Raw genomic sequence first — 57,671 nt, forward strand, 5'->3', positions numbered from 1 at the left:
CACACAGAAAGGCGAACAGCTTCGTGCCCATCTCAATTTTCGCCAGCGAAACCATGCGTTTGGTTTTGATATAGTGCGCCTGATACTGAGACAGATGACCGAGCACCAGGAAGTTGAGACTGGTCAGCATAATCAGTCCGGTTAACGCCGGAAGGTGATAGAACCAGGCAACCGGGAAAGCAATGCCCAGCATAACCAGGCCGGTACAGAAACTAATGCCGACGTTAACCCAATAGATCGTGCTCTGCTCACGGCGCGTGATGTCCTGGCGGTGAACCAGATAGCTGCTCATTCCCATGTCCTGCAGGACGCCCGCCACCGCCAGAATGGCGTTGATAATGGCCAGCAGCCCCAGTTCATGGGTTTCGAGTTTACGGGCGAGAAAACTCAGTTGCGCGACCTGCAGTACGGCTGAAAAACAGGTGCTGCCAAACAACCAAATCGCCTGTGACTTTATTCCACTCAAACCATTCGCTCCAGAATCTGTGCCAGCTCGCGGTAGGCGATATGCTGATTAAACTCGGTTTCCACTTTCTGTCTGGCGGCCGCAACAACGGGGGCAACGTCTACCTCGCCCTGGGACAGTTTCAGTAAGGTGTCGGCCAGCGCGTCAGCGTCATCTTCTTTGACCAGCCAGCCGGAAACGTTGTTTTCGATAAGTTCAGGAATACCGCTGTGGAAGGTGGAGACCACCGGCAGCCCGACCGCCATCGCCTCCATCAGCGCGACAGGAATACCTTCCATGTCGCCATCGGCGGCGGTTTTCGACGGCAGCAGGAAGATATCGGCATCGCTCAGCGCCTTACGAATCTCCTCCTGCGGTTTAAAACCTGGCATGGTGACGCAATCCTGCATCGCTTCGTTCGCAATGAAGTCACGCATCATCTTGTCCTGATCGCCGTTACCAATAATCGTGTACTGGAACTGACCGCCGCGCTGCTTAAGCATGGCGCTGGCTTTGACCGCGACATCCAGGCCTTTCTTCTCTGTCAGGCGGGCGACGGACACGATACGCAGCGGCGTGTGAAAACCGTCGCGCGGCTGGAAGTTGAATTTCTCTGGCTCGATGCCCATACGGGTCACGTGAATCTTTTCGGGCGGGCAGCCCATTTCGATCAACTTGTTTTGCCACAGATGGCTGATCGGTAGCATCAGCTCGCTCTGCTGAAACAGGTTGCGGTAATCCTGCTTGTGCTCGTCAAGAATGTGACGACGCGAAATATCCGCGCCGTGGAAAACGGTGGCCTGTTTGCCCTTCAGAATACCCAGTTCGCGGAGTTTATTTGCCAGCGCACCGGCATAGCCGAAGTGCACCAGGAACACATCCGCTTCATAGGTCTGACGCGCATTGGCGACAATGGCGGGAAGCAGCAGTTTGCTTGACTGTGCGCCATAGCGGCGCACGTTAAGCGAACGTAATAAGGATGCCCGGGTGATTTTAGGCAAAACCAGTTTCAGGCGTTGTCCCAGCTTGTCCGTCAGCGACACTTTTTCTTCTGGCAGCAGGTAGTGCGTTTTTGCTGCCAGGCCGTACTCATCAAACGCGCCATGCCGGTTGACCAGATCACCTGGAAATACCGAGATAATCTCAACGTCATAGCCCGCATCAATAAAATGAGTGACCTGGTTCAGAACAAATGTTTCAGAGGCAACCGGGAAACGCATCGTGAAAAAAGTCAGTTTCATCACATCATCCTATTACGTTTAGAATCTCTTCAGTGATTCGGTTACCCACTTCCCTTTCGTGCGCCACGGCAGCAGCAACGTTTTGCTTGATCGCGTCGTAGTCGGCCAGGACGCTCTGCACCTTATCGATCAGGGAACCGTCCATCAGGCTCTGCACATCGGTCGCCATCTGCGGCAGGCCTAACTGATTCATGACGCCCATGGATTTGTGCTCATAGTTAATCGCTACGGCAGGCGTGCCGAAGTTCATCGAGATAATGGCAGAGTGCAGACGGGTACCAATGGTGAGATGACACTCGCTGAGCAGCACACCCAGTTCCAGGTCATTAAACTCGTCCATCACGACGTGATAATGCTCAGACTGTTGCACGTGGTCACGCAGGGTCAGCGCGACCATGCGGTCATCTTTGGCGTAGCTGTCGATACCGGTGCAGGTAGACAGGGCGACGACCTGATAACCGCTCGCGATCATCGCGTTAATCACCCGGCCAAATGCGGCTTCATAGTCTTGCTGCGTGACGCCCAAACGCTTATCAAAGGGGGCCAGTTCGCGTACCGTGATGGCAATGGTTTTACGCGCGCGGATCACGCTCTGCCAGTGTTGCAGGCTATGGCTGGGGTTTTCCACTTCACGGGCACGAACCAGAAACGCGGTATCCACACCGGCCACCACTTTCGAGCTGGTAACGCCATCCCGCTTCATCAGATCCAGACTGACCGATTCACGCAGAATAAGCTTGTCCACCCGATCAAACACAAAATTTGCCAGTTGGTTGGTGCGCGCATTCTGGAACGGACCGACCGAGTGACCAATCAGGTAAATAGGTTTTTTAGCTAACAGAGCACAAAGCGCATGGTCAAACTGCGTTACGCCATAGAGGTCGACAAAGAATGAGCCACCTACCTGAATGATGGCATCATAATCCTTCAGGCTTTCCGTAAAGGCTTTAAGGTGCGGCGGCACGGAAAATGACTTGTAAGGACCGCCCTTACCCAGGTGTGCCATCATGATGTTGGGCATCAGGCGGTTCGCTACCTTACGTTTGACCGAGCCAATCAGGCCCTTCCCCGAGGAGTTGTTATGCAGGAACAGCTTGTCCTGCTGAATATGTTGCTGAAGCAGATAACCGGAGCTGGTTGGATAACGGCTAATCACATCAATATCGACATCGTTGCGCGCGGCCTGAATTGAATCAATCAGTCCACGCAGAATCGCGCCATCCCCACGATTCCCACAGGTATGGTTACCCACCAATAAAATTTTCATAAAAACTCCGAATTAAATTTTTTCTAATTCTGACAACCGCCCAGTTCCGAAACGGGCAAAATGAACACTGATAAAAAACAGCAATAACGTGCACGCCAACAGCCCAGATCCTGTTGGCCCTGGCTGCCGCTAAGGGCAGCCCTCTCTCAATTACGCTTTAATGGCAAAATAGGGCAAGGCAACGGTTTTACCGTTAATGACCACCGACACGAAACCTTCTGGTTTACGGGTATCCACGTTGTCAGCCGACAGCGCGCGGGAAGCCAGCAGGAGATCGCCTTGCTCATTTGCGCCGACGCCCGCTTTGCCGTTGTGCAGACTAAAGCGCTGCGGTGCAGCATGGCTGCCACTGTCGGGCGTGGCTTTAGCCATTTTGGCATCGACCCGCGCGCAGCGGCCGGTCACAAAACGGTCCTTCGCGGTGCTTTTAATCATGATGGCAGCAGAAGGCGTCCAGCCTGCCAGCCTGATAAAGACCTGTGTATCGGTGTCGGTTTTCGCCACGTAACGCACGTCCAGCACCGGGCTGCTGCCTTCCGCTGACCAGCTGGCTTCAGCATGATCTTTCTTACGCTGTACATGAATCACCGCGCGACCACCGGTGTTTCTGCCGTCGATCAGATTCATCAGCGGTTCGCTGTCCGTGCCGTTGTTAAACTGCGACTGGCCGAAGACCTCGATTTCCCACGAGTCACCGACAGTAGGAGAATAAAGGTTAGCCAGTTCGTACCACACGGGCTGACTGGTGTTGTTTTCCAGCAACCAGCGCGAAGTGAGATAGTTGTATTTCAGGCTGCCATCAATCGCGACGCCGTAGGATTCAACGCGGGTCGATCCCATCTCCCAGGCGCTTAACCAGCGATCGCCCTGCTCTGAGTTATCAATCCAGCTCCCCGACTGCAGGTTGGTCTGGCGCGTATTCAGGCGCGAGTGCCAGGCGATAAGCGGGTTTTTGCAATCTTCCAGACTGAGCGCATCAATAATCCACTGACCATTGGAGATATCGCCGGGATTGTCGCAGTGTTCAATCCAGCCGTTATGAATCAGCGACTGACTGCAGCGCGGCAGATTCAGGACCTTGCCACCTTTACAGTGCTGCGCATTGAAGTTGGAAAGCTCAATCGCCGTGCTGTGATCCCAGTTGCCCTTCTTCTGTCCTGACCAGCCGGCCTGAATGACATCACCAGTACAGGCCGAGGCGTACCACTGGTCAATTTTACAGTCCAGCGTATCCAGCAGGCTCAGCGCGGTGCCACCAACGTTGTTGAAACGCAGACAGGCCCCCCGGAAGAATTGCCCTCCCGGACAGGTATTGCGGAACAGGCCCTGCCTGTTCGGCTTCGTATCGGTATTGCCATTGAAAATCAGGTTGGAGATTTCCACCCAGCGGGCGCTGACCTCAAACACAAACGGGGATTGACCATCAGAAACGATGGTGGTCGCCGGGAAGTAGCCGAAGTTAACCATGGCCCCGGAGATACGGAAAAAGCGACGCTGTTCTTCGCCAAAGTCACAGCCTGTCACGAAGAAGGTGCCTGCCGGGAACTGGACACAGATAGGCTGATCGCTCTGTTGCGACCACTGATACATGGCTTTAATGGCGGGCGCGCTGTCGGTTTTGCCGTCGGCGATCGCGCCGAAGTCAAACAGCGACAGCCGGTTATAGTCATCCACCACGCGGCGCCAGTGAAAGCCGTCGCCGCTGAAAATCACGCCCTGATCGTCCTGAGCGGGTTGAAAACTGCCAACAAACTCGCCCCCGCCTACTTCCAGGCCGGGATGCCAGCTCTTCAGCTTAATCTTTGCCCCTTCAAACAGCGGCCGCGTTTTACGCAGATCATCGACAGAAGGAATTTCCCCGATGAGCTGATAACCGGCAGGCTGCGCCAGACGCTGACTAAAAGCGGCCTGACCCGGCTGACTGACATCCGGAATGTTGAATACGGTCTGTCCGTTGCTGTCCTCCAGCGCCATGGCGTGCGACGGATTAGCGATAAGCGCCGCATTGTCTTTGACGAACTGATCAAAATTGCCTTTGTTCAGCGTAATCGGCTGGGTGATTTGCGCCAGATTGCCGTTGGCATCGCGCAAAAAGACCGGAATCTGGTTACCGGGCTGGCGGGCATCGCTGCCTGCTTTGCCAATCCACAGCTTCCCCTGAAAATTTTGCCAAAACTGCGGTGGCATGGCGTACACATTTTCAGGGGTAAGAATGGGAACATCCCCTTTCGGGATCGCCGTTGCATCAACCGATTTCAGCGCCAGACCCGTATTTTTGGCGGCGTAGCTGGAAAACGTGCTCACGGAAAGCGCACCGACAAGGGCGGAGGCTGCGGTTTGCAAGACTTCTCTTCTTTTCATGCAGTAAATCCCGTCGTCATGAAGGCTGTAAACTCAGCCATAAAAGGTGTCCCATGAGGCACAGCAAAAATGAGCATCTCCAGCCCGTTTACACCAGCGCCAGCCAGCTTTGTTTAATCTGTTTGCCGTCAAATTTCAGCGCAGTGTGTTGGGTTTTTTCGCTCATGGCGTAGAACAAAGCATCATCGCTCGCCAGTTGCTCCATCCGCGCCAGAAATTCGCTTTTCTTGTTCATTGGCACCAGGAAGCCGTCTTCACCGTGATTGATGATCTCCTGAGGACCCGTCGGGCAGTCATACGCCACCACCGGCAACGACCACGATTTGGCTTCCAGCAAAACCAGCGGTAAACCTTCATAACGCGAGGTCATCAGCGCCATATCGCTGTCGCGATAGTAGTCGTTGATGTTGCTGACTTTGCCGACGAACTTCACGCTGGAGGTGATGCCCAGCACGGCAGCCTGATCGTGCAGTTGCTGGCGCAGCTCGCCGTCACCGGCAATGACCAGGGTCCAGTCTGGATGGGCTTTGGCAAAGTCGCGCCAGATATCCAGTAGCAGGTCAAAACCCTTTTGATTGTCCAGACGGCCGACTGCCAGCGCCTGGCGATGACGCAAGGTGCGTTGCCAGGCTTTGTATACGACCGGGTTGGGGATGGTCTGGCTGGGAATGTGCCAGCGCTGAAAGACCTGATGATCTTTATCCGTCAACACAATCACGCGGTCGTAGTAGCGCAGAAGCAGGAATTTGAGGAATTTAATGGGCTTGCTAAAGGAGTTGATGGCCACGTGCTCACAGGCATAGGCTTTGAAACGTTTCTTTTTAAACGTCATCAGATTCCAGAACGCAAACATCACGCTCAGGCGGCCCATGCTGATCAAAAACACGGTATCAAAGCCTTCCTGCTGGATACGTGCCACCGCACTTTTAATCGGGTTACTTTCCCCTTCAAAGCTGACGATGCGCTTAACCTTTTCAAACGGGTAAAACGGCTGACCGTGCCCTTCCAGCGAGTAAATGGTGACGTCGTGCTCATCACCGAGGCATTCCGACATAAAGTTACAGATATTCTCGGTGCCGGCATACGAGTAAGCGTCTTTGATCACCAGGACGATTTTTTTCATGAAACGTTATCCACCTCAAAGTTTACAGACAATCCTGCCGATCGGCTTAACGGTGTTTCAGGCTAAAAAGCACACCGTTCACCATATACCAGGCGTAATAGTAATAGATTTTTAACGGATTGTTTTTATAGATAATTCTTAATAGTTCGAGGTGCCATTTCGCGGCTTTATTTTTATTACGCGACAGAGAATCGCCTAGCTCATAATAATTCACCAGAATTGTCTGAATTATCCTGGCCTGTTTATAACGGCTAAACAGTTCGTAGAGGAAAAGGAAGTCTTCATGACCTTTGCGCTGGAAAAAAATACCGCCTGGTGGACGGCGAAAGCACACGGAAGAGAAGCAGACACGGTACTGTTTTTTTACGAAGTTGTCCTGCTGTAAATACGGCTTCGAGTAGCGGATATCGTGGTCAGCTTTGCGGGTTTTATAATGATATTCGGTAATAACCAGATTATCCCCATCGGCTATCGCCTGCATCTGCTGACGCAGTTTATCACTGTGCCATTCATCATCGCTGTCCAGAAAAGCAATGATCTCTTCTTTGGCCGCGCGCAAGCCGACATTGCGGGTTTCGGCTGCGCCCATGTTCACGGCATTGTCCAGAATCGTAATACGCGGATCCTGGCACTGTTCTGTTACCCAGGCGAGGGAGTCATCGGTGGATTTATCGTTGATCAGATAGAGGTGCCAGTCCTGATAGGTTTGATTTAACACGGACTGCACGGCGCGTAATACCGTCTGGCGGGCATTATACATAGGCATCACGATGCCAACGGTACCAGAGTGATTAGTCATTTTCATACCTGAATAAATAAAAAGACGGAGCGACCGGGAGAGGCTTCCGGCAGCACAGAAACGTCACAACATTTAAGAGAATCAGGAAAGTGCCTTTTCACCGCCAAAACGCGCTTTCAGCTTGTCTTTCAGGCGGTTGAGGAAGTAGGTGCGATTGTCTTTATTAGTGAGCAAGAAATAGCGGGCAAAACTCACGCTCGCCATCAGGGCGTTGCCGTCCATTTTGTAGCGCAGCGGCAGCTTAAAGGCTTTATAGGTGTGAATATCACGCGCGGTAAGGTGCGGCTTCATGGTATCCAGCCAGAACAGGGAGTATTTGACCGATTCCCCTTTGTGCTTTGAACCGAACGAGGTCACCAGATGATAATTAGCCAGCGGCGCGTCAATCATCTCGAACCGGTAACCCATCCGATCGGCACGGATACAGAAGTCATAATCCTGATGGCGAATAAAGCGCGCATCGAACTGAATTTTGGCGGCATCTTCACGCTTCAGCACAATTGTGCTGGTTTGAATGAAGCCATAACAACCGAACAGATATTCCGCCACCGTTTCATTTTCAGCAGGCGGCTGCATTGGCATGACTTTCAGGAACGCGCCGTCCTGATAGATATTCACCTGACTGAAGATAATGGTCTTGTCTTTGCCCTGCGCCTCAAGTTCGGCAATTTTTTTTGTGACCTGCAGCAGCTTATCGGCGTGCCATTCATCGTCGGCATCCAGGAAGCTGACATAGTCGCCCGTGGCCAGTTCAATGCCTTTGTTACGCGCACCTGCGCCATTCAGCTTGACCTCTGACAACACCAGGTTGATGTCCAGGTCCTGGTAACGCTCGCTGCGAACCACCTCGGCGAGCGCGGCGGCATCCGCCGATTTGTCATCAACGATGATGACCTCGAAATGACGATACGTCTGTGCTTTAACGCAATCCAGCGTCGTGACAATCGATTCTGACGCGTTATAAGCCGGAATTACGATGGAGAAACGAATGTCCTTCATTGCCAGCACCTCATTAAAATAGTTCAAAAATAAACAATTCAATCGACAAAGGTCGAAGAAAAACCTGTGTTCTGACTGGCAACCGCCCCTGCGTGACGCCTTTCACGGGAGGACGATCGCCGGGTTGATTAGCGAGTCAACCAAAACTCCTGCGCCACTTCGTAGCCGACAACCGCCTGTTTGGTGGAAATGGTGTTGTAGTAGAGGTAATAGAGCAGGAAGAAAACCAGCATGCCAAACAGTGCGGGCTTCCAGACGCGCCTGGCCTGAAAGATGAGCGAGGTCAGGATAATCGGCTCGACCTGTTGCAAATAGTTGGACAGACGTGAACCCGACGGGAAGTTGTACAGGAAGATCCTGATCGCCCCGCCGATAGCAAAACTTAAAATCAGCAGATAGTTAAGACGGTACTGGGCGTAATTTTCGCGCTTCAGCTCTTCCGTCAGCATGAAATAGAAGAAGATAAACACCAGCATGATGTTTTTCAGGTTCGAGACTGACAGGATACTGCCATCCATTGCGTAGGACGGGTCATTGTTATAGCCCGATGCCCTTTCACCCAGTGACCCCAAATGACCGGCAATCAGCGCGATAAAGCTGGAACCGCCGACAACGGAGAGCGGCAGACTGAAGAGAATGATAACCACCGGCCACCAGCGCCAGTCACGAATAAACAGGAACGGCACCAGCGTCACCACCATAACGGCGGTGTTGTGGCTCATAAAGGACAGAATAAAAAAGGTAAATGCCCACCAGTAACGCCTGAGGTAAATGGACCACAGCACACCCAGGAACAGCGCGGAGCTCAGGCCAAAGCGAATCTGGTTTATGTCTTTGTTAATAAAGATGTGCGCGGAATATAGCGCCAGCGCCAGCACCGGATAGGGTGACATCTTCTTAAAGAAGTAGGTATTTATGGAAACTGCAATGGCACAAAACACAAACAGAAAGACGCTGGCATTGTGCGAAAACAGGCTGGTCAGCCAGGCCATGGCGAAAATCAGCGGTTCGTAACGGAAAAAAGCCACGGTATTAAAAAAGCCGTTAATCTGGATGCGTCGTACGAAGTCCTCGAAGAAACTCCGGTACTGAAAGTCATCCATGCCGGTGCCCAGACCGCGAATACCGCCGAAAACAATCAAAATCATGGCAGCAATACAGAGCAGCCAGGTTAAAGCATAATTTGTGCGTTCGTCTTTTTTAACCAGGATTTCGAACAGCGAAAGCAGCAGCAAAAACCCTGATATTGACCAATATGGAGCCATGGTGTGATTCCTTAAATCCACAAGTTCACATGCCAACAGTGGCCAGCGCTGATGCCCTTCCAGGGGGCTGTCTCAGCGGGTCTGCGTGAAAGACCAGGGCATGTTGATGATGAATTCTGATGATTGACGTGAGATCGTCGCTTATTGTGCGTTCTATCCAGAATCATCTGTGCAAATCGTTGCGTGTCGTCATCGCAAGCCAGCGATCGAAAGGGGCGGTGAAACCCGCCCCTTCTCACTTAGCGCTTAGCTTTTCGTGGGTTTACCGTATTCGTAGTCGTAGTAGTCGTAGCCGTAACCATAAGAGTTAGCGGCTTTGCGTACCACGGCGTTCAGAATCACCCCTTTAATTTCGATACCGTTCTGGGCAAAGCGTTTGAAGCTGACATCCACTTCTTTCGTGGTGTTAGTTTCGAAACGCGCCACCATCAGCGACGTACCGGCCAGTTTGCCGATAATGGAGGCGTCGGTAACGGCCAGAATCGGCGGTGTATCAATCAGGACCAGATCGTAGTTTTTGCTTGCCCAGTCCAGCAGTTCACTCATACGGCGATGCATTAACAGCTCCGACGGGTTCGGCGGCACCTGACCACGTGGCAGGAAATCAAATCCGTACGCGCCCTGCTGAATCATGGCCGGGCTAAACTCCGTTTTGCCGGAGAGGACGTTTGACAGCCCGGATTTGTTATCGGCACCCAGCAGTTCGTGGGTATAACCCCGGCGCATATCACCGTCGATAAACAGCACTTTCTGACCGGCTTTAGCCACCAGCGTCGCCAGGTTGACACAGATAAAGGTTTTACCAATGCCCGGGCTGGCCCCGGTGATCATCAGGATGTTGTTTTTCGCCTCCATCATGGCGAAGTGCAGGCTGGTACGCAGGCTACGAATCGCTTCAATGGACAGATCGGTCGGGTTACCCAGCGCCAGCAGCGTGTCATGCGGATCGGTTTTCACCTTGTGGCCACGACGTGCCAGCGCTTCGGTGTCTTTCTTACGCTGCCAGTCGGAGAGCGGTACGCTGGCATAGACGTTCATGCCCAGCTCTTCCAGCTGTTCTGGATTTTCGATGCCGTGATGCAACAGGGCTTTAAGCAGAACCACGCCCACGGAAACCATCAGGCCCAGGATAAAGCTGGCGGCGATAATCAACAGCTTCTTCGGTGCTACCGGTGCGTTAGCGGTGGCCGCCTGGTCGATGATGCGAACATCACCCACGGTACTGGCCTTGCTGATGCTCAGCTCTTGCTGACGGTTAAGCAGCTGCATGTAGATTTCCTGGCCTGACTGCACATCGCGGGTCAGACGCAGAATCTCTTGCTGGGTTTTCGGCATCTGCGCAATTTTCTTGTTTAACTCAGCCTGCTCATCTTCCAGCGTTTTACGCTTCTCAAGCAGCGCACGATAGGTCGGGTGATCTTTGGTAAACAGCTGCGACACTTCGGCTTCACGGAAGGTCAGCTCGTTAAGCTGGCTCTGTACGCTGACGGAAGAATCCAGTGCCGATTTCGCTTCCAGTGAGAGGTCAACGGATTCATTCGCGCGGCGGAAGGCGTTCAGCTTATCTTCAGCCTGATCCAGTTTGGCACGGACTTCAGGCAGTTGCGTTTTCAGGAACTCCAGGCTTTTCTCCGCCTGCTCAGATTTACGCTGAACGTTCTGCAACAGGTAGTTGTTGACGATCTGGTTCAGCACCTTACTGATCTGATCCGGGTCTTCACCCACATACTGCAGGCCCAGCACGCCAGTATCTTTTCCTTTATCCGCGACGGTCAGGTTAGACAGGATGCTGTTAATCGCCTGCAACTCGTTCAGTTTGGTGACGGTAAATGTGGTGCCGGGTTCAGCATTGATATCGCTGACCAGCATGCTGACATCACCGTGTTTTTCAAACTGCCCGACTTTTCCTTTAAACAGCTCATCCCCGTCAGCCGAAACGGTGTAGCTGTCTTTTCCGGTCACTTCCAGCTTAACGCTGCGTTTGTCGATAGTGCGTGGGATCTCCAGACGGGAAACCGCGACCTCGCCCGGTTTATTGCCCATCAGGCGCGACAGACCTTTACCGATAACCGGGAAATAGTTCTGTGAGACCACAGCGTCCAGACCGAGGTCCTGAACGGTTTTGCCCAGCACCATGCGTGATTCCAGAATCTGAATCTCAGTGTCAGAAGCAGGCGTGGTCGGCATCAGCGTTTGCAGTTCATTCAGAACGGTGCTGGTGTTCTTTTGCTCGACCTGAACCATCGCATCGGCGCTGTAAATGGGTGTTGCAAACAAGGTGTAAAGGGTTGCCACCAGCATGAAAAAAGCGGTCACAGCGACGATCACCCACCGGTGATCAATCAGCTGTCCCACAAGGTGTGCCAGATCCCATCCATTCGATTCCTCGCGTGGCGCGGTCATGACTTTATTTTTACTATTCATGGATAATCCCAACTATCGGCTTAAAACGCTGACCCATTTCTGAGTGGCGTGTTCCAGTAACCCGTAAACCTCTTCAAAGGCCTCACGGCTTTTTCTGTACGGATCCGCAATTTCCTTCTGATCGAGCCAGTGCCCAAGCAGCATCGTTTTGCCACGCGCTGCCGGGTCAATGCGGTTAACCTGTTCAATGTGGCGCTTTTCCATCACCAGAATCAGGTCATATTCCCGACACAGGTTGGCCGTTAACTGTTGGGCCTCGTGCCCTTCCAGTGACAACCCGTTATCGGCCGCGACGTCAGAGGCGGTTTTATCCGCCGCGTGCCCGACGAGGGCACCCAGACCGGCTGAGGCGACAGAGAGTTGCGGCAGCGCACGTTTGAACAGGCGCTCTCCGGTAGGAGAGCGGCAGATGTTGCCTACGCAGACGACTAACACAGACTTAATCATGGCGAAACCTTAGTTCGACCAGTTGCGGATGCGTTGTGCGGCCTGCGTCGCATCGTTAACACCGGCTATGGTTGGTATCAACTGCGATATCACGCGGTTCCAACGCGTCAGCGGCGTCGAGGTCACGTAGACGATATCGTAAGGTTCGAGTTGGAATTCGGTACCCATCACCATTGATGCAGCATCTTTGGTGTTCAACTGGTAAATATTGGCGATCTTGTTGCGGTCTGTGCCGCGTGTCGGACGGATAACAAAGACACCGGTCGCATCCGACGTGGTCTGATCCATGCCCGCCGCATTGCCCAGCGCTTCCGCCAGCGTCATGCCACTGCGATCCATCTTCAGGGTGGCCTGCTGTTTCACTTCACCCATAACGAAGACTTTCAGATCGTCGTTGCGCGGCACATACAGAATGTCACCCGGATAAAGCAGATGGTTTTGGCTCAGATCGCCATTCTGCATCAACGCCTGCAATGACACGCGCTGTTCACGGCCATTATGCGTCAGAACCACGTTGCGCCAGTCGGCGTCCGCAGCCAGTCCGCCCGCGGCGTTAATTGCGTCCAGGATAGTAAGCGGAACGTTGGTAATAGGCTGTTGACCTGAGGTGGTCACCGCACCGGTTACGTAAGTTTTCTGTGACTTAAAGGAAGCAATGCTGACGTCAACCTGAGGACTTTCGATGTACTGTGCCAGGCGACGCGCGATCTCATTACGCACTTCCCCTACGGTCCGGCCTGCGACACGGACCCGACCAATATAAGGGTAGAAAATGGTGCCATCTGAATGGACCCAGTTACCGGTGTCGCTTGCACTGCGGTACTGACCAGCGGGCGTGGTGAGTTCAGGGTGATCCCATACGGTCACGGTGAGCACATCACCAATGCCGATACGGTATTCATAGTTCTGAATCTCATTTTGCAGTGACGGGTTGGCTTGTGCTACCAGTGGCTTAGGACGCATTCTTTCCACCAGGCTCGGCGTTAACGGATACACGTTAACGTACTTGTCGATGTCAAAGTTGTTGTCCTGCTGCTCAATGACATCTTTTCCCGAAGTGGATAAATTTTGCCCCGGCACGACGGTACAGCCGGCCATAAACGTGGCAGATACCAAAACAGGTATCATCTTCATTTTCATTGTAATCATTTAGATCTTCGCTATCAGTTAATGTTTGATAGAGGCAAGTACGCCGCTGTGTAAGCGCTCAAAAAAAGTAAACTATCCTGACTCAGGCACTGAACATGTCGTTCATTATTCTTAGCTCCTGTCTTTTACCGATCACGCGCTTTACCCAGAAAGAAATAAAGCAAAGCAGAACATGGCTGTTTATCAATGCCGTACCGCTTTTTTTTAGAAAAATGTACCAACCCGCTCCCCTGTCGTGTGCTGTCAGAGAGAGGCTGGCACCTTTTTCCTGCGGTTAATAAGCACCATCACGCTTAAGCACGACACCGACGGTTTTGAACAAAATGGCGATATCGTTCCACAACGACCAGTTTTTCACGTACCAGGAATCGAAATAGACGCGCGTTTCATAATCTACGTCGTTACGACCACTGACCTGCCACAGTCCGGTCATGCCGGGTTTGGCCATCAGGTAGTAATCCACGTCACCGGCGTAGCGTGCCAGCTCGTCTTCGATGACAGGACGCGGTCCTACCAGACTCATATCACCCCGAACGACGTTCCACAGTTGCGGCAGCTCATCCAGGCTGGTTTTACGAATGAAGTGGCCGACTTTGGTAATGCGTGGATCGTTTTTAAGTTTGAAATCTTTATCCCACTCAGCACGGGCGACCGGATCGGTACGCAGCACTTCCTCAAGCACTTCTTTGGAGTTGATCACCATCGAACGGAATTTCAGGCATTTGAATTTACGGCCATTCATGCCCACGCGCTCATGACCATAAATCGGTGGACCGCCATCCCGGCCGACCAGAAAACCCAGCACCAGCAGCGCGGGGAGCAGCATGACGATGATAGATAGTGCGCCAACAATATCGAATACGCGCTTCAGGAAGCGTGACGTACGCTTAGCCAGGTTATTCTGCACGCGCAGGATCATGACTTCATGGCTGAAGATGTAGGCCATATCGGTACCGTACAGCGGTACGCCGCGCAGCGTCGGAATGACAGAAACGGAGCGACAGTTGTGCATAGCCAGTGATTTCAGCCACATATCACGGTACTGGCTTTGCTCGAACTCCACCGCCACGATGAACTGGGTGTCCGCATTGGTCAGCTTCCATACGTCCTGTTCGTCGCGCAGAACAGGAACGCCCGACATGACGTCCTTAGGGCAGGTCCCGTCAACGTCGTAGAAGGCAATGACATCGAATCCCATGACTTCTTCACTTTGCAGCGCTTCCCACGCTTCCTGGGCATTTTTACTGCTGCCGATAATGATGGTCTGTTTTTTCCACAGGCCATAATTATTTAAGACGCGTTTAAAAACGGAGCGACAGACAGGAATAATCACCAGCGTGATAAGCCAGGTCAGCAGCCAGACAAAACGGGACATCTGCCACTGAGACAGTGCCGTGATTGACAGTTCAATAACGGAAAAAATAAGAATGGTACGAAAAATTTCTTTTAATTCGAACCAGAAAGGTTTGCGATAGGTGTAATGACGCAGCCTGACCCAGAACCAGCCCACGCAAATTACTGACAGGCAAATGTGGGTAGCAATTTTTAAATTTAATTCCCGGTCAGACATATCCGATAAAAGAGACGGAGATGTCAAATTAATTAGCATCATCGCGATAAATAATGCCGCGTTGAAACATATTAAATCAGAACAAGCCAATAATAATTTGGTGATAAGACTTTTAAACGTAAAATGGTTATCGCGCATATTTAACTCTTTATTTTATTTCCTTAACCCACCACGACCAGACCCTGAAGTGAACAGTACTGATGTTGAGCCTGAAGCGTTTCTGAGGGGAGCTCCTGCGGCATTTACGCCATTGTCATTGACTATGAAAACAATAATCCCGTACTCAATACCAACAGATTACTCTGACTTTACCCACACAGGACTGATTAAATATCAAACCACAGCGGCAAGTCAGGCACGCTACCGCCCTTGGCTGTCGGTGCCAATACCGCCTTGATAGCCTCGGGTTCTCCCTGCGCCACAAATGAAGGCGCACAACGCATCCCTTGCCGAATGCGTTTACATTCCGCTGCTTACCCTGACGGATGATTGCGCAAATTACAGGTTCAGACGCAGGCGTTAACTAACTCGTTGCTATACTAGTTATTACTGGCCTGTTTACAAGTGGACCCCGCCATCACCGGACTATTTTAGGAAAAAGACTACCAGTAATAAGTATTGAAGCCGCTCATTTTGGGTGCCAGGGAAGAAAAAAATCAGATTTATTCCATGTTGGCACCAGGATTAATCGCATAAGAAATTCCTCTGAATGGCGAGTGTAGTGACATTAATCTGCAACCTTTATCCCTTACAGTCCTTCCCGCATTAATCATTTCGTCCATTAATTCGCCTGTAATTAAAGTGGTCTGTGTCTAAATAAAGCGTAAAGCGCCTGTCATTCCGCTATTTGTCCCGACGCCGTCTGTCCACTATCATCAGACAAAGCTTATTTTTAGACATTCAGGTGAATAACGCATGCTGGAGGTAATGACCGATCCCTCATTATGGGCAGGTTTAGTAACGCTAATCGTTCTGGAGCTGGTGCTGGGTATTGATAACCTTGTGTTTATCGCTATCCTGGTGGAGAAACTGCCTGCGGCGTTGCGCGACCGCGCGCGCATTATTGGTCTGCTCATGGCACTGGTTTGTCGCCTGCTGCTGTTAGCCTCGCTTTCCTGGCTGGTAACGCTGACTCAACCTTTATTCACCTTCGCGCATCATGCCTTTAGTGCGCGTGATCTGTTGCTGTTGTGCGGGGGGCTGTTTTTGCTGTTCAAAGCGACCACCGAACTTAACACACGACTTGAAGGCAGCGATGCGGAGGACACTCAACAAAAGGGCGGCGCTAAATTCTGGCCCGTCGTGGCACAAATTGTCGTGCTGGATGCCATTTTTTCTCTGGATGCGGTGATTACCGCCGTCGGGATGGTCAACGATCTGCCGATCATGATGGCGGCGGTCACTATCGCCATTTTACTGATGTTGTTAGCCAGTAAACCGCTGACGCGCTTTGTTAACAACCATCCGACCATCGTAATTCTGTGTCTGAGCTTTTTGCTGATGATTGGTTTCAGTCTGGTGGCGGAAGGGTTTGGTTTTGCGATTCCAAAGGGCTATCTGTATGCCGCGATCGGTTTCTCCGTCGTCATTGAAGCCCTGAATCAGCTGGCACAGTTTAACCGCCGTAAAGTGTTGTCAGCCGGACGGCCCCTTCGCCAGCGCACAGCTGAAGCCGTGCTGCGGCTGCTACGTGGTGAAGCGGAACAGGCCGAGCTGGATACGCAAACCGCTTCTATGCTGGCTGACGGTGAGTCTGTTGCCCTGTTTAACCGGCAGGAACGTGTGATGATTGCCAGCGTGATGGGACTGGGGCAACGTCGTATCGACACAATTATGACCACGCGCCATGATGTTCAGCACATTGATTTAAGCGACGACCCCGACGTCATTATGGCCGATCTTGACCGCAATCAGCATACGCGCATCGTTATCACCGAAAACGGTAACGAACCGCTTGGTGTTGTCCATGTTAACGATCTGCTGCATCAGTCGCTACATCGGCATGCCCTGGATCTGCGTAGCCTGATCCGTCAGCCGCTGGTCTTCCATGAGCGCATAACGGTGTTACAGGCGCTGGAGCAGTTCCGCCAGGCACAGACGCATTTTGCGTTTGTGGTCGATGAGTTCGGGTCGGTAGAAGGCGTGGTGACGCTGAGCGATTTAATGGAGGCGATTGCGGGCAATCTGCCGAACGAAGCCGATTCAGAGGCGCGCCACGACATTCAGCCTGACGGCGCAGGCGGCTGGATTGCCAATGGCCATATGCCACTGGACGATTTGGCCCTTTACGTCACGCTGCCGCGAGAAAACACACAGCATTACCACACGATCGCAGGTTTAATGATGGATCGCCTGCAACATGTGCCGCAGGAAGGCGAAGAGATTCAGCTTGGCGAATACCGGCTACGGACTTTACAGGTCGACCAGCATCGGATTCAGAAGGTAGGGATTGTACCTCACGTCGACGGTGCGGCGCTGAAAGCGTAATTCAGCGCCGGCTGCCGACGGTGATTACGGGTGCGTACTGTTCTTGTCTTTTGCCTGTTGACGATCGAGCCACTGATTGAGGCGGGATTTTGCCTCATTCTGTAGCCTGTCACGCATGACATCATCTACCGGCAGCGTATATTGCGGATTAGCCCAACTGCCATAAATACGGAACGGAATCACCTGGTCGGACAGCGCGGCCACCAGGTTTTCGTCGCCGCGCCAGTCGCTCAGTGTCAGGCCCAGCGTCACATCCAGCTGTTGCTGCACCAGATTGATACGCCCCTCGCCGCGCAGCGTCAGCGCCTTCCCTCCACCGTCGAGATGACTTAACGTCAGCAGCCCATTTTTCATGGCCAGTTGTCCGCTCACCTGCTCAATGCCCTGTCCGGACGCCTGAGAATCACTGCTGACACGGTCGCTGACACGTGCCACGGCACTGCGCACCATTTGCTGTAAGTCGAGCTGGGCCAGTTTCAGATCATGCGCCTGGATATCGGCCTTGCCCTGCCAGCTGCGTTTTGCATCCGCAAGCGTCAGATTTTCACCCGACAATTCACCTTTAAGGCTCAGGGTTCCCTGCAGCGACGGCGGCAAGGCCAGCGCTTTTAATAAAGGCTGGATAGCTATCTGGTTCAGCACCGGCGTAAAAGCGACCTGCGTAACAGGCTGACGAATGTCGATACTGCCCGGTACAGAGAAGCTCCCCTGCCCCACATTGCCTGATAATGTACTGAAGGTTACCAGCCCCTGTTGATTAACCGCTTTGAGGGAGAGTTTGGTCAGGTTCAGGCCACGCCAGACCGCGCTATCGGCCTGCAGCGACAAATCAAGATCAATGTCGTTAAGCGGGGAGTCTGCATTGGTCGGTTCAGGCTGGTCCGCGATGACCGGTGCCGGGGCAATCTGACTGTTTTGTCCACTCATCTGCTGGGTCAGGGTCGAGATAAACAACAGATTGTCCATATTGAGTGCGCTGGCATGAAGATCCAGCGCCAGCTTTTGCGGCGGCGTAAGTTCGCCTTCAGCGCGCCCGCTGAGCACGCTGTCGTTAGCGGTCAGCTTAAGATTGCTCACGTCAAAACGATTTTTATCCAGGTCCCAGTTGCCCTGAAAGCTCAGCGTGCCTTTAATGCCCTCTGGCGGCAGGCTCGCTCCGGTCAGGTTATAGTCGACCTGCGCCACCTGGCCGCTCAACTGATGCGGATAGCGTGATTTGTCCAGTTGCCCTTTCAGCGTCAGGACAGCGGTGCGTTGGTTACGGGTCAGACTGGTCGTCAGGCCGATCGTGGCGATTCTGGACTGATCCTGCTCCATATCCAGATTAAGATTACGGAAGGTAAAGGCGTCCCCGCCCGGCTGCTGCCAGATAAGCAGGCTGTCGGACAGTTGCAGATTGTCGATGTCAAACGACCAGCCGGCAGACGAGGTGGGTTCGCTGTTGTGGGGCGCGCGCGGCGCGTTCTCAGGTGCCCGCGCGGCGCTGTCTGGCGTGACCCGCACGATGGCATTTTTTAACATCACCTGGCTTACGCTGAGCTGATGGGAAAGTAACGGCAGAAGATTAACATCCAGACGCATGTTATCGGCAGAAACAACCGGTTGCGCCGCTCCGGGTGCCGTCAGGCTCATCCGTCCGGCGAGAATGCTGAGTTTCGGCCACACATGCCAGCGCAGGTCGCCATCGATAGTGAGTTGATAACCGCTACGCTGTTCGACCTCTTGAACCATGTAACTACGGAAGTCGTTAGGGTTCACCAGCATGATCAACGCCGTTAATCCCGCTACGACCACCACCAGTAGAATGGCCAGCGTGGTTATCACTCTTCTCATCACATCCTCATGAATTAATCTTTGTCGATACGACTGGCATCAGCACCCTGCTGGCCACGATATTTTGCATTCTCACGGCGATTATAGGGACGCGCTGCCGGACCGGAAAGCGGTTCAAAGCTTAGCGCACCAATCAACATGCCAGGGCGCAACGCCAGAGGCAGTTTGCCTGAATTATAAAACTCCAGCACGATACGGCCCTGCCAGCCCGGATCGATACGGTGCGCAGTGACGTGAACCATTAGCCCGAGGCGGGCAAGTGAAGAACGCCCGTCGAGCCAGCCCACCAGATCGTCGGGAATCGTGACAGATTCCAGCGTTACCGCCAGCGCCAGTTCGCCCGGATGCAGAAAGAACGCCTCACCTTCCGGCAACACGATCTCATCGCTCATGACGCGATCCAGCGCAGCACTGACCTCGTGCTTCGGGCCGCTTAAATCAATAAACGGCGCGGTATGTCCGCTGAACGTCCGGAACTGATTGCCCAAACGCACGTCCACCGTTGCACCATTGATATGTTCCACGGTTGGCCGTGGGGTAATCGCCAGTTTTCCGGTGTCGAGCCAGGCTTCAATATCGCGGTCGCATAATCTCATTACGGTAACTCCATGAAGTAAGTGTAGCGAACAGGGCGCATCTGTGCTTTTAACCTGTTCGCGTCACGCCTTTTGAGACGTAAACTACTCGAAAAATTGATTAATCTTGGCCTTCAGAATATCAATCGCGATGCGGTTTTTACCACCGCGCGGCACGATGATATCCGCGTACTGTTTTGACGGTTCAATGAACTGCAGAAACATCGGGCGTACCGTTTTCTGATACTGACTCATGACGGAATCCATTGAGCGACCGCGTTCATTGACGTCGCGCTTCATTCGGCGCATCAGGCAAATATCCAGCGGCGTATCGACGAAAATGGAAAAATTCAGTTCCTGGCGTAACCGCGCATCCGTTAACAACAGAATGCCTTCAAGAATAATGACTTTTTTGGGCTTGAGATGCAGCGTCTCTTGCGTGCGGGTGTGCTCAACATAGCTGTAAACCGGCAGTTCAATGTCCTGTCCTGCTTTGACAGCGCGCAGGTGCTGTAACAGCAAATCATGATCCATCGCGCTGGGATGGTCATAATTGGTCTTAACCCTCTCTTCCATGGTGAGGTGACTTTGATCTTTGTAATAGGCATCTTCGGGAATAACACCGATGTGTTCATCACCCACCTGATCGCGAATTTCACGATACAGGGTACTGGCGATTAAACTTTTACCGGATGCGGATGCACCTGCAATGCCAACGATCACGCACTGATGGGACTTGTCAGTCATACTTTTAAAAACCTGATACTGGAGCCAGAAACTGTACGCAAACTGCGCACCCAGTTAATGGGGCTGAACGGAGAGGGTGATTTGGCGCTAAGTATAGGGATTTCGGTCTTTTGATGCCAGAGAAATGGCATGGCCGGTTTTCAGACTTTCCCCTTTTAACTCGAATGATTTCATCGATAAACTAGCCCTCTCAGACAGCATGACGATGCACAGCACGTATCAGGTCTTACAAACCTGAACAAAAAGGGCCTGGGGCCCGAAAAAAATAAAGGAAAACTATGCTCTGGAAGACCCTCACCTATTTTGGTGACAGTATGTTGTTAATTCCCACGGCGGTGATTATTGCACTGATTTTGCCGTGGAAAAGTGATAACCGGCGCACCGTATGGTACTGGCTTTTTGCCTTTGGCCTAGCGGGGCTGGTCGTCAGCCTGTCAAAAATTCTCTTTCTGGGCTTTGGCATTGGCAGTGCCCGTTTTAACTTCACCGGATTTAGCGGCCACAGCGCCATGTCTGCCACCCTGTGGCCCGTGATGCTCTGGCTGATATCCGGACGCTGGCCGAGCCTGTGGCGCGGTTTCGCCATTGGCGTGGGCTATATGATCCCCTTAATGGTGGGGTTTTCCCGCCTCGTCATCCATGCTCATTCCCTCAGCGAAGTCCTGACCGGACTGCTGTTAGGCTTTACACTGAGCACAGCTTTTTTGCTTTCACAACGCGAAACCGCATTAAAAGGGTTTAGCTGGCCGCAGATTGCCGCCGCGTTGCTGGTGCCGGTGCTGCTGCTGGGACATGGACGCATCGCCACCACGCAGCAGTTTCTTGAGCACTTTTCAGCCCGCCTCGCGGGCCTGGAAAAACCCTATACCCGTGCCGACCTTTTTCGTTGAATAAGGCGAGACGGGCTCGCCTCACAGACGAGCCCGTCAATCGGTCAAATAACGCAATTTAATGATTTCCCCCCTTTTTTCTCCAACAAATGTGCTAGCATTCTTCAATCAGGATGGCTATCTCGTCACCTGCCATGTCAATACCTTGTACCCTGCTGGATCGATAAATGATCGTTGATGCGCTGGCTTCGTCAGATAAATCACCTAATTCGTGGCTTCATGCCTGCGGGCTTGGCCTGGTTTCGTTCGTCCTGACCTTGTTCTGCCTTGAACTGATCGTAGTGAGCGGCAAGATTTCGCCTTTATGGTTTTCCACCGCCTTAATGACCGTGGTGGTGTTTCGCTGCACATCACGTCAGTTGCCGTTGTTCCTTGCGGCCTGCCTGATTGGCACCGCCGCAGCCAATGCGTTTGTCATCGGTCCTGCGCTTTCAAATTTAAAATTTGCCCTGTTGAACCTTTTGCAGGCGGGCATCGGTGGCATGCTGCTGCGCGCGTTGCTTAACCGCGAGGCACCGCTGGTGTCGCTGCGCGACTGGCTGCGCTTTGTTTTTGCCACCGGCGTGATTTCGCCACTGATTGGTGGCGTACTGGCGCTGTGGGTTTTACAGGTTGGACAACAGGCCTCTTTCGCCTTCTTTTATACATGGGTGATTTCGGAAATCATCGGCATGCTCGCGCTTGGGCCGGTTCTGCTGCTGCTCTCCTGGCCCTTGCCTAAAGGTTACCTCAAGCGCGCCTCGCTGTTTGAAACACTTTTCAGCCTCGTTCTGACGCTGATTGCCAGCTATTTGTCGCTGCGTTTTTTGCCCTGGCCGTTTACCTTCATTTTGGTCGTGCTGTTCTGGTGCGCTGTTCGACTGCCCAAGGTGGAGGCGTTTGTCCTGTTCTTTCTCAACGCCAGCTTTATGGCGCTGCTGCTTTCTTTAGACTGGATAATCGTCACGCCTACGACGACGAATTACGCCATGATTGTCAGTTGGCTGCCGTTTCTGATGGTCTTAATCCCCTGCCATATTATGTCGCTGGTCATGGATGCGTTCCGCCATGAAACGCGCCATATCAGTGAAAGCGAAACGCGTTTTCGTAACGCCATGGAGTATTCCGCTATTGGCATGGCGCTGGTTTCACCCGAAGGCCGCTGGCTTCAGGTGAATAAATCATTATGCGACACGCTGGGTTATCCCGAGTACGAATTAAAGAACCTGACTTTCCAGCAGATTACGCATCCTGACGACCTCGGTATTGACGATGGCAAAATGGATAAGCTGCTGGCTGGCGAGATTTTGTCGTTCACGCTGGAGAAGCGTTACTTCCGTAAGGACCATGAAATCGTCTGGGTGCGGCTGACGGTTTCGCTGGTACGGGACAGCGAACAACAACCGCTCTATTTTATTGCGCAGATTGTGAATATTTCTGAATTAAAACAGAGCGAGTTGGTCAACCAGCGATTAATGGAACGTATCACGCTGGCCAACGAAGCGGGCGGCATTGGCGTGTGGGAATGGAACATGAACAGTGGAGAAATGCTGTGGGATAAACGCATGTACACATTGTTCGGTTTGCAGTCGGATGAAGTGCCCAGCTTCGACTTGTGGATCAAACTGGTGCATCCCGACGATCGCGCATTTTGTGTGCAGACCATACAGCAGGCCATTGAAGAAAGCAGCGCGTTTCAAATGGAGTATCGCGTGATGCGCGAAGAAGGACATTACTGGATACGTTCTCAGGCGAATCGTTTACTCAGTCAGGAAGGCCGGATCGAGCGCATACTGGGCGTTGCACAGGACATTACGCCGCTGCGTAACCTGAACGAAGCCCTGTTTCAGGAAAAAGAGCGCATGATGATTACGCTCGATTCCATCGGCGAGGCCGTCATCAGTACGGATCAGGCCATGCGCGTTACCTTCATGAATCCGGTGGCTGAAAAAATGACTGGCTGGTCACAGGAAGCCGCGGTCGGCAGACCGGTAAGTGAACTGCTTCACATCACCCATGGCCGTCACGGCGCGCCCGTGGAAAATCTGATGATCAACCCCACGCATTCTGAAAAGACTGCGCCCTATTTGTCGGAAGAGTGGGTGCTTCACACCCTGAATGGTGAGCATATTGATATCCATTACACGATAACACCGCTGAAATCGGAATCGGGAACCGAACGCGGCGCGGTGATGGTCATTCAGGATGTGAGTGAATCACGTAAAGTCATGAAACGATTGAGCTACAGCGCGCTGCACGATACGTTAACCCGCCTGCCCAATCGCGCCAGTTTTGAGTTTCAACTGAAGCGACTGCTGTCCGATGCCGCTGAACATCAACATCAGCATGTACTGGTGTTTATTGACCTGGATAAATTCAAAGCGGTTAACGACAGCGCCGGGCACGCCGCCGGGGATGCACTGCTGAGCGAACTTTCCGATTTAATGCGTCACCACCTGCGCAGCACCGACTTTCTCGCCCGTCTTGGCGGGGATGAATTTGCCGTGCTCATGCCTGAATGTCTGGTGGACCAGGCCCGTGATGTGGTGCAGCGTATCGTGCGTGCAGTCAACGACTACTGTTTTGAATGGCTGGGCCGGGCATATCAGGTTGGGGCCAGCGCAGGCATGACACAAATTTCACCAAATAATTGTCAAAGCAGTGATGTGTTGTCCCAGGCCGATATTGCCTGTTACAACGCTAAACGCAGCGGCCGCGGGCGCTACATGGTGTACGAACAGCATCCGCTGGCCCTGACCGGCAGCCACCATTCGCTGGATCAGGCAACCCTGGATGCCTTGCAGGTGGAACTCCAGGTCTGGGCTGTCGCACCGCCAGGTAAGCCGCACTCTGCCAGCGTCTGGTTGATTGAAGTGCAGTTGTTTACCCGGGAAGGACTGCTGGTGGATGAACATCTGCTGCGTAACAACCTGACTGACGCGGCGCTGAAACAGCGGCTGGAAGACAATATCGTTGAGGCTTTTTTCCGTCATCGCATTGCGGCTATGAGCCAAAAAGGCATTGCCTTAATTTTGCCCGTGGATGTTAACGCGCTTTATAATCCGGTTTTCGTTGAGAAACTTTGTGTCCGTTTTGCAGAATCCGGTCTGGCGAACAGTAACAGCGGTATCGCGCTGCATGCCGCCAGCGTGTTATCGGGCGGCGAGCAGCTTTTGGGTACACTGATGAAGCTGCGCCAGGCAGGCTGTCGCATCGTGCTGCAACAGTTTGGCCGTAACCTGGATGCGTTTAATCAGTTAACCGGTAAAGTGGTGGACTGCCTGATTCTGGCACCCGAGTTGGTGGCGAACCTGCATAACAATCTGATGGATGAAATGCTGATTTCCATTATTCAAAGCCAGACCAATGAACGTAATATTATATTGCTTGCGGGCCCAGTCTCCGTGCCGGCCGTTCTGACCACGCTTACCAGCCTGGATGTTGACGGAGTCTGGGGCAGTGCGGTTGCCGAGCGCCAGCCGCTCAGCAAACTGAGTGAAGATCACCTTTTTGCGATTCGCTAATTCTGCCGCTCGCCGCTTGCCTCACCTTTACAGCTGCGCTAAAGTCGCCCCCTTTTTCCTGCCTGGGGGCGAAAAATGTTCATTGGATTCGATTACGGTACGGCTAACTGCTCGATTGCGGTCAGCGAAAAAGGCACACCACGACTGTTAACGCTGGAGAACGGTCAACGCCTGCTGCCATCGATGATCTGCTCCCCGACACGTGAAGCCGTTACGGAATGGCTTTATCGCCATCATCAGGTTGCCACGCCGGACCAGGAAAGCACGGCGCTGTTGCAACGGGCGCTGCGCTATAACCGTGAAGAAGATATCGATGTTCTCTCCGATAGCGTGCAGTTCGGTCTGACCGCGCTTCAGCACTATATGGTCGATCCGGAAGATGTCTGGTTCGTGAAGTCGCCGAAGTCCTTCCTGGGCGCGAGTGGGTTAAAACCCCAGCAGATCGCCTTCTTTGAAGATTTAGTGTGCGCCATGATGCTGCATATTCGTCAGCAGGGCGAAGCACAGCTTGACCAGTCAATTGAACAGGCGGTAATTGGCCGCCCGGTGAACTTTCAGGGACTGGGCAGCGAAGAGGCCAACGCGCAGGCCCAGGGCATCTTATTGCGTGCCGCTAAACGCGCGGGCTTTCGGGAGGTGGAGTTTCAGTTTGAGCCGGTCGCGGCGGGGCTGGACTTTGAAGCCACACTCGAAAAAGAAACCCGCGTGCTGGTCGTGGACATCGGTGGGGGAACCACCGACTGTTCGATGCTGTTGATGGGGCCGCAGTGGCGTCATCTGTCAGACCGGCGGGAAAGCCTGCTGGGCCATAGTGGCTGCCGCGTGGGCGGTAATGACCTGGATATTATGCTGGCGTTTAAAGCGTTGATGCCGTTGCTGGGCGCGGGCGGGAAGACACAAAAAGGCACGGCCTTACCTGCCCTGCCCTGGTGGAATGCCGTCGCCATCAACGATGTGCCTGCACAAAGCGATTTTTACAGTACCGCCTGCGGCAAACTGTTGCGCGATCTGGTACGGGATGCCGAAAATCCTGCCGCCGTGGCACACCTGTTAAAAGTCTGGCAACAAAAGCTGAGCTATCGTCTGGTGCGTACTGCGGAAGAGAGCAAAATCGCCCTCTCCGACCGCCCTGACTTCGCCGCTGCACTGGATTTTATCAGCGCGGATTTACAGGCCGATATCAGCGTGGCAACCCTGCAGGACGCGATCAGCCAGCCGCTGGAGAAGATCCTGGAACAGGTACATCTGGCGCTGGCGACCAGTCATATTAAGCCGGAAGTGATCTATCTGACGGGCGGTAGTGCACGTTCGCCTCTGCTGCGCGCTGCGCTGCAGCAGGCCCTGCCGGGTACACCGATTGCTGGCGGAGATGACTTTGCCTCAGTGACCGCTGGTCTGGCGCGCTGGGCTGAGGTGATGTTTGCCTGACAGCGGGGGGAGTCGAATAAAGTGCACCACATCTCGGCGGGTAAAATCGCCTGAAGGGGCATTTTGGCTTCGGCTCCCTTTCCTTCGTTTCCCTTTACCGCAAAGACGTCAGCCTGAGCTGTTTTGGGATGCTAACCCATTGTTGTGATGTCGGCGGGTGAGATCGCCAGAAGAGGCACTTTGGCTTCGGCGGTCCTCGCGCCGCTCATGCGGTGCCTTCAGGTCGCTCAGCGCTGCGTAATGCCTCGCGGAAAATGCCCCTTCTGGCTTTGTCAGTTTGCGCGCGGGTAAAGCGACACAGTATGTGAGCCCGTGCTTTCTTTTGCGTTGAAGGCAAAACGAGTGCAGTGCCTGTCCTCAGAAAAAAGCCCTTCTGCCCTTTAATCTTGAGCAGGATTAAAGCGTCACCATGCGTCAGCCGGTTCTGCCGCGTTAAGGATAGCGCCCGGTCCGGCAATGCACATTACTGACGGACCCGGCGGTATCGGGGATGATGTTTATTCCTCTTTGCACCGCGCCCCCTTGCTCAGCGCTCAATGTCTCAGCAGGCATAACGTAAGGTTAAACGCTGACCTTCTTCATGCTGCGCACGGCTGCGTAAAGCGCTGGGTGATGAATGTGTCATCTTCCTGAAGGATAGGTTGTTTTTAATCCTGTATTTCCTGGTCAGGCAGGATATGATCCGGCGCGCTGTGGTCAGCGTAGTCTGCCTTGTTTCACATCAAATCTGACTCTTTGCCAACGCCGTTTTTTCAAAAAACCGACATACTTACGGTGCGCTGACAGATATCCTTAATTCCTTCAAATTTTTACCCGCAGGGACGACTACAATTCGTGGTTTGCAGGCTAACGTTTATGCCCGCGTCCTGGAACGATATCGCTGGAGAGCAACAATAACAATGAACAACCGACATCCTGGAATGAAAAAAGGCCTGATTTTAGCGGTGGTTATTGCCGCTGCTGCAGGCGGTTACTACTGGTGGAAGCATCCAGCCCAACCCGCAGGCAACGAAACATCCAGCCAGTCAGAACACGGCAAAAGAGGCAACGGTGGACATAAACCGCTTGCGCCCGTGCAGGCTGCCAGCGCTGTAACAGAAAGTGTGCCGCAATACCTTAGCGGTTTGGGTACGGTGACCGCAGCCAATACCGTAACGGTACGCAGCCGGGTAGATGGTAACCTGATGGCCATCCATTTCACGGAAGGCCAGCAGGTCAAAGCCGGCGATCTGCTGGCAGAGATCGATCCGCGTCCCTATCAGGTCGCCCTGATGCAGGCTCAAGGCCAGCTGGCGCGCGATCAGGCTACGCTTGCGAACGCCCGCCGTGATTTAGCCCGTTACCAGAAGCTGGCGAAAACCTCGCTGGTATCCCAGCAGGATCTGGATACGCAAAACGCGCTGGTCAGTGAAACCCTGGGCACGATTAAGGCCGACGAAGGCAGCGTTGCCAGCGCACAGCTGAACCTGACTTACAGCCGAATTACGTCCCCGATTGCGGGTCGCGTCGGCCTGAAGCAGGTTGATATTGGCAACTACATCACCAGCGGTGATACCAATGGTCTGGTGGTGATCACTCAGACGCATCCGGTGGATGTCGTCTTTAGCGTCGCCGAAAACAATATCAGCCAGATCATGCAGGCGCAGAAAAGTGGCGAACCGTTGCTGGTGGAAGCCTGGGACCGCAGCAATCAGCACCTGATTGCGCGCGGAAAACTGCTCAGCCTGGATAACCAGATCGACGTCACGACAGGCACCATAAAAATCAAAGCGCGTTTTGATAATCAGGATGATCTGCTTTTCCCTAATCAGTTCGTCAATGCCCGGCTGAAGGTGAATACGTTGCAGGATGCCGTCGTGATTCCGGTAGCCGCGTTACAGATGGGCAACGAAGGCCACTTTGTCTGGGTGATTAACAGCGAAGATAAGGTGAGTAAGAAAACCGTGACCGCCGGTTTCCAGGACAGTCAGAAAGTGGTCATCAATGCCGGACTGAGCGCGGGCGACCGCGTGGTAACGGATGGCCTTGACCGCCTGACAGAGGGGGCAAAAGTGGAAGTGGTTGCAGCACAGAGCAGTGCAACTAAACAGAGCCGCGCCAGCTTGCCATCCAAAGGAGAGTCAGAGTAATGCAGGTTATGCCTCCTGACCGCAGCGGAGGACCGTCACGCCAGTTTATTCTGCGCCCGGTCGCGACGACGTTACTGATGATTGCTATTCTGCTGGCGGGGATTCTGGGTTACCGCTTTTTGCCGGTGTCAGCGTTACCCGAAGTGGACTATCCGACCATTCAGGTTGTTACCCTGTATCCCGGTGCCAGTCCGGATGTGGTGACGTCGTCGATTACAGCGCCTCTTGAACGTCAGTTCGGTCAGATGTCCGGTCTTAAGCAGATGGCCTCGCAAAGTTCTGGCGGCGCCTCGGTGGTGACGCTGCAGTTCCAGCTCTCGCTGCCGCTCGATGTCGCAGAACAGGAAGTGCAGGCGGCGATTAACTCTGCCTCTAACCTGCTGCCCAGCGATTTGCCGAATCCGCCGGTTTACAGCAAAGTTAACCCGGCGGATCCGCCCATCATGACGCTCGCCGTCACCACCACCAGCATGCCTTTAACCCAGGTACAGGACATGGTGGAAACACGCGTCGCGCAGAAAATTTCCCAGGTGACCGGCGTCGGCCTGGTCACGTTGACCGGCGGCCAGCGTCCCGCTGTGCGCGTTAAGATGAACACCCAGGCATTAGCCTCTATGGGCCTGACCAGCGAAATGGTGCGTACGGCGATCACCAACGCCAACGTAAATTCCGCGAAAGGCAGTCTTGATGGTCCGACCCGCTCGGTTACGCTGTCAGCCAACGATCAGATGAAATCGGTCGAGGATTACCGCCAGCTGATCGTCAGTTATAAAAATGGCGCGCCAGTGCGGCTGGCCGATGTGGCTACGATTGAACAGGGTGCCGAAAACAGCTGGCTGGGTGCCTGGTCTAACCGTGAACCCGCCATCGTACTGAATGTGCAGCGCCAGCCGGGTGCCAATATTATTGCAACCGCCGACAATATTCGCGCCATGCTGCCCGGGCTGATTGCCAGCCTGCCCAAATCCGTCGATGTCAAACTGGTCACCGATCGCACCACCAATATCCGCGCGTCCGTCACCGATACGCAGCATGAGCTGATGCTGGCAATGGCGCTCGTGGTGATGATCATCTACCTGTTCTTGCGTAATGTGCCCGCGACCATCATTCCGGCAGTGGCTGTTCCGCTGTCGCTTATTGGCACCTTTGCGGCAATGTATTTCCTGGGCTTTTCCATCAATAATCTGACACTGATGGCGCTGACCATCGCCACAGGCTTTGTGGTGGACGATGCCATCGTGGTGATTGAGAATATCTCGCGCTATATCGAAAAAGGGGAAAAGCCGATGACAGCGGCCCTGAAAGGGGCAGGCGAAATTGGCTTTACCATTATTTCGTTAACGTTTTCACTGATTGCGGTATTGATTCCGCTGCTGTTCATGGGCGACGTGATTGGTCGCCTGTTTCGCGAATTTGCGGTGACGCTGGCGGTGGCAATTCTGATCTCAGCGGTGGTCTCGCTCACCCTGACGCCGATGATGTGTGCCCGCATGCTGAGCGCCGAGTCACTGCGTAAGCAGAACCGCTTTTCCCGTGCCAGCGAAGCGATGTTCGATCGCATCATTGCCGTTTATGGTCGTGGGCTGCGCCGGGTGCTGAATCACCCCTGGCTGACGCTGTCCTTGGCGCTCGGCACGTTGCTGCTGACGGTTTTGCTGTGGATGGCCATTCCTAAAGGTTTCTTTCCGCAGCAGGACAACGGCATTATCCAGGGAACGCTGGAGGCACCGCAGTCGGTATCCTACGCCAGTATGGCGGAGCGGACACGCGATGTTGCCTCTGTGATTATGAAAGATCCGGCTGTACAGAGTCTGACCTCGTTCGTGGGCGTGGATGGCACCAATCCGTCACTTAACAGCGCCCGGTTGCAGATTAACCTCAAACCGCTGGATATGCGCAGCGAGCGTATTCCGGAGATTCAGCAGCGGCTGCAAGCGCAGATCAGCAAAATTCCTGGCGTCACCTTGTGGTTGCAGGCGGTGCAGGACCTGACAATTGACACCCAGGCCAGCCGTACGCCGTATCAGTTTACTCTGCAGTCCGGTTCGCTGGATTCGCTCAGCACCTGGGTCCCTGCCCTGCTTAACGCCCTGCAGAAACACCCTGCGCTACGTGACGTCAGCAGTGACTGGCAGGACCAGGGACTGGAAGCCTATATCAAAGTGGACCGCGACAGTGCCAGCCGGCTGGGCATCAGCATGGCGGACGTAGATAACGCGCTGTATGACGCCTTTGGTCAGCGGCTGATCTCCACGATTTATACCCAGGCGAATCAGTACCGCGTGGTGCTGGAACAGGACAACAGCACCATGCCGGGCCTGCAAAGCCTGGACGGTATTCGTCTGAACAGCACTGATGGTGGCAGCGTGCCGTTGAGCGCGATCGCCAGCATTGCCCAGCGCCATGCGCCTTTAACGATTAACCACCTGAGTCAGTTCCCCTCCGCCACCTTCTCTTTCAATGTGGCGAAGGGCTATTCGCTGGAAGATGCGACCAAAGCGATCAACCAGGCAGAGACGGAACTGGGGATGCCGTCAGAGGTGATGACGCAGTTCCAGGGCAGCACGCTGGCTTTCGAGGCTGCCCTGACCAGTACCGTCTGGCTGATTGTGGCGGCAGTCGTAGCGATGTATATCGTGCTCGGCGTGCTGTATGAGAGCTTTATCCATCCCATCACCATCCTCTCCACGTTGCCCACGGCGGGCGTCGGTGCGCTGCTGGCGCTGATGATAAGTGGGAATGAGCTGGATATTGTTGCCATCATCGGCATCATTCTGCTCATTGGTATTGTGAAAAAGAACGCCATTATGATGATCGACTTCGCGTTAGCGGCGGAACGTGAACAGGGCATGAAGCCCTATGATGCGATTTATCAGGCCTGCCTGCTGCGTTTCCGACCGATTCTGATGACGACGCTGGCTGCCCTGCTGGGTGCATTACCGCTGATGCTCAGCACTGGCGTGGGTGCAGAGCTGAGGCAGCCGCTGGGGATCGCCATGGTCGGCGGCCTGATTCTGAGCCAGATTCTGACGCTGTTTACCACGCCGGTAATCTACCTGCTGTTTGACCGCCTGGCGCATAACCTGCGTCGTCGCCTGGGTCAGACGGAGGCGCAGCCGTGAAGTTTTTTGCTTTGTTTATTCATCGTCCGGTCGCCACAACGCTTCTGACGCTGGCCATTGCGCTGGCGGGCATTCTGGGCTTCCGCCTGCTGCCGGTGGCGCCGCTGCCGCAGGTGGATTTTCCGGTCATTATGGTGTCAGCGTCCCTGCCAGGAGCCTCGCCCGAAACGATGGCGTCTTCGGTCGCCACGCCGCTGGAGCGCTCGCTGGGCCGAATTGCAGGCGTCAGTGAAATGACCTCGACCAGTTCGCTGGGATCGACCCGCATTATTATGGTGTTCGATTTTAATCGTGATATTAACGGCGCGGCACGTGATGTACAGGCGGCCATTAACGCGGCGCAGAGCCTGCTCCCTACCGGCATGCCGTCGCGTCCGACCTACCGCAAAGCCAACCCGTCTGACGCGCCGATCATGATTATGACGCTGACGTCAGATCTGTACACGCCAGCCCAGCTTTATGATTATGCGTCGACACAGCTGGCACAGAAGCTGTCGCAGATTAATGGCGTGGGCGATGTCACCGTGGGCGGCAGCTCGCTGCCCGCAGTGCGCGTGGCGCTCAATCCGCAGGCGTTATTTAATCAGGGCGTGTCGCTGGATGCGGTGCGTCAGACCATCGCTAACGCTAACCAGCGCCGTCCGCAGGGCGCGCTGGAAGACGGGCAACAGCGCTGGCAGTTACGGACCAACGATGCATTACAAACTGCCCGGGAATACCAGCCGCTGATCGTGCAATACAACAACGGCGCGGCAGTACGGTTGTCCGATGTCGCCACCGTTGAGGACTCCGTGCAGGATGTGCGCAACGCCGGTATGTCGCGGGGCAAACCGGCCGTTTTGCTGGTGATTCGCAAAACGGCGGATGCGAACGTGATTGAGACGGTTGATCGTATTCGCGCTGAACTGCCCGAACTGCACGAAATCATCCCGACGGCGATCGATCTGCAGATTGCCCAGGATCGCTCACCCACCATCCGCGCGTCGCTCGAAGAAGTGGAGCAGTCGCTTATTATCGCCGTTGGCCTGGTCATTCTGGTGGTGTTTGTTTTCCTGCGCTCAGGTCGCGCCACGCTGATTCCGGCGGCGGCCGTGCCGGTCTCGCTGATTGGCACCTTTGCCGCCATGTATTTGTGCGGCTTTAGCCTGAACAATCTGTCGTTGATGGCGCTGACCATCGCCACCGGCTTTGTCGTGGACGATGCCATTGTGGTGCTGGAAAACATTGCCCGTCATGTTGAATCGGGCATGAAACCGCTGGCCGCCGCGCTCAAAGGCGTGCGTGAAGTGGGCTTTACGGTGCTGTCGATGAGCCTGTCGCTGATCGCGGTCTTCCTGCCGCTGTTGATGACAGGCGGATTGATTGGCCGCTTCTTCGCGGAGTTTTCCATCACCCTGTCGGTTGCTATTCTGATCTCGCTGTTTGTGTCCATCACGCTGACGCCTATGATGTGTGCTTACCTGCTGAAACCCCATGCGCCGCGCAGTCAGCCGCGGCGACGGGGCATTGGCCGCCTGCTGCTGGCGGTACAACAGGGTTATGCGCGCTCTCTGAACGTCGTGCTGAACCATGCGCGCTGGGTCATCCTGTTGCTCGTGGGCACTGTCGCCCTGACGGTGTGGCTGTTCATCAGTATCCCTAAAACCTTTTTGCCCGAGCAGGATACCGGTCGCCTGTCCGGCTTTATTTCTGCCGACCAAAGCATTTCGTTTCAGGCGATGCGCGGTAAGTTGCAGGACTTCATGAAAATCGTGGGGGCCGATCCGGATGTCTCAAGCGTGGTGGGCTTTACCGGCGGCATGCGCACCAATATGGGCCTGATGTTTATCTCCCTGAAACCCTTGTCCGAACGCAAAGATAATGCACAGGCAGTGATTGCCCGCCTGCGTACCAAGCTGGCAAAGGAGCCCGGTGCCAACCTGTATCTTAATGCGGTGCAGGATATCCGGGTGGGCGGTCGCGAAGCCAACGCCAGCTATCAGTATTCTCTGTTAACAGACGATCTGGCTGCGCTGCGCACCTGGGAACCGAAAATTCGTCAGGCCTTTACCGCCCTGCCGGAACTGGCCGACGTTAACTCCGATCAGCAGGATCAGGGCAGCGAAATGGCCCTGACGTATGACCGGGCCAGCATGGCGCGGCTGGGCATTAATGTTTCCGAAGCGAATGCGTTGCTCAACGATGCGTTTGGTCAGCGTCAGATTTCCACCATCTATCAGCCGCTGAACCAGTACAAGGTCGTCATGGAAGTGGATCCGCGCTATACCCAGGACATCAGTTCACTGGATCAGATGTTTGTGATTAACAGCGACGGCAAACCCATCCCGCTCTCCTGGTTCGCCAAATGGCAACCGGCCAACGCGCCGCTGTCGGTTAATCATCAGGGCTTGTCTGCCGCGTCAACCCTCTCCTTTAATCTGCCAGAAGGTGTGTCGCTGTCCCAGGCATCCGAGGCGATCGATCGCACTATGACGGCGCTTGGCGTACCGTCCAGCGTGCGCGGCAGCTTTGCCGGCACCGCACAGGCGTTCCAGCAATCGCAAAGCAGTCAACTCTGGTTGATGCTGGCTGCGGTTGCGGCAGTTTATATCGTGCTGGGGATTCTCTACGAAAGCTATGTGCACCCGTTGACCATTCTTTCGACGCTGCCGTCTGCGGGCGTCGGTGCCCTGCTGGCGCTGGAGCTGTTTGATACGCCGTTCAGCCTGATTGCCTTGATCGGGATTCTGTTGTTGATCGGGATAGTAAAAAAGAACGCCATCATGATGGTCGACTTTGCGCTTGACGCAGAACGCAACGGCAATCTGAGCGCCCGCGAGGCGATTTTCCAGGCCTGCCTGTTACGCTTCCGCCCTATCCTGATGACCACGCTGGCGGCCCTGTTTGGCGCGTTACCGCTGGTGCTGACCAGCGGAGACGGCGCCGAGCTGCGTCAGCCGTTGGGCATCACCATTGCCGGCGGCTTGATCATGAGCCAGCTCCTCACGCTGTATACCACGCCGGTGGTGTACTTAATGATGGACAAACTGCGACGTAAAACGCGCACTCAGATGATGAATGCCACTCAGCATTAAGGGGTAAATATCATGCAGAGCGTCACGGTCCGCTGGCAGTTGTGGATTGTTGCCTTTGGTTTTTTTATGCAGACGCTGGACACCACCATCGTCAACACGGCGATCCCGTCCATGGCGCACGATCTGGGCGTGAGCCCACTGCATATGCATTCGGTGATTGTGGCCTATGTGCTCACGGTGGCGGTGACGCTGCCGCTGAGCGGCTGGCTGGCGGACCGGTTTGGCGTGAGAAATATCTTTTTTAGCGCGATTGTGCTGTTCAGCGTGGGATCGCTGTTGTGCGGCCTGTCAGGCACGCTGAATCAGCTTATCATGGCGCGTGTGATTCAGGGGATTGGCGGGGCCATGATGGTGCCGGTAGGACGACTGACGGTAATGCGTATTGTACCGCGTGACCAGTATATGTCTGCGATGACCTTTGTCACCCTGCCCGGCCAGATTGGGCCGCTACTGGGGCCCGCACTGGGCGGTGTGCTGGTGGAATATGCCAGCTGGCACTGGATTTTCCTGATTAACATCCCGGTCGGCATCATCGGTGCCGTCGCCACGTTGAAGTTACTGCCGAACTACGCGATGCCGCCGCGACGCTTTGATTTTGTCGGGTTTGTCCTGCTGGCCGCCGGAATGGCTACGTTAACGCTGGCGCTTGACGGTCAACGCAGTAGCGGCGGCTCTGCCTTGTTACTGGCCGGGATGATCCTCATCGGCACCGGCTCTCTTCTGTTTTATCTGCTGCATGCGCGCCAAAACGACAGTGCGCTGTTCAGCCTGAAGCTGTTCGACAACCGCATTTTCTCCATTGGCTTACTCGGTAGTCTGACTGGCCGCATCGGCAGCGGCATGTTGCCCTTTATGACGCCGCTGTTCTTGCAAATCGGCATGGGCTTCAGCCCGTTTCATGCCGGCTTAATGATGATTGCCATGGTGCTGGGCAATATGGGCATGAAGCGTGTGGTTGTCAGCATTGTTAACCTGTTTGGCTATCGCAACGTGCTGGTGGGTTCAACCATAGGCCTGGCGCTGGTGGTCTTGCTGTTTCCACTGGCGGCGATGCTCGGCTGGATAGTCATGCTGCCGCTGGTGCTGTTTCTGCAAGGCATGGTGAATGCGATTCGCTTCTCTTCGATGAACACGCTGACGCTCAAGGATCTACCCGATGACCTGGCCTCCAGCGGCAACAGCCTGTTATCGATGATCATGCAGCTCTCAATGAGTATTGGCGTAACCGTGGCGGGCCTGCTGCTGGGCGCGTTTGGTCATGCAACGTCCGGGGAACAGGGTTTAAGCCATCAGGCGTTTATCTGTGTTTATCTCTGTATGGCGCTGATCATTATTCTGCCTGCGCTGGTGTTCTGGCGGGTTCCGAAAGAGATGAGTAAAAGCGTCGATCTGCGACGTCGGAGAAGTGAATGAGATCGTTCCTGCATTTTGGCATCGGTGCCAAATTATTCATGGCCATATTCTCCACCTGCATGCTGGTCCTGATTACCATGCACTGGGGCGTCCGGCTCAGCTTTGAACATGGCTTTGTCGACTATATTAAACGCGGGAATGAACAGCGGCTGAATTTGCTGGGTGCGGCGCTGGCCGATCAGTATGAACAGCATGGCGACTGGGATTTTCTGCGTAATAACGACCGGCTGATCTTCTCGATGCTGCGCTCGCTGGAGCAAAACCCGGACAGCAGTAACCAGTTACCGCCTCACGGCTGGCGCACCCAGTTCTGGGTACTCGATCAGCACTACAAAGTGATGGTCGGCCCGCGCTCACAGGTTCCCCCGGAAGGGATACGTCACGATATTACGCTCAGTAACGGTAAAGTCGTGGGCTGGATCATCAGCTCGCCGCCAGAGCGCCTGACGCGCAGCACCGATATCAATTTTGATCAGCAGCAGCGACGAACCAGCTGGTATATCGTGGGCCTCTCTACTCTGCTTGCCGCCCTGGTCACCTGGCTGATGGCGCGGGGCTTGCTGGCACCGGTGAAAAGACTGGTAGACGGTACGCATCATCTGGCGGCGGGGAATTTAGCCACACGGGTTAAGGTTGACAGCCAGGACGAACTGGGCCAGTTGGCCCATGACTTTAACCTGCTGGCCAGTTCGCTGGAGAAAAATGAAAGTATGCGTCGGGCCTTTATGGCCGACATCTCGCATGAACTGCGCACGCCACTGGCGATTTTGCGCGGTGAGCTGGAAGCCATGCAGGATGGTGTACGTAAACTCACGCCAGACGCGATTACCTCTCTGCAAAGCGAAGTGGCGCTGCTGACCAAGCTGGTGGATGATCTGCACCAGCTTTCGCTCTCTGACGTCGGCGCCCTGGCCTATCGCAAGCAGGCCACCGATTTGGTGCAGCTTATTGAGATCAGCGCAGGCAATTTTACCGAGCGCTACCGCAGCCATGATTTAACCCTGAAGCTCGACCTGCCGGATGACGCGCCGTTTTTTGGCGATCCTGACCGGCTGATGCAGTTGTTTATTAACCTGCTGGAAAACAGCCTGCGTTACACCGATGCCGGCGGCGACGTCCGGGTGCGGCTCTGGTATGACGCGCCCTACTGGCACGTCACCGTAGAGGACAGCGCGCCCGGCGTGGAAGGCGATCAACAGGCACAAATATTTGAGCGTTTTTTCCGCACAGAAGGTTCGCGCAATCGCGCCAGCGGCGGCTCTGGCCTGGGGCTGGCCATCTGTAAAAACATTGTTGATGCCCACGGTGGCAGCATCAGCGCCTCGCATGCGGATTTAGGTGGGCTGAAAATCGCGCTACAATTGCGTTATGTTCCTCCCGTTTAGAAGATTATGAACCAGGAAAACACTTACCCGCTAATCCTTGTGGTTGAAGATGAACCCAAGCTGGCACAGCTGATGATTGATTACCTTGAGGCTTCTAACTATCGCACGCATCATCTGGCGCACGGCAACGCGGTACTGGACTACGTTAAACAGACGCCGCCCGATCTTATCCTGCTGGATTTGATGCTGCCGGGTAAAGATGGCCTGACGCTGTGCCGTGAGATTCGCCGTGATTCCGACTTGCCGATTATTATGGTGACCGCGCGCACAGAAGAAATCGATCGCCTGCTGGGCCTGGAGATTGGTGCGGATGACTATATCTGCAAGCCATTCAGCCCACGCGAAGTGGTAGCGCGGGTCAAAACCATTTTGCGCCGGGTGAAGCGATCTCCCGAAGAAGCGCCCGTCGCGTCTTTGCTGAAAGTTCATGAAAGCCGCTTTCAGGCCAGCTGGCGTGATGAGCCGCTGGATTTAACGCCCGCTGAATTTCGTCTGCTGAAAACGCTGTCCCTTGAACCGGGAAAAGTCTTCTCACGTGAACAGTTGTTAAACCATCTCTACGACGATTACCGGGTTGTCACCGACCGAACCATTGACAGCCATATCAAGAACCTGCGCAGGAAACTGGAAAGCCTGGACAGCGAACAACCCTTTATCCGCGCGGTATATGGCATGGGCTATCGCTGGGAAGCCGATGTCTGCCAGTTGATTTAGATTGACCCAGATCAATTTACTTCCGTTTTCACCCTGCCTACAATTCCGCACCTTTTGCAGGGTTTCCCCCTGCACATGTCGCCCAGGCGACATGCTGACCTGACATCAGTGAGCACATCATGAAACCCGAATTACTTTCCCCCGCCGGAACGCTGAAAAACATGCGTTACGCGTTTGCCTATGGGGCCGATGCCGTCTATGCCGGCCAGCCGCGCTACAGCCTGCGGGTACGCAATAACGAATTCAGCCATGAAAACCTGGCGAAAGGCATTAACGAAGCCCACGCGCTGGGTAAAAAATTTTATGTGGTGGTGAACATCGCCCCGCATAACGCCAAGCTGAAAACCTTTATTCGCGACTTAACGCCGGTAATTGAGATGCAGCCCGACGCGTTAATCATGTCCGATCCTGGGCTGATCATGCTGGTGCGCGAGGCGTTTCCGGCCATGCCCATCCACTTATCTGTGCAGGCTAACGCCGTAAACTGGGCAACGGTGAAATTCTGGCAGCAAATGGGCTTAAGCCGGGTGATTTTATCCCGCGAGCTGTCGCTGGAGGAGATCGCCGATATTCGCGAGCAGGTGCCGGACATGGAGCTGGAAGTGTTTGTGCACGGCGCACTGTGTATGGCGTACTCCGGGCGCTGTCTGCTGTCGGGCTACATGAATAAACGCGATCCTAACCAGGGAACCTGCACCAACGCCTGCCGCTGGGAATATCAGTTGCAGGAAGCCAGACAAGATGACGTCGGCAACATTGTTGAAATTCATCAGCCAGTCAGCGTGCAGGACGTGACGCCCACATTGGGCATTGGGCAACCCAGCGACAAGGTGTTTTTGCTGGAGGAGAAAATGAAACCCGGCGAAATGATGAGCGCCTTTGAAGATGAACACGGCACCTACATCATGAACTCGAAAGATCTGCGTGCCGTGGCGCACGTCGAGCGCCTGAGCCAGATGGGCGTTCACTCGCTGAAAATCGAAGGTCGCACCAAATCCTATTATTACTGCGCCCGCACCGCACAGGTTTATCGCAAAGCCATTGACGATGCGGCGGCAGGTAAACCGTTTGATTCTGCCCTGCTGGAAACCCTGGAAGGCCTGGCGCATCGCGGCTATACCGAAGGTTTTTTGCGTCGTCACACCCACGACAGCTACCAGAATTACCAGACCGGCTACTCTGTCTCAGAGCGCCAGCAGTTCGTCGGGGAGTTTAGCGGTGAACAGCGCGAGGGCTGGGCGGAAGTACGGGTAAAGAATAAATTTGTTCTGCATGACAGCCTGGAGATCATGACGCCGTCCGGTAACCTGATCTGCACCCTTGATGCCCTGCAAAACAGCCGTGGAGAACCGACAGAGGTGGCCCCGGGAGACGGGCATCGCGTCTGGATGAAAGTGCCGCCGGAGGTAGATCTACGGTTTGCCTTGCTGCTGCGTAACTTTGCGCCAGGCCAGAACACTCAGGATCCGCATGCCGCTCACGCCACGGCCTGACAAAATTTGACAAAAGCAAGAACAGGATCACAGACGGCTCGGTTTTACTGAACTATAGTGCTGCCTGCTACCAATGAGTAACAATTATCAGCAGCAGTAACTGGATCCACCTCATTCACCCGCCCGGCTCCCCCGTGCGGGTTTTCTTTTTTCTCCCTTTCGCCAATCATTTTTCTCTTCCGGCTATGCTATAACCACTAACTACGCTTTCGATCTCCAAGGAACAGATAATGGACAAACAATCGCTTACGCTGCTAATCCTGAATGGTAAAGGCGCAGGTAATGACGATCTCCGTGAAGCGATCACGAAGCTGCGCGCCGAGGGCTTTAACATAGCCGTGCGCGTGACGTATGAAAAAGGAGACGGTGAGCGTTACGTGGAAGAAGCCCTTGAACTGCAGGCGGAAACCGTGGTGGCGGGCGGCGGTGACGGCACCGTCAACGAAATCGCTACCGCACTGGCGTCGGTCAACGCGGATGAGCGCCCGGTTCTGGGGATTCTGCCGCTGGGCACAGCGAACGATTTTGCCACCAGCGTCGGCATTCCTGAAGAGATTGAGCACGCCTTGCGCCTGGCTATCCAGGGTAAAGCCTGTGATATCGACCTCGCCCGCGTTAACCAGCATCACTATTTTATTAATATGGCGACCGGAGGATTTGGCACGCGCATTACGACCGAGACGCCGGAAAAACTCAAATCCGCGCTGGGCGGCGTGTCCTATTTTATTCATGGGTTGATGCGCATGGACACGCTAAAACCGGACAGTTGTGAAATTACCGGGCCCGGTTTTAACTGGCAGGGCGATGCGCTGGTCATCGGCATCGGCAACGGTCGTCAGGCCGGAGGCGGTCAGCGTTTATGCCCGTCGGCGTTGATTAACGATGGCCTGCTGGACGTCAGCATTGTTACCGCGCAGGAGTTGCTGCCTACCCTGCTGCATTCCCTGACCGGCGATGAAGAGAATCCCGGCATTATTTCCACGCGCTTATCGTCCCTGACGATTCGCTCACCGCATGAAATGACCTTTAACCTGGATGGCGAACCGCTGACAGGCCAGTCATTTACCATCGATATCATGCCGGGCGCGTTAAGCTGCCGCCTGCCGCCGCAGTGTGCCCTGCTGAGTTAATTCTCACGGGAGCCCTGGCTCCCGGCCTTAATGTAAACAGTTCGTGATTACATTCACAATTCCGCTACTTCAACTTGTATGGTAGTAGCGAGACGCGTAATTTTTCATCCTTAATGCCAGCATGGCCTGCCGTCCGTCTGCCACAAGGATGCTTTATGCTACACATCGATCACCTTCCTGCGGATGTTCATCTGCCCGCCTATGACCGTCGCCAGCTTAAAACCCGTATAGTGCATATCGGCTTTGGTGCCTTTCATCGCGCCCATCAGGCCTTGTGCACGGATAAACTGGCCGAACAGGGTAGCGACTGGGGAATCTGCGAGGTTAACCTTAACAGCGGCGAGCTGATTCAGGCACTCCGCCAGCAGGACTTTCTCTATACGTTGACCGAAAAAAGTGACGACGCCGTGAAAACCCGGGTCATTGGGGTGGTTACCGCGGCACTGCACGGCAAAACGGACGGCATTGATGCCGTGATTACGGCCCTGTGCCAGCCGGACGTGGCGATTGTGTCGATGACCGTGACGGAAAAAGGCTATTGTCACCTGCCCGCCAGCGGCAATCTCGATCTGCAACATGCGGATATCGTGCATGACCTGGCGCACCCCGCACAGCCCCGCTCGCTGCCCGGATTGATTGTCGCCGCCATCCGCCGTCGACGCGATCTGGGTTTAGCGCCTTTCAGCGTGATGTCCTGCGATAACATGCCTGAAAATGGCCACGTCACACGGAATGTGGTGACGCAGCTCGCCCGGCAGCATGATGCGTCGCTGGCGGACTATATTCAGCACAACATCACCTTTCCCTCCACCATGGTAGATCGCATTGTTCCGGCAATGAATGAGGCCGCCTTTGACGCGTTACGTGCCCGTATTGGTTCGTCCGATCCGGTGGCCGTTGAGGCTGAACCCTTCTTTCAGTGGGTGATTGAAGACCATTTTGTCAGCGGCCGACCTGACTGGGACAAGGCCGGTGCCGAACTGGTGGAGGATGTGCTGCCGTTTGAGCAAATGAAGTTGCGCATGCTCAATGGCAGCCACTCCTTTCTGGCGTACCTTGGTTACCTTGCGGGTTATGAACATATCAGCGATTGTATGGCTGACGACGCGTTCCGGGCGGCCGCACGTGCGCTGATGGTTAACGAACAGGCGCCGACGTTAACCACGCAGGGCGTGGATTTACCGGCTTACGCCGACGCCTTAATCGCTCGCTTTGCCAACCGCGCTATCAGACACCGCACCTACCAGATTGCGACCGATGGCACCCAGAAACTGCCACAACGCTTTCTCGACAGCGTGCGCTGGCATCTCGCTAACGGCACACCCTGCCCGCTGCTGTTGCTGGGCATTGCCGCCTGGATGCGCTATGTCGCTGCGGTCGATGAAAAAGGCGAACCTATAGCGATCCGCGACCCACTTAAAGCCCAGCTGGCCACCTGTGTGGCAGAAAGCGCGGAAGGTCAGGAGCGGGTGCGGGCCTTACTGGGCCTGAAAACCGTTTTCGGCGAGGATCTGGCGGATAATACAGCCTTCGTTGACGCGCTCTCCGCCTGCTATATACAGTTAACGAAAGTGGGGGCACGGGCGGCCGTGCAACAGGCCATCGCACAGGGCTAAGGCGTTTTAACGCGCTGGCGAAATCGGGTTAATGTTAACAGGGACAGAACATGACGCTTTCCTACACCATCACGACAAGTGAACCGGTCAATCAGCAGATTTACCGTTATCTACGCAAAGATATCGTCACCTGCGTCATTCAGCCGGGCGCTTTGCTGTCGGAAAAAGAGGTTTCCGCCCGTTTTCATCTCTCTCGCCAGCCGGTACGTGAGGCGTTCATTAAGCTGGCAGAAGCCGGTCTGGTACAAATCCTTCCACAGCGCGGCACCTTTGTGCGTAAGATTTCAGCGAAGCAGGTCGAAGATGGACGCTTTATCCGGGAAGCGGTAGAACTGGCCGTGATACGCCGCGCAGCGCGGGAAACAAGCCAGCGCGGACTGATGGCGCTGGAGCATAATCTGCAGCTCCAGCGCATCACTGCCGCCCGGGGCGACAGCCAGATGTTTCTCAGCCTGGACGATGAATTCCATCGTCTGATTGCGGAGAGTATCGACTGTATGCTGGCATGGGAAACCATTGAAAACATCAAGGCGACGATGGACCGGGTGCGCTATCTCACCCTGAATCAGGTCGCGCCCGCTGAAACGCTGATCGAACAACATGAAGCCGTTTTTGCCGCCCTGAAAGCGCGCGATGCGGACCAGGCAGAAACCGCCCTGCGTCACCATCTGCAGGCAATGATGTTTTCGCTCGCGCCCGTGATCAGGCAAAACCGTGACTGGTTCGAGGCTGAGTAGCGCGCCGTACAATCGCTGAGCGAAGCCGTTACCACCACTGATGAAAATGATGCACAGGTCCAGTCCCGTGGCCCACCTCCAGCGAATCGGCTGTCAGCAGGGCCTGTTGTAGCCAGGTTTTGGCTTCATTAACCGTCTCCGCCCAGTCACTGTGCCGTGGGCGCAGGGCCGCCAGCGCAGCAGACAGCGTACAACCGGTACCGTGCGTATGGCGCGTCTTCACCCGAGGCGTGCTGAACCGTTGCCGCCCCGCTGGCGTGATCAGCCAGTCAGGACTTTCGCCATGATCCAGATGTCCGCCCTTCATCAGCACGGCCTGACAACCCAGCGCCAGAAGGGCATCGCCCTGCGTCAGCATCTCGTTCTCATTGCTGGCCATACGGCATTCGAGCAGCGCGGCGGCTTCGGGCAGATTAGGTGTGATCAGTGACACCTGTGGCAACAGGCGCTCGCGGACACAGGCAATGGCATCAGGACTCAGTAAGGCATCGCCGCTCTTGGCCACCATCACCGTGTCCAGCACCACAAACGGGATTGCCCGGCGCTGCAAGCCAACCGCCACCCGCTCCACGATCGCCGCGTCGGACAGCATGCCAATTTTTGCACTGTCGATGCGCACGTCATCAAGAACGGAATCCAGCTGTGCGCTGACAAAATCAGGATCAATACGGTACACCGACTGTACGCCACAGGTATTTTGCGCCACCAGGGCCGTAATCACGCTGGTGCCGTAAGCGCCCAGTGCGGAGAAGGTTTTCAGGTCGGCCTGAATCCCGGCACCGCCGCTGGGATCGGTACCGGCAATCGTTAAAGCATTGATGCGTTTCACAGGGCGGCCTCCAGTGTCCAGAGCGCGTCCAGAAACGCCGGTGCAAAGCTGCCCGGCCCGGTTGATGCCTGTGCGGCTTTCTCTCCGGCCAGTGCCATCACCCGACAGGCGCTGGCGATATTGATCAGTCTGTCACCCGGCAGGGTGGCAAAGGCGGCGACGACCGCAGACAGCGCACAGCCGGTGCTGACCACCCGCGTCATTAAGGGCGATCCGCCGACGATCGACAGGGTACGCATCCCGTCGGTGGCATAATCCACCTCGCCAGTGACCACCACACAGGTCTGATACTCCCGCGCCAGTTGTTGGGCGGCCAGCAGGGCGCTTTCGGCGGCGTGCAGACTGTCCACGCCACGTCCGCCGTCAGCCTGCTGGGCCAGCGCCAGAATCTCGGAAGCATTGCCGCGAATCACGGCAGGCGACTGCATCAGCACCTGCTGGCAAAACCGGGTACGCAACGTCAGTGCGCCCACCGCTACCGGGTCCAGCGTCCAGGGCGTGCCTGCCAGATTAGCCGCCTCGATTGCCGCGGCCATGGCCTGCTGGCGTTCGTGCGTTAATGTGCCGACATTGATTAACAGTGCATCCGCGATACCGCTGAACTGCGGCGCTTCCTCGCGATCGATGACCATGGCAGGTGACGCGTTCAGAGCAAGCAGGACATTAGCCGTGAGCATTTGCACCACATCATTGGTCATGCAGTGCACGAGCGGTGACTGACGGCGAAACTGTTGCAGGATGGGCGCGCATTGCGCATCAGAAAGATGGTGCGGTTGATGTGTCATCAGAACTCCCAACCGGCGGACAAGAAGGCGAATGCGGTCAGGCATCAGAATTCCCTACGCTGGCATTATCCAGATCAGGTAATACGGGTTTTTCTCAGCCTTCACAAAGAAGGGCACCCCGAGTCGTGTTACGCAGAGAAGAATAAGTAAGCCCCTAAATTTAAGCAAGGTGCTTATTCTTTTTTCAACCTGGCGGGCGAGACTTTTACATGATCCGGATCAACTCCCCACCGCACGAAAAAAGGCTTAATGCTGCGGGCTTAAAATTTGCACGTCAGAGCAGTAAAGGTATTTACGCAAGTAAATTATATCCTTCACCATTATCAGAATGCCCAGCAATAACAAACACCTGCCTACAACATCGCAACAATAAATCTTCATATCACGTAGTTAAAAATTACCAGAACACTTCATACTTGACAGGAAGCATGATGCGATTTTTAGCGCTTATCCCTCATCGTCACCGATGGACTGACATCACCATTACCCGTCAGGGTGCCCTTTCTCCTTCTGGCCGACACTATTATTCCACTTATCTTTCTGCCCGTTGTCAGCGTTGCGATGCGGTTATCCATCGGGTGTATTATCGCGATATCAGTGATGACCAGGCGCGCCGCTGGCTGGGGTAAATTCGCGGGTCGGGTACACGTTTTGCCAGGTTACGCGGCCGACGCAATTTGGTAGTCTTGCCCTTACTGAGTCACTGGACTGCTTACGCTTATGCCCTTCCTGCTGGATACATTAGGACACCAGATTTACCTGTCAGCCCCGCTGTTTATTCTTATTTTCCTGGGTTATTGCCTGACGAAATGGGGCAAATGGCCGCTGAGCATCAGCGAAGGCATGAACCGGTTTGTCTTTAACGTTGCCCTGCCCTGCATGCTGTTTCGCATCATGAGTGACTTTTACAACAGTCCCGCAGTCGATGTGCGCCTGCTTCTGGCATTCTTTGGCAGTTGTCTGCTGGTGTTTATCGTGGGCCGAATCCTTGCCTCGCGTCTGTTTCATCTGGATGGCGTGGCCGGTTCGGTCTTTGCCCTGGGCGGTGTCTTTTCAAATAACGTTATGCTGGGTATTCCGGTCGCTACCGTCCTGCTGGGCCCCGGTGCCTTGCCATCGGTTGCGCTGGTCCTGGTATTTAACAGTCTGATCCTCTGGACATTACTCACCGTCTCGGTGGAATGGTCGAAACAGGGCAGTTTTTCCCTTCAGGGCTTTAAGCGCACCTTGATTAGCGTGCTCAGGAATCCGTTAATTATTGGCATCTTATCAGGCACCGCCTGGAGCCTGTTGCAGCGGCCTCTTCCCGCCATCGCCGCTGAACCGCTGCGCATGCTGGCGTCCATCGCCGCACCCTTATCGTTGGTCACTCTCGGCATGAGCCTGGCGCACTACCGGGTGCGGGAAGGCCTGAAAGAGAGTTACACGATTTGTGCGTTGAAACTGATTCTGCAGCCGCTGTGTGTCTGGGCAATCGCCTGGCTGACGGGTCTGCCTGCGCTGGAAAGTAAAGTGGTGGTGCTGCTGGGGTCGATGGCGGTCGGTGTGAATGTCTACCTGATGTCGCAGAAATTTAACGTGATTACCGGCCCCACGGCCGCCAGTATGCTGCTTTCCACCCTTTTTGCCGCGATAACCACGCCGTTGTGGATGATGTTAATGACGCTGGCCGGATACTAAAAAGCCCTGTAACACAGGTTACAGGGCTGGCTTTTGCACCGAAAAACTTAGTGTGCAGGTTGGGTGCGAATCAGGTAATCAAAAGCGCTCAGCGAGGCTTTTGCCCCTTCACCGCTGGCAATGATGATTTGCTTGTAAGGCACCGTGGTGCAGTCGCCTGCTGCGAAAACGCCTTTCAGGCTGGTTTCGCATTTTGCATCGATGATGATTTCACCCATCTTGTTGCGCTCAACCGCCCCTTCCAGCCAGGTGGTGTTAGGGAGCAGGCCAATCTGAACAAAAATGCCTGACAGCGCCAGTTCATGGGTTGTCTGGTTGGTGCGATCCAGATATTGCAGGCCGGTAACTTTGCTGCCGTCGCCTTTCACTTCGGTGGTTTGTGCATTCAGGATCACATCCACGTTTTTCAGACTGCGCAGTTTGTCCTGCAGCACTTTGTCTGCACGCATTTCGCTGGCGAATTCCAGCAATGTGACGTGTTCAACAATACCAGCCAGATCGATAGCCGCTTCCACGCCGGAGTTACCGCCACCGATGACGGCAGTGCGTTTACCTTTGAACAGCGGACCGTCACAGTGCGGGCAATAGGTCACACCTTTAGTACGGTACTGCTCTTCCCCCGGCACGCCCATGTTGCGCCAGCGCGCGCCGGTCGCCAGGATGATGCTACGGGATTTCAGTACGGCACCTGACGCCGTTTCAATGGCGTGCAGGCCGCCTTTCGCCGCAGACGGAATCAGTTTAATCGCGCTCTGACTGTCAATCACATCAACACTGTAATCGTCAACGTGGGCACGCAGTGCGCCAGCCAGTTTGGCCCCTTCCGTTTTCTGCACGGAAATATAGTTTTCGATATCAACGGTATCCAGTACCTGTCCGCCGAAACGCTCACCCATCAGGGCGGTGCGGATGCCTTTACGGGCAGAATAGATGGCGGCCGCTGCGCCAGCGGGACCGCTGCCAATAATCAGCACATCATAGGCTTCGCGTTTATTCAGCGCTTCTGCTGCGCGCTTGTCAGCATTGGTGTCGACTTTACTGACGATCTCCGCCAGGCTCATGCGGCCCTGACCAAACTCTTTGCCGTTCAGGAAAACCGCCGGCACGCCCATGACATTCCGTTCCTGAATTTCGTTCTGGAACAGGCCACCGTCAATCGCGGTGTGGCTGATGCGTGGGTTCAGGACCGCCATCAGGTTCAGAGCCTGTACCACATCCGGACAGTTGTGGCAGGACAGCGAATAATAGGTTTCGAAATGGAAATCCCCATCCAGCGCCGAAATCTGATCAAGCAGATTTTGTGCTTCTTTGGACGGGTGCCCACCGGTCTGTAACAGCGCCAGCACCAGTGAGGTAAATTCATGACCCAGCGGCGAACCCGCAAAACGTGGGCCGTGATCCGCACCAGGGTTAGTGATTAAAAATGAGGGTTTACGCACCTGACGATCGTTCTCTTCACTAAAGCTGACCTTGTCAGACAGGCTCGCGATATCGACCAACAGATTGCGAATCTCGGTTGATTTTGCGCCATCATCCAGCGTTGCAATCAACTCCACAGGCTTGGTGAGTTTCTCAAGATAAGCTTTGAGCTGCGTTTTTAAATTGGTATCAAGCATAGTGAGTTCCTGGTCAAAAAATCGGGTGCCGAAGCACCCGATGAGAAAATGATCGACGTTGCGATGCGGAAATTAGATTTTGCCAACCAGGTCCAGCGAAGGCGCCAGAGTCGCATCACCTTCTTTCCATTTGGCCGGGCACACTTCACCAGGGTGAGAAGCCACGTACTGCGCCGCTTTCACTTTGCGCAGCAGGTCAGACGCATCACGGCCAATACCTTCAGCGGTGATTTCTACAGCCTGGATAACACCCTGTGGGTCAACGATGAATGTACCACGGTCAGCCAGACCTTCATCTTCGCGCATGATGTCGAAGTTGCGGGTCAGCGCGCCAGTTGGGTCACCGATCATCGCATATTTGATTTTTGCGATGGTGTCAGAAGAGCCGTGCCAGGCTTTGTGGGTAAAGTGGGTATCAGTAGACACTGAGTAGATGTCCACGCCCAGTTTCTGGAACTCTTCATAGTGATCCGCGACGTCGCCCAGTTCGGTTGGGCAAACAAAGGTGAAGTCAGCCGGATAAAAGAAGAAAACACTCCATTTACCTTCAACGTCTTTCTCGGTTACTTCGATAAACTGGCCGTCTTTAAATGCACTGTTTTTGAACGGCTTAATTTTGGTGTTGATAATGGACATGTGATGGCCTCCTTTAAAATATGTGATGCAGCTTACAAATTTTCCGGGCCAACATCTAATAAGCCCTCGTTATCAATAAAATAAACGAAAGCTATCAAACGCCGATCGCGTTGATCGTTAAGGGAAAAAACCGCTTTTCTTACCTTCATTTACCCGCAAAAAGATATATTGCGTGCTTCCAGGCAATAACCCCTGTGCGTTAACTGAAGGCCGTTTGCTGTTTTCCCATAAAGCACCGTCGGGCAGTGTACAAGGAAAGTGATGACATTTGTTCTGCTTTTACTTTTTTGAGAATCCCTGCCAGGGTTGTTAAAAGATGTTTAACGGAGCTTGATGTGCATATTCGATTATTTGCAGAGGCCGACCGTCCTTTCCTGCGGACGTTGTTTCTGGCGGCCCGTCGGCATAACTGGGACTGGATCGCCAACGATGACTGGCAGCTGGAAGACTTCGATCAGGTGATACTCGGCGAAACCGTTTTAGTGGCTGAGCTGGACGGGCATCGGGCAGGATTCGCGGGTCTGATGGAAAACGATAATTTCTTACACAGCCTGTATGTGGATCCTGATTATCAGGGGCGCGGCGTGGGCAGTGCACTGCTTGAGGCCGTCCAGTCACGCTTTACATCAACCGGCGCGCTGAAGTGTCTGCAAATGAACAAGGCCGCCCAGACGTTTTACCTGCAACATGGCTGGAAAGTGATTTCCCAGGGTGAAAGCGATCAAGGCGGCTATCTGTTAATGCATTATCCCCCGGCGTCGCACTATGAGAGCGACGCGCAGAAGGGTTAAAGCGCGCGGAAGGCGATATCGCCGGGAATCACCTCGCCCTGCCAGTAAAGCTGGGCGGCCACACGTCCGGCGAGCTGACGGTACAGCATCGCAAATTCACTGTCCGGCCGACGAATCACCGTTGGCTCGCCATCATCCAGATCTTCACGCAGATGAATATGCAGGGGAAGCTGTGCCAGCAGCCGCGTGCCATAGTCGTCCACCAGCCGTTGCGCCCCGCCGGTACCAAAAATTGGCTCATGGTGACCGCACTGGCTGCAGACGTGGATACTCATGTTCTCCACCACGCCCAGCACCGGGACGTTAACCTTTTCGAACATGACCATGCCTTTGCGTGCATCAATGAGCGCGATGTCCTGTGGCGTAGTGACCACCAGCGCACCGGTGACGGGCACACTCTGCGCGAGCGTTAACTGGATATCTCCGGTTCCTGGCGGCATATCCAGCACCAGATAATCCAGGTCGGGCCACTGGGTTTCGGTAAGTAACTGCATCAGCGCTTTGCTGGCCATAGGGCCGCGCCACACCATCGCGTTATCGTCGGTCACCAGATAGCCGATGGAATTGGTTGCCAGACCATGGGACATGATCGGCGCCATATGGGTGCCGTCAGGCGAGGTCGGGCGCTCTTTTTCACAGCCCAGCATGTTGGGCACGGACGGGCCATAAATATCGGCATCCAGAATACCCACACGTGCGCCTTCGGCCAGCAATGCCAGCGCCATATTAACTGCGGTACTCGATTTGCCCACGCCGCCTTTACCCGAGCTGACCGCGATAATGTTCTTCACGCCGTTAACACCAGGGTGATTTTTCACGCGTTTCAACGTAGCAATCTCGTGACTTAACCGCCAGTCGATGGCCTGCGCGCCGCTCAGACGCAGTAGCTCAGCGCTGGTGTCTGCTTTTAACGTCTCAAACGCACTGTGCCAGGCAAAAGGCATCCGCAGTTCAATATGCAACGTCCCATCCAGCAGCGCCACATGATGCAGCGCCTTCAGGGTAATAAGGTTACGTTGCAGCGTCGGATGCTCAAAGCCGTTCAGAACGCCGGCCACAACGGCGCGTAAGGCTTCTGGTGTATGTGGTTCCCGGGATTGCGCTGTCATCCCCACTCCTTTTCTGCTGTGCTTATGCTGTTTTTCAACGATGTAGTAACAATACTATCAGATGCCGATCGTTTCACGGGCCGCGCGGCGGGAAATCCCTTATGTTTACGCGGCTGTGCCCATCGGTTACCATCTAAGCCCGTTTTTTACTTAACTGAAAGCTACGCAAACTATGACTCAAGTCGCAAAAAAAATTCTGGTAACCTGCGCCCTGCCTTACGCTAACGGCTCAATTCATCTCGGCCACATGCTCGAGCATATTCAGGCGGACATTTGGGTGCGTTATCAGCGAATGCGTGGCAATCAGGTTTACTTCATCTGCGCCGATGACGCCCACGGCACGCCGATCATGCTGAAGGCTCAGCAGTTGGGCATTGCGCCGGAACAGATGATTGCTGAAATGAAACACGAGCACGAAACAGATTTTGCCGGTTTTAACATCAGCTATGATAACTATCACTCAACGCACGGCGACGAGAACCGTGAGCTGGCCGGGCTCATCTATGGTCGCCTGAAAGAGAACGGTTTCATTAAGAACCGCACGATTTCTCAGCTGTACGATCCGGAAAAAGGCATGTTCCTGCCTGACCGTTTCGTGAAAGGCATCTGCCCGAAATGTAAAGCGCCTGACCAGTACGGCGACAATTGCGAGGTGTGCAGCGCGACCTACAGCCCGACCGAACTGATCGATCCGAAATCTGTGGTGTCCGGTGCAACCCCTGTGCTGCGTGATTCCGAGCACTTCTTCTTTGACCTGCCGTCGTTCAGCGAAATGCTGCGCGCCTGGACGCGTTCTGGCGCACTGCAGGAGCAGGTCGCCAATAAAATGCAGGAGTGGTTCGAATCCGGTCTGCAACAGTGGGATATTTCCCGTGATGCGCCGTACTTTGGCTTCGAAATTCCTGGCGCGCCGGGCAAATACTTCTACGTCTGGCTGGATGCGCCGATCGGCTATATGGGCGCGTTTAAGAACCTGTGTGACAAACGCGGCGACATCAGTTTTGACGAATTCTGGCAGCAGGATTCCACCACAGAGCTGTACCACTTCATTGGTAAAGACATCGTCTACTTCCACAGCCTGTTCTGGCCTGCCATGCTGGAAGGCAGCGGCTTCCGCAAACCCAACAACCTGTTTGTGCATGGCTATGTGACCGTAAATGGCGCAAAAATGTCGAAATCGCGCGGAACCTTTATTAAAGCCAGTACCTGGTTACAGCATCTGGATGCCGACAGCCTGCGCTATTACTATGCGGCCAAGCTTTCTTCGCGTATTGATGACATCGACCTGAATCTGGAAGATTTTGTTCAGCGCGTCAACGCCGACATTGTGAACAAAGTGGTCAACCTGGCGTCACGTAATGCCGGTTTTATCACCAAACGCTTTGGCGGCAAGCTGTCCGCAGAACTGGCCGACCCGGCGCTTTATCAAACATTCCTGGACGCATCCGAAAAGATTGGCGAGGCCTGGGCAAGCCGTGAATTTGGCCGGGCGATTCGTGAAATTATGGCGCTGGCCGATCTGGCCAACCGTTATGTTGACGAGCAGGCACCGTGGGTGGTGGCGAAGCAGGAAGGCCGTGATGCCGATCTGCAGGCTATTTGCTCCATGGGCATTAACCTGTTCCGTGTGCTGATGACCTGGCTGAAGCCTGTGCTGCCGTCGCTGAGCGAGCGAGCCGAAGCTTTCCTGAACAGCGAACTCAGCTGGGACGCCATTCAGCAGCCGCTGCTCGACCATCAGGTTGCGCCGTTTAAAGCCCTGTATGGTCGCATTGAGATGGCGAAAGTCGAGGGCCTGATTGAAGCGTCGAAAGCCGACGCGGCTGAAGCCAGTAAACCGACGGTTAGCGGCCCACTGGCGGATGCGCCGATTGGCGATACCATCACGATTGATGACTTTGCCAAAGTTGATATGCGCGTGGCACTGATTGAGAAAGCGGAACTGGTGGACGGCTCAGACAAACTGCTGCGTCTGGAGTTGGATCTGGGCGGCGAGAAGCGCCAGATTTTCTCTGGTATCCGTGCAGCCTATCCTGACCCGGCCGTACTCGTTGGCAAAATGACCATTATCGTGGCGAACCTGGCACCACGTAAAATGCGCTTTGGCGTCTCGGAAGGCATGGTGCTGTCTGCGGGGCCGGGCGGCAAAGACCTGTTCGTGTTGTCTGTCGACAGTGGCGCAGTGCCGGGTATGCCCGTTAAATAAGGCGTTCGCCCTTCCTGCATCTGATGGCAGGAAGGGCCGTTCTGCCTTACGCTGACAGCTGGCACGCCAGATCGTCAGTGCGTAGGATTACGCTCGTTGGAAACAGGAGCCTGTCATGCACACCGTGCTAGCGATAAGTTGGCGTTATCTGCGCGCTTTTACCCTTCTCTATCTCTGTTTATATGCCGGAAACGGCGTAGCAAGGTTGCTGCCCATTACGCTGCCCGGCAGCATTATTGGCATGCTGATTTTGTTTACCCTGCTCGCGTCTCAAATCGTGCCGGTCCACTGGGTTAAGCCCGGTTGTCATCTTATCATTCGCTATATGGCGCTGCTGTTCGTTCCCATCAGTGTGGGCGTCATGAATTACACCGATCTGCTGACCGCGCAGTTTGGCCCTATCGTGGTCTCGTGTCTTGTCAGTACCTTCGCTGTCCTGAGCATCGTGGGGTTAAGCGCCCACAAGCTGCATTCGCGCGTGCCGACGAAAGAGGTGAAGGATGAGTGATATCTGGTGGTCATTGCCCCTGACGCTGGGCGCATTTTTCCTGGCGCGCAGACTGGCTGCCGCGCTGAAGATTGCCCTGCTGAACCCCTTGCTGGTTTCGATGGCGATCATCATTCCCATCCTGCTGTTACTGCAACTGCCCTATACACGTTACTTTGCCGGAAGCCAGGTGCTTAATGCCCTGCTACAGCCCGCCGTGGTCGCACTGGCGCTGCCGCTGTATGAGCAGATGCATCAGATTCGCGCCCGCTGGAAATCCATTATCGGCGTATGCCTGATCGGCAGCCTGACGGCAATGACCTCCGGCACAGCGATCGCCCTGTGGATGGGGGCAACGCCGGAAATCGCCGCCACGATTTTACCTAAATCCGTCACCACACCGATCGCGATGGCGGTATCCGGCTCTCTGCACGGCATTCCCGCTATCAGTGCGATTTGTGTGCTGATAGCCGGTGTGCTCGGTGCGGTATTTGGCCATATGGTGCTGAATCTGTTGGGCGTGAAAAGTAAAGCGGCACGCGGTCTGGCGATTGGTAATGCGTCCCATGCGCTGGGAACCGCCCGGGCGGCGGAACTGGACTTCCAGGAAGGGGCATTTAGTTCGCTGGCACTGGTGATCTGCGGCATCGTAACGTCGTTACTGGCACCCTTTGTTTTTCCGCTGCTACTGCACTGGTTTGGCTAAAACTTTGGGAGAGATCTCGCAAAGTTGAAAACTCTAAGACACGTTGCATTGTCAGAGCGACAGAGATCACATATAAACCGATGTCTGGCACATTGCCTGAAGATTGAATGAGGCTTCCATGCATCCACGTTTCCACTCTGCCTTTGAATTACTGCCGGCTCCCCTGCAAACCGCGCTTCGTCCGGTGCTGAGTGAGCCGGGATTTGACGCGATGCTGCGGGCCGATCAGGTCACCCTCCTGCAACAGCAAACCCAACTGGATGCGGACGCTCTCGCCCTGGCGCTGCTTCCGGTCGCGGCGGCCTGCGCGGTCGCCTCGCTGTCCCGTTTCAACGTCGGTGCCATTGCACGCGGGATAAGCGGTAACTGGTATTTCGGTGCCAATATGGAGTTTGCCGGTGCCACCATGCAGCAAACCGTGCATGCAGAACAAAGCGCTGTTACGCACGCCTGGCTGCGCGGCGAAGCGCGCCTGGAGACCATCACCGTCAACTACACGCCGTGCGGGCATTGCCGCCAGTTCATGAATGAACTTAACAGCGGCACGGCGATTCGTATCAGCCTGCCCCAGCGCCCGGTGCAGACGTTAGCGCACTATCTGCCTGACGCTTTCGGCCCTGGCGACCTGCACATCACCGAACGGCTGATGGATAAGGTGGATCATGGCTTTGTTGTCACGGGCGATGCGCTGTCGCAGGCGGCCATTGACGCGGCCAACCAGAGTCATGCCCCTTACAGCCGCGCGTTCAGTGGCGTTGCAGTGCAAACCGCCTCAGGCCGTATTTTTAGCGGTCGCTATGCGGAAAATGCGGCCTTTAATCCCAGCCTGCCTCCGCTTCAGGCCGCACTGATTTTGCTGAACATGGCCGGCGAATCCTGCGAGGCGATTCAGGCAGCAGCGCTGGCCCAGCCCCGACAGCCTGCGTTAGATCAGTATTCAGCGACGCAGGCAACACTGCGCGCGCTGGGCTGCGACAACCTTAACGTTATCGAGCTGGCGTAAAGCGTAATGCGGGGCACGGTTTTAAACAGTTTCTAAATCTTTTATTTACAAAAGCTGTACATCCGCGAGAAATTTCATAGGATCTGACGCCAGGCCTTCTTTATCAAAATAAACTGGCGTCCTCTACCCTCTTATTGCGCCAGGAACACTCGCAACCGGAGCATTACTGCATGGAACTCGAATACGAAAGTAAACGCCCGCTCTATATTCCCTACGCTGGCCCTATTCTGCTGGAATTTCCCCTGCTGAATAAGGGCAGCGCCTTCAGCATCGAAGAGCGTAACGAATTCAATCTCAACGGCTTACTGCCCGAAGCGGTCGAAACCATTGAAGAGCAGGCGAAACGCGCATGGCGTCAGTTTCAGGACTTCAAAAATAATAACGACAAGCACGTCTACCTGCGCAATATTCAGGACACCAACGAAACCCTGTTCTACCGTCTGCTGGACAATCATCTTGAAGAGATGATGCCAATTATTTATACGCCAACCGTCGGCGCAGCCTGCGAACACTTCTCTGAAATTTATCGCCGCGCCCGTGGTGTGTTCATCTCATATCCCAACCGTGAACACATCGAAGACATGCTGCAAAACGCCACCAAACAGAACGTTAAAGTCATCGTGGTGACCGACGGTGAGCGTATTCTGGGCCTGGGTGACCAGGGCATCGGCGGCATGGGTATTCCGATTGGTAAACTGTCGCTGTATACCGCGTGCGGCGGCATCAGTCCGGCTTACACCTTACCGGTGGTACTGGATGTCGGTACCAATAACCAGCAACTGCTGAACGATCCGCTTTATATGGGCTGGCGTCACCCACGTATTACCGGTGAAGAGTACGATGAATTCGTTAATGAATTTATCCAGGCCGTGAAACGCCGCTGGCCGAAAGTGCTGCTGCAGTTTGAAGACTTTGCGCAGAAAAACGCAATGCCGCTGCTGGAGCGCTATCGCGATGAAGTGTGCTGCTTCAACGATGATATTCAGGGCACCGCTGCTGTCACCGTGGGCACTCTGATTGCCGCCAGTCGTGCTGCCGGAAGCCGTTTGTGCGAACAAAAAGTGGTGTTCCTGGGGGCAGGTTCAGCCGGCTGCGGTATCGCAGAGCAAATCATTGCGCAGATGAAGTCGGAAGGTCTGAGCGATGAAGAGGCGCGTAGCCGCGTAATGATGGTCGACCGCTTTGGCCTGCTCACTGATAAGTTGCCTAACCTGCTCGATTTCCAGAGCAAGCTGGTGCAGAAAAGCGATAACCTCAAAGACTGGGATACGGCCAGTGATGCGATTTCGCTGCTGGACGTAGTGCGCAACGCCAAACCCGATATTCTGATTGGGGTTTCAGGCCAGCCCGGACTGTTCACCGAAGAGATCATCCGCGAGATGCACAAGCACTGCAAACGTCCTATTGTGATGCCGCTCTCTAACCCCACCTCGCGCGTTGAAGCCACGCCAGCGGATATTATCGCCTGGACCGATGGTGCTGCACTGGTCGCGACCGGGAGCCCGTTCTCACCGGTTTCATGGAACGGTAAAACCTATCCGATCGCGCAGTGTAACAACTCCTATATCTTCCCGGGCATCGGTTTAGGGGTGATTGCCTCGGGTGCATCACGCGTAACCGATACCATGCTGATGACCGCCAGCCGCGCACTGGCAGACTGCTCGCCGCTGGTCAACGATGGTGAAGGGCCGGTACTGCCTGAAATCAAAGATATTCAGGGCGTGTCGAAAGTGATCGCAATGGAAGTGGGCAAAGCCGCGCAACTGGCGGGCGTTGCCGTGGTGACCTCGGAAGACGTGCTGTCACAGTCTATTTCGAATAACTTCTGGCTGCCGCAATACCGTCATTACCGCCGTACCTCGATCTAAAAAGGTCTGCGCTGGATCATCCTCCGATCCAGCGCTGCTTAAAATAGCACCAGCCAGACGGGGTAAACTTGCTTCGCGAGGGTTGCTCAAGTAGCCTTGTCCCACCAAAACCTCTCATCTCGAGTGCTCAGGCGCATGTTGAAACGCGTTTTCATTGCTCTGCTTTTCATCATCTTAACGATGGTGGCGACGGCGCTTGGCCTGGATCGCTGGATAAGCTGGAAAACCGCCCCCTATATTTACGACAATCTGGCCTCACTGCCCCATCGTCAGGTCGGTGTTGTGCTGGGCACGGCAAAATATTACCGCACCGGGGTGATTAATCAGTACTACCTGTACCGGATGCAGGGCGCGCTTAACGCCTATAACAGCGGCAAGATTAACTATTTACTGCTGAGCGGAGACAATGCGCAGCAGAGCTATAACGAACCCATGACCATGCGGCGCGATTTAATCAAAGGTGGCGTTGATCCGGCGGATATCGTACTGGATTACGCGGGCTTTCGGACGCTGGATTCCATTGTCCGCACGCGCAAGGTATTCGATACCAACGATTTTATTATCATCACCCAGCGCTTCCACTGTGAGC

General features: G+C 54.6%; 43 protein-coding genes and 1 riboswitch (2 of these 44 only partly in view). Of the genes, 23 read left to right on the plus strand and 20 right to left on the minus strand.

All coding sequences use genetic code 11. The features are described 5' to 3' along the window. The 12 genes from C1N64_RS15890 to wbaP form a co-directional block, all read right to left on the minus strand. Window positions 1-466, minus strand: partial view of a lipopolysaccharide biosynthesis protein gene (locus C1N64_RS15890; protein ID WP_394514952.1) — the 5' portion only. The gene continues 875 nt to the left of window position 1, outside the view; 466 of the gene's 1,341 nt are visible here — the first part of the coding sequence; it begins with the start codon at window positions 464-466; its stop codon lies off the left edge, out of view. After that, entirely contained in the window at window positions 463-1,686 is a 1,224-nt protein-coding gene (locus tag C1N64_RS15895; protein WP_006119862.1) for a glycosyltransferase, read from the minus strand. Before C1N64_RS15895 ends, C1N64_RS15890 begins: the two co-directional genes overlap by 4 nt. Before the next feature lie 4 nt (window positions 1,687-1,690). Continuing rightward, window positions 1,691-2,953: a colanic acid biosynthesis pyruvyl transferase WcaK gene (wcaK, locus tag C1N64_RS15900; protein ID WP_039338130.1), complete on the minus strand. Its 1,263-nt coding sequence runs from the start codon at window positions 2,951-2,953 to the stop codon at window positions 1,691-1,693. A gap of 150 nt (window positions 2,954-3,103) precedes the next feature. Beyond that, window positions 3,104-5,314 (minus strand): phage tailspike protein, encoded by a 2,211-nt coding sequence (locus tag C1N64_RS15905; protein ID WP_033740488.1) that lies wholly within the window; start codon window positions 5,312-5,314, stop codon window positions 3,104-3,106. An 88-nt stretch (window positions 5,315-5,402) separates the two neighbouring features. After that, window positions 5,403-6,437, minus strand: coding sequence for a glycosyltransferase (locus tag C1N64_RS15910; protein WP_324030330.1), 1,035 nt, complete (start codon window positions 6,435-6,437; stop codon window positions 5,403-5,405). A 46-nt stretch (window positions 6,438-6,483) separates the two neighbouring features. After that, window positions 6,484-7,236: a glycosyltransferase family 2 protein gene (locus C1N64_RS15915; protein ID WP_006119867.1), complete on the minus strand. Its 753-nt coding sequence runs from the start codon at window positions 7,234-7,236 to the stop codon at window positions 6,484-6,486. Window positions 7,237-7,317: 81 nt separating this feature from the next. Further along, window positions 7,318-8,235 carry a glycosyltransferase family 2 protein gene (locus tag C1N64_RS15920; protein ID WP_205952057.1) on the minus strand — a complete coding sequence of 306 codons (918 nt, stop codon included), beginning with the start codon at window positions 8,233-8,235 and terminating at the stop codon, window positions 7,318-7,320. 128 nt (window positions 8,236-8,363) lie between these two features. Then, a complete protein-coding gene (locus C1N64_RS15925) occupies window positions 8,364-9,500 on the minus strand; it encodes an EpsG family protein (protein ID WP_324030328.1) in 1,137 nt (378 codons plus the stop codon). Between the two features lie 246 nt (window positions 9,501-9,746). Beyond that, window positions 9,747-11,924 (minus strand): tyrosine-protein kinase Wzc, encoded by a 2,178-nt coding sequence (gene wzc, locus C1N64_RS15930; protein WP_033740496.1) that lies wholly within the window; start codon window positions 11,922-11,924, stop codon window positions 9,747-9,749. A gap of 12 nt (window positions 11,925-11,936) precedes the next feature. After that, the gene (locus C1N64_RS15935) at window positions 11,937-12,371 is read right to left on the minus strand and encodes an arsenate reductase/protein-tyrosine-phosphatase family protein (RefSeq protein WP_006119871.1); all 435 of its coding nucleotides are present in this window, start codon (window positions 12,369-12,371) and stop codon (window positions 11,937-11,939) included. A gap of 9 nt (window positions 12,372-12,380) precedes the next feature. Then, window positions 12,381-13,520: a polysaccharide export protein gene (locus tag C1N64_RS15940; RefSeq protein ID WP_033740498.1), complete on the minus strand. Its 1,140-nt coding sequence runs from the start codon at window positions 13,518-13,520 to the stop codon at window positions 12,381-12,383. Window positions 13,521-13,794: 274 nt separating this feature from the next. Next, window positions 13,795-15,228, minus strand: coding sequence for an undecaprenyl-phosphate galactose phosphotransferase WbaP (gene wbaP / locus C1N64_RS15945; RefSeq protein WP_394514953.1), 1,434 nt, complete (start codon window positions 15,226-15,228; stop codon window positions 13,795-13,797). A 777-nt stretch (window positions 15,229-16,005) separates the two neighbouring features. Between wbaP and C1N64_RS15950 the strand changes: the two genes are divergently transcribed. Continuing rightward, a complete protein-coding gene (locus C1N64_RS15950; RefSeq protein WP_054633470.1) occupies window positions 16,006-17,577 on the plus strand; it encodes a TerC family protein in 1,572 nt (523 codons plus the stop codon). Between the two features lie 24 nt (window positions 17,578-17,601). On the opposite strand, the gene asmA is transcribed toward C1N64_RS15950, so the two are convergent. The 3 genes from asmA to udk form a co-directional block, all read right to left on the minus strand. Continuing rightward, complete coding sequence (asmA, locus tag C1N64_RS15955; protein WP_033740505.1) at window positions 17,602-19,410, minus strand: outer membrane assembly protein AsmA; 1,809 nt, start codon at window positions 19,408-19,410, stop codon at window positions 17,602-17,604. Between the two features lie 14 nt (window positions 19,411-19,424). After that, window positions 19,425-20,006 (minus strand): dCTP deaminase, encoded by a 582-nt coding sequence (dcd, locus tag C1N64_RS15960; protein ID WP_006119878.1) that lies wholly within the window; start codon window positions 20,004-20,006, stop codon window positions 19,425-19,427. An 84-nt stretch (window positions 20,007-20,090) separates the two neighbouring features. Further along, entirely contained in the window at window positions 20,091-20,732 is a 642-nt protein-coding gene (gene udk / locus C1N64_RS15965; RefSeq protein ID WP_006119880.1) for a uridine kinase, read from the minus strand. 278 nt (window positions 20,733-21,010) lie between these two features. Between udk and C1N64_RS15970 the strand changes: the two genes are divergently transcribed. The 13 genes from C1N64_RS15970 to C1N64_RS16030 all read left to right on the plus strand — a co-directional run bounded on the left by C1N64_RS15970 (window position 21,011) and on the right by C1N64_RS16030 (window position 43,366). Then, window positions 21,011-21,622, plus strand: coding sequence for a phosphatase PAP2 family protein (locus tag C1N64_RS15970; RefSeq protein ID WP_006119881.1), 612 nt, complete (start codon window positions 21,011-21,013; stop codon window positions 21,620-21,622). 167 nt (window positions 21,623-21,789) lie between these two features. Continuing rightward, the gene (locus tag C1N64_RS15975) at window positions 21,790-25,125 is read left to right on the plus strand and encodes a diguanylate cyclase (protein WP_394514954.1); all 3,336 of its coding nucleotides are present in this window, start codon (window positions 21,790-21,792) and stop codon (window positions 25,123-25,125) included. 75 nt (window positions 25,126-25,200) lie between these two features. Continuing rightward, window positions 25,201-26,553, plus strand: coding sequence for a molecular chaperone (yegD, locus tag C1N64_RS15980; RefSeq protein WP_039338137.1), 1,353 nt, complete (start codon window positions 25,201-25,203; stop codon window positions 26,551-26,553). Window positions 26,554-27,452: 899 nt separating this feature from the next. Continuing rightward, on the plus strand, window positions 27,453-28,682 hold the full coding sequence (locus C1N64_RS15985) for an MdtA/MuxA family multidrug efflux RND transporter periplasmic adaptor subunit (RefSeq protein ID WP_367143854.1): 1,230 nt from the start codon (window positions 27,453-27,455) through the stop codon (window positions 28,680-28,682). Further along, window positions 28,682-31,804 (plus strand): MdtB/MuxB family multidrug efflux RND transporter permease subunit, encoded by a 3,123-nt coding sequence (locus C1N64_RS15990; protein ID WP_289367405.1) that lies wholly within the window; start codon window positions 28,682-28,684, stop codon window positions 31,802-31,804. The genes C1N64_RS15985 and C1N64_RS15990 overlap by 1 nt, the downstream gene beginning before the upstream one ends. Then, window positions 31,801-34,878, plus strand: coding sequence for a multidrug efflux RND transporter permease subunit MdtC (gene mdtC / locus C1N64_RS15995; RefSeq protein ID WP_367143851.1), 3,078 nt, complete (start codon window positions 31,801-31,803; stop codon window positions 34,876-34,878). The genes C1N64_RS15990 and mdtC overlap by 4 nt, the downstream gene beginning before the upstream one ends. A 12-nt stretch (window positions 34,879-34,890) precedes the next feature. Beyond that, window positions 34,891-36,291, plus strand: a complete 1,401-nt coding sequence (gene mdtD / locus C1N64_RS16000; RefSeq protein ID WP_394514955.1) for a multidrug transporter subunit MdtD — start codon at window positions 34,891-34,893, stop codon at window positions 36,289-36,291. Continuing rightward, window positions 36,288-37,676: an envelope stress sensor histidine kinase BaeS gene (gene baeS / locus C1N64_RS16005; RefSeq protein WP_283786124.1), complete on the plus strand. Its 1,389-nt coding sequence runs from the start codon at window positions 36,288-36,290 to the stop codon at window positions 37,674-37,676. Before mdtD ends, baeS begins: the two co-directional genes overlap by 4 nt. Before the next feature lie 6 nt (window positions 37,677-37,682). Beyond that, on the plus strand, window positions 37,683-38,390 hold the full coding sequence (gene baeR / locus C1N64_RS16010; RefSeq protein WP_033740518.1) for an envelope stress response regulator BaeR: 708 nt from the start codon (window positions 37,683-37,685) through the stop codon (window positions 38,388-38,390). A gap of 116 nt (window positions 38,391-38,506) precedes the next feature. Continuing rightward, on the plus strand, window positions 38,507-39,883 hold the full coding sequence (yegQ, locus tag C1N64_RS16015) for a prephenate-dependent tRNA uridine(34) hydroxylase TrhP (protein WP_033740520.1): 1,377 nt from the start codon (window positions 38,507-38,509) through the stop codon (window positions 39,881-39,883). 230 nt (window positions 39,884-40,113) lie between these two features. Further along, the gene (gene yegS, locus C1N64_RS16020; protein ID WP_054633462.1) at window positions 40,114-41,013 is read left to right on the plus strand and encodes a lipid kinase YegS; all 900 of its coding nucleotides are present in this window, start codon (window positions 40,114-40,116) and stop codon (window positions 41,011-41,013) included. A gap of 155 nt (window positions 41,014-41,168) precedes the next feature. Then, window positions 41,169-42,629 (plus strand): mannitol dehydrogenase family protein, encoded by a 1,461-nt coding sequence (locus tag C1N64_RS16025; protein ID WP_033740526.1) that lies wholly within the window; start codon window positions 41,169-41,171, stop codon window positions 42,627-42,629. Window positions 42,630-42,679: 50 nt separating this feature from the next. Continuing rightward, the gene (locus tag C1N64_RS16030; protein WP_039338144.1) at window positions 42,680-43,366 is read left to right on the plus strand and encodes a GntR family transcriptional regulator; all 687 of its coding nucleotides are present in this window, start codon (window positions 42,680-42,682) and stop codon (window positions 43,364-43,366) included. A 28-nt stretch (window positions 43,367-43,394) separates the two neighbouring features. Here the strand turns inward: C1N64_RS16030 and thiD are convergent, their stop codons facing one another. Further along, complete coding sequence (thiD, locus tag C1N64_RS16035) at window positions 43,395-44,195, minus strand: bifunctional hydroxymethylpyrimidine kinase/phosphomethylpyrimidine kinase (RefSeq protein WP_054633460.1); 801 nt, start codon at window positions 44,193-44,195, stop codon at window positions 43,395-43,397. Beyond that, complete coding sequence (gene thiM, locus C1N64_RS16040) at window positions 44,192-44,980, minus strand: hydroxyethylthiazole kinase (RefSeq protein ID WP_394514956.1); 789 nt, start codon at window positions 44,978-44,980, stop codon at window positions 44,192-44,194. Before thiM ends, thiD begins: the two co-directional genes overlap by 4 nt. A 34-nt stretch (window positions 44,981-45,014) precedes the next feature. After that, a riboswitch (TPP riboswitch) is annotated at window positions 45,015-45,111 on the minus strand. A 300-nt stretch (window positions 45,112-45,411) separates the two neighbouring features. On the opposite strand from thiM, the gene C1N64_RS16045 reads away from it, so the two are divergent. Next, entirely contained in the window at window positions 45,412-45,609 is a 198-nt protein-coding gene (locus C1N64_RS16045) for a hypothetical protein (protein ID WP_006119907.1), read from the plus strand. Window positions 45,610-45,700: 91 nt separating this feature from the next. Next, on the plus strand, window positions 45,701-46,660 hold the full coding sequence (locus C1N64_RS16050) for an AEC family transporter (RefSeq protein WP_033740536.1): 960 nt from the start codon (window positions 45,701-45,703) through the stop codon (window positions 46,658-46,660). Between the two features lie 47 nt (window positions 46,661-46,707). Here C1N64_RS16050 and ahpF read toward each other — a convergent pair whose 3' ends face one another. Then, the gene (gene ahpF / locus C1N64_RS16055) at window positions 46,708-48,276 is read right to left on the minus strand and encodes an alkyl hydroperoxide reductase subunit F (protein ID WP_394514957.1); all 1,569 of its coding nucleotides are present in this window, start codon (window positions 48,274-48,276) and stop codon (window positions 46,708-46,710) included. 72 nt (window positions 48,277-48,348) lie between these two features. Next, the gene (gene ahpC / locus C1N64_RS16060) at window positions 48,349-48,912 is read right to left on the minus strand and encodes an alkyl hydroperoxide reductase subunit C (RefSeq protein ID WP_033740540.1); all 564 of its coding nucleotides are present in this window, start codon (window positions 48,910-48,912) and stop codon (window positions 48,349-48,351) included. A 335-nt stretch (window positions 48,913-49,247) separates the two neighbouring features. On the opposite strand from ahpC, the gene C1N64_RS16065 reads away from it, so the two are divergent. After that, window positions 49,248-49,703: a GNAT family N-acetyltransferase gene (locus tag C1N64_RS16065; RefSeq protein WP_394514958.1), complete on the plus strand. Its 456-nt coding sequence runs from the start codon at window positions 49,248-49,250 to the stop codon at window positions 49,701-49,703. On the opposite strand, the gene apbC is transcribed toward C1N64_RS16065, so the two are convergent. Further along, on the minus strand, window positions 49,700-50,812 hold the full coding sequence (gene apbC / locus C1N64_RS16070; protein WP_006119917.1) for an iron-sulfur cluster carrier protein ApbC: 1,113 nt from the start codon (window positions 50,810-50,812) through the stop codon (window positions 49,700-49,702). The two genes, C1N64_RS16065 and apbC, sit on opposite strands and share 4 nt — an antisense overlap. Window positions 50,813-50,984: 172 nt before the next feature. On the opposite strand from apbC, the gene metG reads away from it, so the two are divergent. The 6 genes from metG to sanA form a co-directional block, all read left to right on the plus strand. Beyond that, a complete protein-coding gene (gene metG / locus C1N64_RS16075; RefSeq protein ID WP_394514959.1) occupies window positions 50,985-53,018 on the plus strand; it encodes a methionine--tRNA ligase in 2,034 nt (677 codons plus the stop codon). A gap of 115 nt (window positions 53,019-53,133) precedes the next feature. Next, window positions 53,134-53,526, plus strand: a complete 393-nt coding sequence (locus tag C1N64_RS16080; protein ID WP_172912927.1) for a CidA/LrgA family protein — start codon at window positions 53,134-53,136, stop codon at window positions 53,524-53,526. Further along, window positions 53,519-54,211, plus strand: a complete 693-nt coding sequence (locus C1N64_RS16085) for a CidB/LrgB family autolysis modulator (protein WP_006119921.1) — start codon at window positions 53,519-53,521, stop codon at window positions 54,209-54,211. Before C1N64_RS16080 ends, C1N64_RS16085 begins: the two co-directional genes overlap by 8 nt. Before the next feature lie 118 nt (window positions 54,212-54,329). After that, window positions 54,330-55,214, plus strand: coding sequence for a cytidine deaminase (cdd, locus tag C1N64_RS16090; RefSeq protein ID WP_058708419.1), 885 nt, complete (start codon window positions 54,330-54,332; stop codon window positions 55,212-55,214). A gap of 170 nt (window positions 55,215-55,384) precedes the next feature. After that, complete coding sequence (locus C1N64_RS16095) at window positions 55,385-57,082, plus strand: NAD-dependent malic enzyme (RefSeq protein ID WP_006119924.1); 1,698 nt, start codon at window positions 55,385-55,387, stop codon at window positions 57,080-57,082. A gap of 135 nt (window positions 57,083-57,217) precedes the next feature. Next, window positions 57,218-57,671, plus strand: the 5' portion of a protein-coding gene (gene sanA / locus C1N64_RS16100; RefSeq protein ID WP_006119925.1) for an outer membrane permeability protein SanA. It continues 266 nt past the right edge of the window; 454 of the gene's 720 nt are visible here — the first part of the coding sequence; it begins with the start codon at window positions 57,218-57,220; its stop codon lies off the right edge, out of view.

This window comes from Pantoea sp. SGAir0215, from assembly GCF_043543215.1.

Coding starts and splice junctions, on each gene's coding strand:
- C1N64_RS15895 (WP_006119862.1), bottom strand. CDS start 1,686: ATGAAACTGACTTTTTTCACGATGCGTTTCCCGGTTGCCTCTGAAACA.
- wcaK (WP_039338130.1), bottom strand. CDS start 2,953: ATGAAAATTTTATTGGTGGGTAACCATACCTGTGGGAATCGTGGGGAT.
- C1N64_RS15905 (WP_033740488.1), bottom strand. CDS start 5,314: ATGAAAAGAAGAGAAGTCTTGCAAACCGCAGCCTCCGCCCTTGTCGGT.
- C1N64_RS15910 (WP_324030330.1), bottom strand. CDS start 6,437: ATGAAAAAAATCGTCCTGGTGATCAAAGACGCTTACTCGTATGCCGGC.
- C1N64_RS15915 (WP_006119867.1), bottom strand. CDS start 7,236: ATGACTAATCACTCTGGTACCGTTGGCATCGTGATGCCTATGTATAAT.
- C1N64_RS15920 (WP_205952057.1), bottom strand. CDS start 8,235: ATGAAGGACATTCGTTTCTCCATCGTAATTCCGGCTTATAACGCGTCA.
- C1N64_RS15925 (WP_324030328.1), bottom strand. CDS start 9,500: ATGGCTCCATATTGGTCAATATCAGGGTTTTTGCTGCTGCTTTCGCTG.
- wzc (WP_033740496.1), bottom strand. CDS start 11,924: ATGAATAGTAAAAATAAAGTCATGACCGCGCCACGCGAGGAATCGAAT.
- C1N64_RS15935 (WP_006119871.1), bottom strand. CDS start 12,371: ATGATTAAGTCTGTGTTAGTCGTCTGCGTAGGCAACATCTGCCGCTCT.
- C1N64_RS15940 (WP_033740498.1), bottom strand. CDS start 13,520: ATGATTACAATGAAAATGAAGATGATACCTGTTTTGGTATCTGCCACG.
- wbaP (WP_394514953.1), bottom strand. CDS start 15,228: ATGCGCGATAACCATTTTACGTTTAAAAGTCTTATCACCAAATTATTA.
- C1N64_RS15950 (WP_054633470.1), top strand. CDS start 16,006: ATGCTGGAGGTAATGACCGATCCCTCATTATGGGCAGGTTTAGTAACG.
- asmA (WP_033740505.1), bottom strand. CDS start 19,410: ATGAGAAGAGTGATAACCACGCTGGCCATTCTACTGGTGGTGGTCGTA.
- dcd (WP_006119878.1), bottom strand. CDS start 20,006: ATGAGATTATGCGACCGCGATATTGAAGCCTGGCTCGACACCGGAAAA.
- udk (WP_006119880.1), bottom strand. CDS start 20,732: ATGACTGACAAGTCCCATCAGTGCGTGATCGTTGGCATTGCAGGTGCA.
- C1N64_RS15970 (WP_006119881.1), top strand. CDS start 21,011: ATGCTCTGGAAGACCCTCACCTATTTTGGTGACAGTATGTTGTTAATT.
- C1N64_RS15975 (WP_394514954.1), top strand. CDS start 21,790: ATGATCGTTGATGCGCTGGCTTCGTCAGATAAATCACCTAATTCGTGG.
- yegD (WP_039338137.1), top strand. CDS start 25,201: ATGTTCATTGGATTCGATTACGGTACGGCTAACTGCTCGATTGCGGTC.
- C1N64_RS15985 (WP_367143854.1), top strand. CDS start 27,453: ATGAACAACCGACATCCTGGAATGAAAAAAGGCCTGATTTTAGCGGTG.
- C1N64_RS15990 (WP_289367405.1), top strand. CDS start 28,682: ATGCAGGTTATGCCTCCTGACCGCAGCGGAGGACCGTCACGCCAGTTT.
- mdtD (WP_394514955.1), top strand. CDS start 34,891: ATGCAGAGCGTCACGGTCCGCTGGCAGTTGTGGATTGTTGCCTTTGGT.
- baeS (WP_283786124.1), top strand. CDS start 36,288: ATGAGATCGTTCCTGCATTTTGGCATCGGTGCCAAATTATTCATGGCC.
- baeR (WP_033740518.1), top strand. CDS start 37,683: ATGAACCAGGAAAACACTTACCCGCTAATCCTTGTGGTTGAAGATGAA.
- yegS (WP_054633462.1), top strand. CDS start 40,114: ATGGACAAACAATCGCTTACGCTGCTAATCCTGAATGGTAAAGGCGCA.
- C1N64_RS16025 (WP_033740526.1), top strand. CDS start 41,169: ATGCTACACATCGATCACCTTCCTGCGGATGTTCATCTGCCCGCCTAT.
- C1N64_RS16030 (WP_039338144.1), top strand. CDS start 42,680: ATGACGCTTTCCTACACCATCACGACAAGTGAACCGGTCAATCAGCAG.
- thiM (WP_394514956.1), bottom strand. CDS start 44,980: ATGACACATCAACCGCACCATCTTTCTGATGCGCAATGCGCGCCCATC.
- C1N64_RS16045 (WP_006119907.1), top strand. CDS start 45,412: ATGCGATTTTTAGCGCTTATCCCTCATCGTCACCGATGGACTGACATC.
- C1N64_RS16050 (WP_033740536.1), top strand. CDS start 45,701: ATGCCCTTCCTGCTGGATACATTAGGACACCAGATTTACCTGTCAGCC.
- ahpF (WP_394514957.1), bottom strand. CDS start 48,276: ATGCTTGATACCAATTTAAAAACGCAGCTCAAAGCTTATCTTGAGAAA.
- ahpC (WP_033740540.1), bottom strand. CDS start 48,912: ATGTCCATTATCAACACCAAAATTAAGCCGTTCAAAAACAGTGCATTT.
- apbC (WP_006119917.1), bottom strand. CDS start 50,812: ATGACAGCGCAATCCCGGGAACCACATACACCAGAAGCCTTACGCGCC.
- metG (WP_394514959.1), top strand. CDS start 50,985: ATGACTCAAGTCGCAAAAAAAATTCTGGTAACCTGCGCCCTGCCTTAC.
- C1N64_RS16080 (WP_172912927.1), top strand. CDS start 53,134: ATGCACACCGTGCTAGCGATAAGTTGGCGTTATCTGCGCGCTTTTACC.
- C1N64_RS16085 (WP_006119921.1), top strand. CDS start 53,519: ATGAGTGATATCTGGTGGTCATTGCCCCTGACGCTGGGCGCATTTTTC.
- cdd (WP_058708419.1), top strand. CDS start 54,330: ATGCATCCACGTTTCCACTCTGCCTTTGAATTACTGCCGGCTCCCCTG.
- C1N64_RS16095 (WP_006119924.1), top strand. CDS start 55,385: ATGGAACTCGAATACGAAAGTAAACGCCCGCTCTATATTCCCTACGCT.